Consider the following 44,254-nt stretch of genomic DNA (forward strand, 5'->3'; position numbering starts at 1 on the left):
TCCAAACACCTGCGCGTGCTGGAGAAGGCAGGCCTGATCACCCGTGGCAGGGAGGCGCAATGGCGTCCCTGCCAGCTCGACGCGACACCGCTGAAGGAGGTCGCAGTGTGGGCTGAGAACTACCGCCGCTTCTGGGATGCGAGCTACGCACGCCTGGACGAGCTCTTGACCGAGATGAAGGAGAACGAGGAATGACCACCGTCAAGTTCGGCACCACCGTCACCCTGCCGTCCGACACCGAGATCGCGATGTCGCGCACGTTCGACGCGCCCGCTTCGTTGGTGTGGAAGGCTTTCACGACTCCCTCGCTGCTGCGCCGCTGGCTGCTCGGCCCGGACGGCTGGGAGATGCCGATCTGCGAGGTCGACCTGCGCGTGGGCGGCAAGTGGCGCTACGGCTGGGCGCAGCCGGACGGCTCCGGCGCGTTCGAGATGCACGGCGAGTACACCGAGGTCACGCCCCATTCGCGGTTGTCGAACACGGAGATCTTCGAGGACAACCCGCCGGCCGTGTCGACGGTGACGTTCGTCGAGGAGGACGGCCGCACCGTGATGACCACGACGATGAAGCTGGTGTCACAGGAAGCGCGCGACGCGGTGCTGGCGTCCGGCATGTCGGACGGCGCCGGGCGTTCCTACGAGCGCCTGGGCGAGGTCCTGGCCACGCTCTGACGCTCCCGGCGGGACGGTCCACTGTGGCCGTTCTCGCTGCGTAATCACCTTTTGTGGCAACGCTTCCCCCGGTCGGGGCAAGACGTCGGGGTTACGTTCGGACGCATGGGACGTTTCCTCGTGGCTCTGGCCGTCGTGCTCGGCTTCGCCGGGTCGACCACTCCCCTCGCTCACGCAGCGACAGGCACCCGCTGGGAGATCGCGCCGTGCGCGCCCGGCACGAAGGCGCTGTGGCTACCGCGCGTCGACAAGGCAGGCACGGACCTGTCCTGCACGACCGAGGAGGCCCGTTCCGCCGCGGTGAAGGCGGCCTCGGACAGCGGCAGCCCGATGCGGATGGCTAACGTCGCCGTCGCGTTCTCGCAGCAGCTCGCCGACAGGTCGCTCACTCCGGAGTCGCCCTGCGTGCTGGGCGCCAAGGGAGCTGTGGGCGAGGCGATCGGCACCTGCGTGGCCGCTTGATCGGGTGGCCTTGTCGGTGGTGTCCTGCATGATCCGGTGCGGGACACCACCGGGGGGGAGTGCTCGTGATCGTGCAGGGTTCCGGCGACTTGCTGGATGCCGGCGCTGCAGTTCGAGCAGCGCTTCCCCGACCACGTCAATGGAGATCCAGCAGGGTTTCGAACCGGGCAGCCAGCACCGCGTCGACGCCACCGCTGATGGTCACGCTCAGGATCCCGCCTTCATGATCACGCGCGATCCGGAGGGTGATTTCGGGGGTGCCCACGATCGGATACTCGAACCAGGTACTAGGTGGCAGGTCAGCGTCCGTGGAGGGAATGCCGGCTTCCAGCGCACCGCTGTCGAGGTCGTCCCACCTGTAGTGAACGAGGGTAGCGATGTACTCGACGACTCTGGTCAGGTTGTCCTCGTAGATCCATCCGCCTACCTCGCGCATGCATGGATCATGTGTCATCGAGCGAATCCCGGCACCCGCAATTCGGCAGGAGAGAGATCGTCAGGACCCACTGAGCGTGGTCACAGTCAGTGGTCGTGTCCAGCAAGCGCGAGCTTCACGGTGGCTCTTCCTCGGAAGGACCCTGGCGGAGTACCTGGGCCGCTCGGACCCTGACTTCACGCTCCGGACGTACGCGCACCTGGTGCCGTCCAGTTGTGAACGGGCGCGGCTCGCCATGGACGGCGTGTTCGGCGGCTCTCATGATCACGGCCTGGAGGCGGCCTGATCATGGAAATCAGGAGCCCCCAGGCCGTGACCCGAGGTGGTGATCCAGCTGTTTCAGCCGTTGAGCACGGCGCGCGACATGACCACGCGCTGCACCTGGTTCGTGCCCTCGTAGATCTGCGTGATCTTCGCGTCCCGCATCATCCGCTCGACCGGGAAGTCGCGCGTGTAGCCGGCGCCGCCGAAGAGCTGCACCGCGTCCGTCGTGACCTCCATGGCCACGTCGGAGGCGAAGCACTTGGCGGCGGCGGTGATGAAGCCGATGTTCGGCTCGCCGCGTTCCGCCTTGGCGGCCGCGACGTAGACCATGTGGCGGGCCGCCTCGATCTTCATCGCCATGTCGGCGAGCATGAACTGGACGCCCTGGAAGTCCGAAATGGACTTTCCGAACTGCTTGCGGTCCTTGACGTACGCGACCGCTGCTTCCAGTGCGCCCTGCGCGATGCCGACTGCCTGGGCGCCGATGGTCGGGCGGGTGTGGTCCAGGGTCCGCAGGGCGGTCTTCAGACCGGTGCCCGGCTCGCCGATGATGCGGTTGGCCGGGATGGTGCAGTTCTCGAAGTAGATCTCGCGGGTCGGCGAGCCCTTGATGCCGAGCTTGCGCTCCTTCGGGCCGACCGAGAAGCCCGGGTCGTCCTTGTGCACGACGAACGCGGAGATGCCCTGCGACTTCTTCGGGGCGTTCGGGTCCGTCACGGCCATGACGGTGTACCAGGTGGACTCGCCCGCGTTGGTGATCCAGCACTTGGTGCCGTTGAGCAGCCAGTCCGAGCCGTCCAGCACGGCGCGCGTTCGCATCGACGCGGTGTCGGAGCCCGCCTCGCGCTCGGACAGCGCGTAGGACGCCATGGCCTCGCCCGAGGCGATGGACGGCATGACGAGCTGCTTCAGCTCGTCGGAGGCCGAGAGCAGGATCGGCATGGTGCCGAGCTTGTTCACCGCCGGGATCAGCGAGGACGACGCGCAGACGCGGGCCACTTCCTCGATGACGATGCAGGTGGCGACCGAGTCGGCGCCTTGGCCGTCGTAGTCCTCGGGCACGTGCACGGCCGCGAAGCCCGCCTTGACCAGGGCGTTGTGTGCCTCCACCGGGAAGCGCTCGTTCTCGTCGACCTCGGCCGCGTACGGCTTGATCTCCTTCTCGGCGAGTGAGCGGACGGCCTCTCGCAGCGCCTCGTGCTCCTCGGCGAGCTGGTAGGTGCCGAAGCTCGGGTTCACCTTGTTACCTCCCGGTAGCGAGTACTCGGCACGATGTTAGCGCCCGTTCACGTCGGGCGCTGCTGTGCTGTTGAGCACTCAGAGGGACTTCTGCAGCGCCGCGTCCTTGTCTAGTACGAGCTGCTCGAGTTCTGCCTGGAAGCGCGCCATGCGCTCCTGCAGTCCGGCGTCCGAGGAGGCCAGCATCCGGACGGCCAGCAGGCCCGCGTTGCGCGCACCACCCACTGAGACCGTGGCGACCGGGACGCCCGCGGGCATCTGCACGATCGAGAGCAGCGAGTCCATGCCGTCGAGGTACTTCAACGGCACCGGAACGCCGATCACCGGGAGCACGGTCGCGGAGGCGACCATGCCGGGCAGGTGGGCGGCGCCGCCGGCACCCGCGATGATCACGCGCAGGCCGCGGGAGGCGGCCGACGACGCGTAGTCGAGCATCCGCTGCGGGGTGCGGTGCGCGGAGACGACGCTCACCTCGAACGGCACGTCGAACTCGGCGAGCGCCTCGGTGGCCGCCTTCATCACCGGCCAGTCCGAGTCGCTGCCCATGATCACGCCAACCTGAGTCACTCCGCACTCCCGTGAATGTCGTATCCGTCTGACCAAACGCCCGTGGACAGCCAGTCCGCGGCGAGCCGCGCGCGCTGGCGGACCTCGGCCATGTCCTTGCCGAGGAACGTCACGTGCCCGATCTTGCGGCCCGGCCGTTCCTCCTTGCCGTACAGGTGCACGTGCGCGTCCGGGTACCGGGCGAACAGGTGGTGCACGCGCTCGTCGGGGCCCATCGCGGGCGGCTCGGTCGCGCCGAGGACGTTCGCCATCACGACGGCCGGCGCCATCAGGTCGGTGCGGCCGAGCGGGTAGTCCAGGACGGCCCGCAGGTGCTGCTCGAACTGCGACGTGCGCGCGCCCTCGATCGACCAGTGGCCGGAGTTGTGCGGGCGCATCGCGAGCTCGTTCACGACCACGCCGTCCGCGGTCTCGAACAGCTCGACGGCCAGCACGCCCACGACGCCCAGGGCGTCGGCGACCTTCAGCGCCAGCTCCTGGGCGGCGGCCCCGTCCAGCGCGGGAGCGGGTGCCAGCACCTCGACGCAGATGCCGTCGGACTGCACGGTCTCGACGACCGGCCACGCCGCGCCCTGCCCGAACGGCGAGCGAGCCACGACGGCGGCCAGCTCGCGGCGCATCGGCACGCACTGCTCGACCATGAGCGGCGTGCCGGCCTCCAGCAGTTCGGGGACGACCCGCTCGGCGCTCTGCGGGGTGTTCAGCATCCACACGCCACGCCCGTCGTAGCCGCCGCGGACCGCCTTCAGCACGCACGGCCAGCCGTTCTCCGCGCCGAAGCGGAGCACGTCGCGCACCTCGTGCACCTCGGCGAACGGCGGCACCGGCAGGCCCAGCTCGGCCAGCCGCACGCGCATCTTCAGCTTGTCCTGCGCGAACTGCAGCGCGTCCGGGCCGGGGTGCACCTTCACGCCCTCGGCGGCCAGCGCGCGGAGGTGCTCCTGCGGCACGTGCTCGTGGTCGAACGTGACCACCTCGCAGCCCTTCGCGAACGAGCGCAGCGCGTCGAGGTCGGTGTGCGTGCCGAGCACCACGTCCCGCGCGACGAGCGCGGCGGGGTCGTTCTCGGAGACTGCGAGCACGCGCAGCGACTGCCCGAGCGGGATCGCGGCCTGGTGCGTCATGCGGGCGAGCTGCCCGCCGCCGATCATTCCGACGACGGGGAGACGGGTACGAGAGTCCACGGTTCAGGCATCCTACCTGCGGCTACAGCGACACTCACCACCACGCCCAGCTCGTGCCCGCGCTAGCCCCCGGCCTTGGGGGCGGAGGAATCCGGCGTGCTCTCCGCGCTGTCCTCGCCCGAAGCGGACTTCGGCTCCGAGGCCTCGGCGGGCTCCGGCTCCACCCCCGGGTCGAACGCAGGCCCGGGCTCCGCCTCCGGATCGAACGCAGGCCCGGGCTCCGCCTCCGGATCGAACGCAGGCCCGGGCTCGGCCCCCGGATCGAACGCGGGCGCGGGGGCGGACTCGGCCGCCGCTCCGGCCAGGACCACGGCCGGCCCGGAAACGGCGACCAGCGACTGCTCCCCGATGCGGCGGTGTGAGCGGGAGGGCTTCCACCCGCCACCGTGCCGCATCAACCGGAACACGAGCAGGAACAGCCCCGAGGCCAGCAGCGCACACACGAAGAACTCGATGATCTGGAACGTCGTGACCCGCTCGATCGGCTGATATTCGACGTACGTGCCGATGGCGGCTCTTTCGTTGCGCATGCAGGTGTTCGTGTTGATCGCGTCCACGCACTTGTCCAGCACGGGCACCGGTTCGAGGTCGGGGCCGATGAAGCCGCTGCCGAGTTCGAGTCCGCGTTCCGGCACGACCGGGGTGTTCTCCCAGCGCACGATCGCGCGTGCCGGCGGCAAGTAGTAGTCGCGCGCCATCACGGACATGAGGACGCGCACGAGCATGAAGAACACCAGGGTGCCCGCGATAGCCGTCATCACGTGCCTGGTCAGCAGGCCGACGAGCACGCCGATAGCCAGCCCGAGGACGGCGTAACCGGCCTGCACGAGCGGGGTGGCCTCGAACGAGGACCACGATCTGCGCGTGCCGACGTAACCGTCTCCGGTTCCGACGAGCGCGCCCAGCAGGACGGCCAGGACGCCGAGCACGAGCAACTTGCCGCGCAACCACTCCACGGGCGTGACGTCCTGGCCCCAGGCCACGAAGTAGGTGCGTTCCTCCAGCTCACGGGCGATGAGCGGTGCACCCCAGAACATGCCGACCACACCGCCGAACCCGATCTGCACCATGAGGGCGTAGAAGCCGACGATCGGCATCGTGGCCGGTCCGCCCTCGAACTCCGTCGAGACGAGGCCGTACACGGCGAGCAGGGCGACGGCGGTGACGCCGAGGATGGGCCAGCGGTGCTGACGCCAGGTCAGCCAGATGATCGAACCCGCGTTCACGCCGCACGCTCCAGGTGCGCCACGACCAGCTCCTCCAGCGTCACGTACCGCGCTGTCCACGGCTCGTCGATCCGCGCGCCGCCGGAACGCACCAGGTACGACGATTGCGATCTGCCGTGCTTCGCGAGCACCACGGGTCCCTCCACGGGTGGTTTCGAGGCGTGCGGACCGGTGTAGAGGACGTGCTCCTCCAGCAGCTCGTCCGTGTCGCCGTTCACCAGCAGGCGGCCGTTCGAGAGCAGCAGCAGCCGGTCGGCGACGCCCCCGATCTCCGCCACGACGTGCGTGGAGAAGATCAGCGTCATGCCGTTGTCGTTGACCTCGGTCAGCAACTCCCGCATGACCTTCTGGCGCGCCAAAGGGTCCAGTTCGGCCAGTGGCTCGTCCAGCAGCAGGACGTCCGGGCGGGCGCCCAACGCCAGTGCGAGCGTCACGTGCGTGCGCTGGCCGCCGGACAGGTCACCGATCTGGAGCCTGCGCGGCACCTTGAACCGGGTGAGCCACCCGTCGGCGCGTTCCTCGTCCCAGACGTCGTTCATGCGGCGGCCGAACTGCAGCACGTCCGCGACCTTGAACGACTTGTACATCGGCTTGTGCTGCGGCACGTACGCCACCCGGCCCGCGATCGACGAGTGACCCCAGTCCGGCGGCAGGTGCCCGGCCAGCACGTTGAGCAACGTCGACTTGCCGGAGCCGTTGGCCCCGACCACGGCCGTCACACTGCCCGGCGGCAGCTCGAAGGAGACGTTCCGCAACGCCCACTTCGACACATCGGCCGCGACCACGCTCATTGCGCTCCCCCACTCAGCACCTCGCGCATCAGCGCGTTGATGTCCTCGTCCTCCAACCCGGCGGAGCGCGCCTTCGCGACCCATGCGGCGAGATCGGCGCGCAACGGGTCCAGGTCCTCGGGGGCGGCGGACCCCAAGGAGGCCTTGACGAAGGTGCCGGAGCCCTGACGGGCTTCGACGAGGCCCGCGAGCTCCAGCTCGCGATAGGCCTTGAGCACGGTGTTCGCGTTCACCCCGCTGGTGGCGACGACGTCGCGCACCGTCGGCAGCCGATCACCCGGCTGCAACCAGCCGAGCCTCATGGCCTCCCTGACCTGCTGTCCCAGCTGCAGGTACGCGGGAAATCCGCTGCCGCGGTCAACGTGGAACTCGACCACGCACGCTCCCCAGATTGTTCTAGTCAACTAGCACAATAGAACACTTCTGCGGGTGTTGTGAAGCGACCGCGGTGGGGACGCGGGGAGGGCCGCCGGGCGCGGGACAGGGGGGTCAGCGCCCGAGCGAGGTGAGGAGCGCACGCGCCTCGGCGTGCGTGTCCGGCAGCTGTTCGACCCAGACCTTGGCGGGGCCGACCGGCCGGACGTTGGGGTCGTCGGCGAGCCTGTCGGCAGCCAGGACCCTGAGGTTGGAGACCCTTCGGGCAAGAAGTCCGTCACGACGGACCAGCACCGCGGCCACGCACGGGCCGAGGGTCGCCAGCGTCTCGCCGCCGTCGAAGACGGTGCGCAACGCGTCCGACACGAGTGTCATCGCGACGACGCGGGACCAGCCCGATGCGCGGTGCACGTCGAGCCGCAGCAGGACGAGGGCGTAGTCGAGGGACGCGACCGGTGTCTCCCGGTACACCTCACCCAGCCGTGTCCTCAGGTAGGCGGCGGTCGCCAGCCCGGTCAACGGGTCCTCGGCCGCGCAGTCGCCGGCCTGCTTGGTCACCACGTCCGCCCACCCCAGCGCCGTCAGGCGCACCATCCGCGACGGGAGCGCGTCGATGTCCGGCGACACGACGTGCGAACCGTCCGTCAGCACGGCGTGCAGCGCGGCCAGGTCCAGCAGCGTCTCGCTCAGGCCCGCTCCGGCCTCGGCCCGTGCTCGGCCCAGCCTGACCAGCGCGTCGCCGGGGTCGGCTTCCTCCAGCATCGCCGCGCACACGTCGTCGACCTCGGCGAGCGGCCAGTCTGCGGGGAACGCCCAGCCGGCGGCCATGGTGGCGGTCCGCCACCTCGACTTCAGCAGGCGCTCCGCATGTGCGACACCCACCCGGTCTCCCTTCAGTTCGCCCGATTCCAGGTGGGAGACGCAGCCGTCGCTCGTTCGTGACGCAACCCGCGCGGGGGATTGAGATGACTGCGCCAGCCGCCGTAAGTCACACTGGGCGCCGCGTGGGAGGGGAACAAAGACTGTGGCGATCGTTCCTGCAGATGTTCAGGGACCGAGCGACGCGGAACTCATCGAGTCCGTGCGCGGCGGGACCATCGACGCCTACGGCCAGTTGTACGAACGCCACGTCTCGGCGGCCTACAACCTCGCCCGCCAGTTGGCCCGCTCCCCCGCGGAAGCCGACGACCTCGTCTCCGAGGCGTTCGCGAAGGTGCTGGACACGCTGCGCGGCGGCCGCGGCCCCGACTCGGCGTTCCGCGCCTACCTGCTGACGGCGCTGCGCCACACCGCGTACGACAAGACGCGCCGCGACAAGAAGGTCGACCTCACCGAGGACATGACCGACGTCGCGCCGGCCGTGCAGTTCAGCGACACCGCGGTGGCCGGGCTGGAGCGGTCGCTGGCGGCCCGCGCGTTCGCCGCCCTGCCCGAGCGCTGGCAGATGGTGCTCTGGCACACCGAGATCGAGGGCCAGTCGCCCGCCGAGGTCGCCCCGTTGCTCGGGCTGACGGCCAACGGCGTGTCCGCGCTCGCCTACCGCGCCCGCGAGGGCCTCAAGCAGCAGTACCTGCAGATGCACCTGGCCGACACGGAGGCGGAGCGCTGCAAGGCGACCGTCGACCGGCTCGGCGCCTGGACCCGCGCCGGTCTGTCCAAGCGCGAGGCGGCCCAGGTCGAGGCGCACCTCGACGAGTGCGGCCGGTGCCGGGCGCTGGCCGCCGAGCTCGCGGACGTCAACGGCGCGCTGCGGATCTTCGTCGCCCCGCTGGTGCTGGGCGTCGGTGCCGCGACGTACCTGGTGGCCGCCGGCACGACGACGGCCGTCGTCGGCGCCGGAGCGGCCGCGGGTGGCGCGGGCGCCGTCGGTGCCGCGATCCCCCGCCAGCTCGTCACGGTCGGTGGTTCCGCCGCCGCCGTGGCCGCGGCCGTGGTGATCGCGCTGGCCGCCGGTGGCGGCGAGCAGCAGGCGCCGGTGGTGCAGGCCGTCCAGCCCCCGCCCGCGCAGACGCAGGTCCAGACGCCGAGGCCTCCCGCACCGCCGGTTCCGCCCGCACCCAGCCCCACCGAGGAACCGCCGCCGCCCACGACGGAACCGCCGCCCTCGGAGGCCCCGCCCGCTCCACCGGCACCAGCACCTGAGCCGGAGCCGCCCGCCCCGGAACCGCCCGCGCCCACGCCGCCGTCGCTCACGCCGACCACGCCGAGCGGGTACTCGCTGACGCCGGGCGAGGAGCCCAAGGACTTCCCGATCACCGTCCGGAACACCGGTGGCACGGCGGCACCGCCCGCGAGCATGGTGCTGAACCTGCCGCCGGGCGTCGTGTCGACGGGCGGGCCGGCGGGCTTCGGCGCCGCGCGCCTGCTGCAGCCGGACGGCGCGGCCGACCAGACCGTGAACTGCCCCGCCGGCACCGGCACGATCACGTGCGTGACGCCGCAGGGCATCGCGCCGGGCGGGCAGGCGACGTTCCACTTCCTGCTGCGGGCGACCGACACGGCCGTGCCCGGCACGATCACCGGTGTCATCAGCGCGGGCACGTCGGTCTCGGTCGACATCAGCGTCGAGGTCAACGTGCCGCCGGTGAACGACGACATCGACCTCTTCGTGAAGACGTGGGATCACTGGTGGTGGCACCACCCGCGCGCGGACGTCGAGGTGCGCAACAAGGGCCCGCGCGCGGGCACGCTGAAGCTCGACATCTCGTCGACGAAGGACCTCGTGATCTTCGCGCCGTACCGGCAGTGCACGCAGGTGGACGAGAGGTCGATCCGCTGCCTCGCGGACCTGGACAAGGGCGACAGGTTCCGGATGTCCTTCTGGGCGTTCGGACGCCGCGGCGGGGAGATCACCGTGACGGCCGCGCTGGGCAACGCTACGAAGTCCGCGACCGTGTCGATGAAGGGCTGGCCGGAGCACCCGCCGGGCGAGGTGCCGCCGAACCCGCCGACGTCCACCACGACGGTGCCGCCGACGACCACGACCACCGAGCCCACGAAGCCGACGCGGCCGGCCGATCCCACGAAGCCGACCCCGCCCACCGAGCCGGCGAAGACGACCGTGCCGACCCAGCCGGCGGAACCCTCGGAACCGGAGGCCCCGCCGTCGACGACCCCGCCCCCGTCGCTGCCCCCGTCGGAGCCGCCGACGACCACGCCACCACCGAGGACGGAAGAGCCGTGCGAGCCGCCGCGCGGCCTGCTCCCGGGCCTGATCGGAGGTCTGTTCGGACAGCCCTCCTGCGAACCACCGCGGAGTTGATCAGAAGTTGATCTTTCATCGTCACTGAACGTGCAGGTCATGCACCTCTGCGTCGCGGTTGGTAACACCCGGAGGCAGGCGTCGTGATCTAGATCCGTAAGCTGGCGCGGTGCTGCCAGTCGTTCGCCGCGCCATGAGCCGGCTGCCGGAACCGGTCCAGTTCCTGATGCACAAGCACCGCGAGCTGATCCGGTTCGCGCTGGTAGGCGGCACGACGTTCCTCATCGACAACGGCGTCTGGTACGCGCTCAAGCTCACCGTGCTGACCGACAAGGTCGTCACGGCGAAGGTCATCGGCGTGCTGGTGGCGATCATCGCCTCGTACGTGCTGTCGCGCGAGTGGTCGTTCCACACCCGCGGCGGCCGCGAACGCCACCACGAGGCCGCCCTGTTCTTCCTGGTGAGCGGCATCGGCGTCGGGATCAACATCGCGCCGCTGTGGCTGTCGCGGCACCTGTTCGGCCTGCAGGCCCCGTTCGTCTCCGTCATGACCGAGGAGATCGCGGACTTCGTCTCGGGCTCGATCCTCGGCATGCTGCTCGCCACCGGCTTCAAGTTCTGGGCGATGCGCCGCTGGGTCTTCCCCGACGCGGGCGCTCGGCCGGACCGGCGCGTTCACCCGATCTCCGTAGACTCGTCCCGTGTCTCTAGCCGAAACAGTGGTCTCCCGGTTTCCGGAGCCGATCCGGTCGATCGCGCTGAAGCATCGTGAACTGGTCAAGTTCGCCCTGGTAGGGGGCACCTGCTTCGTGATCGACACGGTCCTGTTCTTCGGGATCAAGACCGTGGTCCTGCCGAACAACCCGGTGACGGCGAAGATCATCGCGACCCTGGTCGCCACGATCGTGTCGTACGTCCTCAACCGCGAGTGGTCGTTCCGCACGCGCGGCGGCCGCGAGCGGCACCACGAGGCCGCGTTGTTCTTCCTGGTCAACGGCATCGGCATCGTGCTGAACTCGGCCCCGCTGTACATCGCGCGGTACGCGTTCCACCTGCAGGAGCCGCACGTGTCGCGGCTCACCGAGGAGATCTCGGACTTCCTGAGCGCGCAGATCGTCGGCACGCTCATCGCGATGGCGTTCCGCTGGTACGGCTACAAGAACTGGGTCTTCCCCGAGGAGAACGTCCGCAACGCCCGGCCGATCGAGGAGGAGAAGGAGCTCGGCCACTCCTAACGTGGTGTGCTCGGCTTCTTCCAGGAGATCCCCACCACGTCCTGTGCCTTCGGCACCGGCAGGAACACGGCGAACGTCGCCGGCCTCGCCGTGGACAGCTCCAACCGGCCGCCGTCCGCGTCGACCAGCGCGCGTGCGAGCGCCAGGCCCACACCGGTCGAGCCGCCGCCGGAGACGCCGCGCTCGAAGATGTGCGCCGCGAGTTCGTCCGGCACGCCCGCTCCGCCGTCGCTGACCTCTACGACGACGGTGCCCTCCTCGCTGCGTGCGGAGACCACGACCGACCCTTCGCCGTGGCGCAGGGCGTTGTCCAGCAGCACCCCGATGGCCTCGCGGAGGCGGGCGGGGGTGGCACGGGCCAGCAGGCCGTCCGGGACGCGGACGCGCAGCGCCCGGCCCTGGCCCTTGACCTGCTCGCGCCACTCGTCGGCGATCAGGTTGAGCGCGGGCCGCAGTTCCAGCGGTTCGGCGCCGACCGCCCGGGCCGCGCGGGCCGCGGCGAGGAGTTCGTCCAGCACGGCGGCGAGGCGTTCGGCCTGCTCCAGGGCCGCGCGGGCCTCGGCGGCCGTCTCGGGTTCGGGGTGCTCAGCGAGTGCTTCCAGGCGCAGCTGGAGTGCCGTGAGGCGGCTGCGGAGCTGGTGGGAGACGTCGCCGACCAGCTCGCGTTCGCGCTGGACCAGGCGGGCCAGGGCCGTCGCGGAGGTGTCGAGGGCCTCGGAGACCGCGTCGAGCTCCTGGATGTTGTAGCGCTGCTCGTCGGCGCGGAAGTCGCCGGCGCCGAGCCGCGACGCGCGGGCCGCCACGTGGCCCAGCGGGCGGGCAAGCGTTTGCGCCGTCACCAGGGCGACGACGGTGCCGGTGCCGACGGAGAGCGCCAGCAGGAGCAGCACCAGGCCTGCCACCTGGGCCTGCGAGGTGTGCATGGGGCCGGAGGGGATCTCCAGGCGGACGGTGCCCTGCTGGGCGATCGGCAGTTCGACGGTCAGCGGGTCGTCGCCCGGAGAGGGACCCGTGACCTTGGTCGAGCCCGCGGACACGACGGTGAGACGGCCGTCGGTCGGGATGGCGATCCGGACGGCGTCGATGTCGAGGCTCTGCTGCTTGGCGAGCTGGTCGTCGAGCGTGGTCGCGATCCGCTGAGCGCTCTCGCTCAGGTCGGCGCGGGCGGTGTCCTCGACGAGCTGCAGCGCGGTGTAGCCGAGCGGGAGGCCCAGCACGATCCCGGTGACGGCGACGGCGAGCAGGATCGCCCGCAGGATCCGGCGGCGCACTAGTCGGCGTTGAAGCGGAAGCCGCGGCCGCGCACGGTCGCGATGCGCTTCTCCGCGGAGTTCGGCGTGCCGTCGCTGAGCTTCCTGCGCAGCCACGACATGTGCATGTCGAGCGTCTTGCTGCCCTTGAGGTCCGGGTCGTTCCAGACCTCGGACAGGATCTCGTCGCGGCTCACGACCTGGCCCGCGCGCTGGATCAGCACCTTGAGCAGCTCGAACTCCTTGTTCGCGAGCTGGATCTCGCCGCCGTCGACGGTGACGCGGCGGGCGGCCAGGTCGACGCGCACGCCGTTGACCTCCAGCGTCCCCGGGGCGCGGCGGCGCAGCAGCGCCCGGATGCGGGCCATCAGCTCGGCCAGGCGGAACGGCTTGGCGACGTAGTCGTCCGCGCCCGCGTCGAGCCCGACCACGAAGTCGACCTCGTCCGCACGGGCCGTGAGCATCAGCACGGGCACGCCCCTGCCGCTCTGGCGCAGCCGCCGGCACACCTCCAGCCCGTCCATGCCCGGCAGGCCGAGGTCCAGCACCAGGAGGTCGATGCCCCCGGCGAGGGCGGCGTCGAACGCACTGGGCCCGTCACCGACGACCTGCACCGAATAACCCTCCCGCGTCAAAGCGCGGGAGAGAGGATCCGCGATGGCCGGGTCGTCCTCGGCCAGCAACACCACGCTCACGGCCCCAGCGTATTCGTGGAACGATCGCCGCGTGTCACGCCACGATGCTGATCTCGAACTCGCCCTCCGCCTCGCCGACGCCGCCGACGCGATCACCGCGACCAGGTTCCGCGCGCACGACCTCGCCGTGGAGCGCAAGCCGGACCGCACGCCCGTCACCGACGCCGACGTCGCCGTCGAGGACGCGGTCCGCGGCGTGCTGGCTTCCGAGCGCCCCGACGACGTCGTCATGGGCGAGGAACGCGGCGGCACGCTGGACGCGTCCCGCGTCTGGGTGCTCGACCCGATCGACGGCACCAAGAACTTCCTGCGCGGTGTACCCGTTTGGGCGACCTTGATCGCCCTGGTCGAGGACGGCGTGCCGGTCGTGGGCGTCGTGTCCGCGCCAGCCATGAGCCGCCGCTGGTGGGCGGCCGCGGGTGGTGGCGCGTTCGCGTCGGACGCCTCCGGCGAGCGCGCGATCTCCGTGTCCGGCGTGCGCTCTCTAGAGGACGCCTACGTGTCGACGACCGACATCAAGTCGTGGGTCAAGTACCACTCCCGCGAGGCTTACCTGCGCCTGGTGGACGCGACTTGGGAGAGCCGTGCGTTCGGCGACTTCTACCAGCATTGCCTGGTCGCCGAGGGCGCCATCGACCTGGCGCCGGAGTGCGTGGCGAACCCGTGGGACATCGCCCCGTTCCAGGTGCTGGTGACCGAGGCGGGTGGCCGTTTCACCTCGCTGGACGGCGAGGAGCGCTACGACGGCGGCAGCGTGCTGACGTCGAACGGCCACCTGCACGAGGCCGCGCTCACGCTGTTGGCACGGTAAGGCTTCCGCGCGCGACCTGGGCCCAGGCGAGCCGGCCGAAGAGGTAGTGGCACGCCACGCTCTCGTCGTCGAACCGGGCCCAGTCGTAGCGGTTGCCCTGCTCCTGCCAGAACACCTCGTGACCCTTGCCGTCGTCGTCGGTGAGCAGGCACCAGCGCTGGTCCGCCTCCTCACCGATGCTGACGACGTCGTCGGGCACGCCGATCCTGGTCAGCCACTCGGGCAGCGACTCGACGTTCATGCGGTGATCTCCGTGAGGTAGCCGAGCGCGACGAGGTCCGCGACGGGGTGGGTGGTGCGGTACCGGCTGCCGCCGCCGGGCTGGCCGAACCAGGGCGCGCTGATCGTGCGGTGGACGGGCAGGTCCCTGAGGACGCGGTACCTGCGGTAGCCCTCGTCCGCCGCCTGGGGCGGCAGGGACCGCTGCGCGAACGGGGTGCCCGCCGCGCTCAGGACGCGGCCCTCCGGCGTGCCGAACCTGTCGAGCTCCGCGCCTGCCTGGAGGACCTCGGGAAGGCTGTCCTCGTAGCCACCCTCGCGTTCCGCCGGCCAGCGCGTGGTGCCGTCCTCGTGCTGGAACAGGCTTTCCCAGTCGCGTTCGTGCATGCCCGCGAGCGGGTCGTGCCCGGCCAGGAGCTCCTGCACGACCGGGTGGTCCCTGCCGAGTCCGGCGCCGGGCTGGACCGGCTGGGCGGAGGACGTGTCGATCGGCTGCGGGTGGTCGTCCGGGGCGAACCTCGGGACGACCTGCTCCTCGGCCTGCGGGGGCGGCGGGAGCTGGCGGGCCGGCTTCGGGGCGAGGGACGGGGCCCGTCCGGCGCTCAGGAAGATGGCCATGAACCAGCTGCCGGCGGCGGCCGCCGTGTAGGTGTGGCGAACGATCTCGCCGGCGAGGCCGGGGTTCGCCAGCGCCAGGTCGTTCCGGTTCTCGAGGCGGTCGCTCAGCGCGTGCGAGCCGCCGAGGTCCACCGCCGCGAGCGGGCCCGAGGTGGTGGTGCCGCCGGTCGGGCGGGCCCCGAGGTCGACGTCGGCGCCGGGCGCGGCCGGGCTGGCGATGGTGTCGCCGACCTGGCGCTCGCCGCGTTCCTCCACGGTCGCGACGTCGCCGTCCAGCAGCGCGTCCGCGGCGTCCTTCGACAGGTCCTTGGCGGCGGCGTCCTTGGCCGCCACCGACGGCGCGCTCTGCGACTGGGCGGAGACCTGCGTGCCGGACTGGGTGTGGCCCGGCCCCTGGCTCGCCTGGGTGCCGGCCTGGCCGCCGAACTGGGTGGGCTGGCTGCCCGGCACCTGACCCGGTGCCGCACCGGGGAAACCGGTCTTGGCCGCGGCTGCCTGCGCACCCGCCTTGGCCTCGCCCGGCTTGAGCTCGCCGGCCTTCGCCTCACCGGACTTGAGCTCGGTGGCCTTCGCTTCCGCGGCGGTCTTGGCGGCCTGCTGGCCCTGCTGAGCGGACTGAGCGGACTGAGCGGACTGAGCCGCCTGTCCCGGCTGGCCGTGCTGGCCGGCGACCTGCTGGCCCACGGCGGCACCGACCTGGGACGCCGCCGCGGGAACACCGCCCACAGCACCGCCCACGGCACCACCGATCGGGCCGGCGGCCGGAGCCGCGCCCATCGCCGGGGCGGCGGCGGGTGCGGCCGGAGCAGCGGGGGCCGCGGCCTGAGGTGCGGCCGGAGCCTGAGCGGGCAGATCGCCACCCCGGACCAGGGACGGGTCGAGCACGGCGGCGGAAGCCTTCGTGGTGCCTTCGGCGACGGGGCCGAGAGTGCCCGCGACGCTCGGGATCGCGTCGGCCACCGGCTGCGCGACGGGCGCGACCACGTGGCCCACCGCCTGGCCGACCGCGTGGCCCGTGTCGGCCACCAGTCCGGGGAGCGGGCCCTTGCCCTCGCCCCGGCCGGAGCCTTCGCCACGGCCTTGGCCATCACCATGGCCCTGACCGTCACCGCGGCCCTGACCGTCGCCGTCACCCCGGCCGTCGAACACCGGGCCGACGGCGTCGCGGCCACCGGGCACCGCGTCCACCACCGGCTGCACGACGGCGGCGACCGGGGCGGTCACGGGAGCGGCGGCGTCGACGACCGGCGCGGCGACCTCGGTCACGGCACCGACGACAGGGGCGAGAGGAGCCGTCACGGCACCGACGACGGGCGCGACCGGCGCGGTCACGGCGCCGACGACCGGCGCCACCGCTTCGGTCACGGGGGCGACCACGGCGGCGACGGGCTCGACGACGGGGGCGACCACACCGGCGACCGGGGCCACCACGCCGCCGACGATGTCCGTCACGGGCGACAGCAGGCCACCGGGGCCGTGGGCGCCGGGCGCGGTGTTGACGGGATGCGTGCCCTGGCTCATGTCGACGCCGCTGTCCAGGCGGATCGCGGAGGTCAGCGTGTTCTGCAGGTTCGCGACGTTGGCCGCGGCACCCTTCGTCAGCGTGTCGAGGCCGAGCAGCGCGGCGGGGTTGCCGGCGCTGGCCGAGGCCGTCGCGGCGTCGTTGTTCTTGGCCAGAGCCACGAGCTCGCGGACGATCTCGACCTTCGCGGCACCGACCTGCTTGGCGGCGTGGTCGAGCCGGTCGGCGGCGGCGTGGCAGCCGCGGGCGGCGCGGTGGAAGTCGCCGTCGGGCGCCACGACCTTGGCCCAGCGACCGCGCGCGGCGTCCGCGGTGCCACCGGACATGCCGCCCATCGCGCGGTTCGCGGCACCGTCGGACGAGGTGCTGAGGCTCTTGATCTTGTCGCCCGCCTCGCGCCACGCGGTGGCACTGGAACGCATGGCGTCCTCGTCGGCCTTGGGCCACGAGACACCGGCCTTGGCCGCGATGGCGGTGAGTTCGGCGGGAAGCTCGATGCCCATGTCAGCCGTCCAACCTTCTCATCCCGGAGGCGTTCTGCTCCTCGACGTGCCGGTACGTGGAGGCCGTCGCGGCGAGCTTGTCGCTCACGTCCCCCAACGTCGCCGCGAGTCCCGACAACGCCCCGGTGGCGTCCCCGGACGGCTTCTCGTGCGAGGCGGCGAAGCTCCGCCCGACCGCGTCGTCACCCCAGCAGGCACCGAACGCGGCCAGCGCCCGGTCCAGCGACCCCGCGATCTCGCTAGCCTGCCCCGCGAACCCCTTGAGCTCGCGAGCCCCGGCGTCCAGCCGCTCGAGGTCGGCCGAGTACCCGGTCATCGGACCCTCCTGTCGATGAGCTCGGAGTCGAGCCAGCTCTCCCGCTGCTCGTTGTCCTCGTCGTCGTCCACGCGCCGGCGAACGGGCTGGTGCCCCAGGTCGACGGTCTCGGTGTCGTCCACCGCGTACTCCGCGGGCTTGAGATCAGCCGTCCCGGCGACGAGCGCCGCGGGATCGGTGGAGGTGGGCAACACGGCACTCAACGCCTGATACGTGTCCTCGGCGGCACTGGCCGCAGCGGCGGCCACGGTCCGCACGATCAACTCGGCCAGCTGCTCCGGCCGATGCCTGCGATAGGCGGACTCGGAGAGCTCCAGCCCGACGAGCTTGCCGCCGGACCCCACGGTCGCCGCGACCGTCCCGTCAGGACTGGAGGCGCGCCCGGACACGGCGGCCAGCTCGCGCTGCACCGAAGCAAGCTGCTCGCGGCTGCGCCGGTAGTCAGCGAGCAACTCCTCGACCTGCGCACGGTGGTCGTCCACCGAGTCCCCCTCACACGCATAGCCCTGGGCTCGGGCTCTAGGACGCCGTCGCCCCTAGATCGGTTCCCAGCGGATTCAGTTACGTAGAATCAACGAGATGATCGCCTTCGAGGATCTGCCCGCAGGCCGCATCATCCCGCTTGGCGAGGTCACCGTCGACCGGGACGACATGCTGGACTTCGCCAAGAAGTTCGACCCGCAACCGTTCCACCTGGACGAGGAAGCGGGCAAGAACTCGATTTTCGGCGGTTTGTCCGCCTCGGGCTGGTACACGGCCTCGCTCTGGATGCGCCGCTGGGTGGACGAGGTCCTGGCCGACTCCACCTCGCAAGGCTCGCCGGGCGGCCGCGAACTCTCGTGGCTGGCCCCCGTCTACGCGGGCGACAAGCTGACCTTCGAAGCCGAGGTGCTCACCGCACGACGCTCGAAGAAGCGGCCGGACCTGGGCCTGGTGGAGTTCGAGGGCAGGGCGAAGCGGGGCGACGAGCTGGTCTACCGGTTCATCGCGACGGGCATGTTCACCGCACGCACCTGAGGTCGGCGGGGTCCGGGGCGGAGTCCCAGGAGTCAGCGCCAGGTCACCGCCCTCACCCCGACCACCTACTTCGACAGAGCTCGCACCACCCGCGAGGGACTGGGCCGCCCCAGCTGCTCAGCCATCCACACCGATGTCTCCACCAGCTTGTCGAGGTCGACCCCGGTCTCCACTCCAAGCCCGTCGAGCATCCACACCAGGTCCTCGGTGGCGAGGTTGCCGGTAGCCGACTCGGCGTAGGGACACCCACCCAGCCCACCGGCCGACGAGTCCACAGTCGTCACGCCGCAACGCAAAGCGGCCAGCGTGTTGGACAGCGCCTGCCCGTAGGTGTCGTGGAAGTGCACGGCCAGCCGGGAAACGTCCCGGAAGCCTTCCAACAGCGACTCGACCTGGCCGGGAGTGGCGACGCCGATGGTGTCGCCCAGCGACAGCTGCGAGCAGCCCATCTCCAGCAGCCGTTCACCGACCGCCACGACCTGGGACCGGGCTACCGGGCCCTCCCACGGGTCGCCGAAGCACATCGACACGTACCCGCGCACGTCCAGACCTGCTGCCAGCGCACGGGAAACGGTCGGCTCGAACATCTCGAACTGCGAGTCCAGCGTGCGGTTGAGGTTGCGCGAGGCGAACGTCTCGGTGGCCGAGGCGAAGATCGCGATGTGCGTGACCCCGGCCTCCAGGGCTCGGTCCAGGCCGCGCTCGTTCGGCACCAGCACCGGGTAGACGACGCCGGGACGCGGCGAAAGGCCGGCCAGCAGCTCGGCGGCGTCGGCCAGTTGCGGCACCCACTTGGGGTGCACGAAGGACGTGGCCTCCAGAACGGACAGTCCCGCCGCGGCCAGGCGGTCCAGGAACTCCAGCTTCACCGCGACCGGCACGACGACCGACTCGTTCTGCAGGCCGTCGCGGGCGCCGACCTCCCAGATCGTCACCCGCGAGGGCAGCGATGCGGAGCCGACGACGTCCGGCAGCCCTACGTCACGCGCGCCCATTGACAGTCCCGGGGTAGAAGTCGTCGTCGGGGTTGTCGTTGACCTCTCGGTACAACATCGTGTGCACCTTCTCCACGGACGGGATGTCGTCGAACTCGAGCGGCTCGTCCGAGGCCGACTCGATGATCAGGGTGCCGCAGCCGAGCAGGCGGTCGATGAAACTGTGCTCGAAGCGGACGCTGTTCACACGAGCCAAAGGGATGTCGAGGCCTGTGCGCTTGAACACTCCCTCGCGGTACATCACGCGGTCCGACGTGAGGATGAAGTGCGTCGTGCGCCAGCGCGCGAACGGCGTCACCGTCAGCCACAGGACCAGCACCGCCCCGACCACGGCCAGCACGATCCACACGACCGCGGCCCAGGACTGGTCGCCGAACAGCCCACCGAGGTAGGTGCCGAGCGCGACCACCACCAGCAGCCAGAACACCGGGAAGATCAACATCTTCCAGTGGGGGTGCTTGTGGATCACGACGTGCTCGCCGGAGCTCAGCAGGTCGTCGGGATAGGCCATGGAGCAACCCTAACTACGCAGAGCGCAAATGCACCACGTCACCAGCGGACACGCCGTGGTCCACCCCGTCGGCGCCGCGCACGACGAGCGTGCCGTCGGCCTCGATGCGCTGCGCCACCCCGAGAAGCTCGACACCACCCGCGAGTTCGACCCGCACGTTCTGCCCCACGGTCGACGAGTGCTCCTCGTACTCCTCCAGCACACCGGACTCGACCGCGTCGCCGCCGTTCTTGCGCCACACGCCTTCCAGCCCGGCCAGCTCGACCAGGAGCCGAAACGCGAGCTCGCCGCGGTCGAGCTCCGCGGCGCCCAGGTCCTCCAGCGACGTCGGCGCGAGACCGCCCGGCGCGGGCTCGACGCCGGACGGCAGCTTCGCCACGTTCAGGCCGATGCCGACCACGACCGCGCCGTCGGCGGTGATCTCGGACAGGATCCCCGCGCCCTTGCCGGGCCCGGAGCCGAGCAGCAGGTCGTTCGGCCACTTCAGCGTCGCCTCGACACCGACCGACTGGGTGACGCGCACCAGGGCCAGCCCGGCGATCAGGTTCAGCCACGGCAGCCGCTCGGCGGGCACACCGGCCGGGCGGAACAGCACGCTGAGGTAGAGGCCACCGGCGGGCGACGACCAGCTGCGGCCGCGCCTGCCCTGCCCCGCGCTCTGCTCCAGCGCGATCAGCACGGTGCGGTCCGCGGCGCCGGAGGCGGCGAGATCCGCGTTGGTGGACGCCGTGGTCTCGACGACGTCGAGAGCGGCGTAGGGGCCGTTGGGTGCGACGAGCCGCGAGCGCAGCTCCTCGGCGTCGAGTGCGGTGGTCATCGCGCCAGGTTATGGGAACGGAAGAGAGTACGTGCGATCGGAGATCGCCGACAGGTTGCCGTGACCTGGACAACTGCACGGGGCAGTTCAGCAATGGTCTCGTTAGGCTGCGAGCCCATGAGCAGTGCGACCGAGCCGATCGGGCACGTCCCCACCGGCGCTTCAGGCGCCCCGGACGTCCACACCACCGCGGGCAAGCTCGTTGACCTCTACCGGCGCAACGACGAGGCGGTTCACGCCGGCTCGGCACGCGCGGTCGAGAAGCAGCACGCGAAGGGCAAGAAGACAGCCCGCGAGCGCATCGACCTCCTGCTCGACCCCGGTTCGTTCGTCGAACTGGACGAGCTCGCCCGCCACCGCTCCACGAACTTCGGGCAGGAGCGCAACCGGCCGTACGGCGACGGCGTGGTGACGGGCTACGGCACCGTCGACGGCCGTCCGGTGTGCGTGTTCTCCCAGGACGTCACCGTCTTCGGCGGCTCGCTCGGCGAGGTGTACGGCGAGAAGATCGTCAAGATCATGGACCTGGCGATCAAGACCGGCCGGCCGATCGTCGGCATCAACGAGGGCGGTGGCGCGCGCATCCAGGAGGGCGTCGTCTCGCTCGGCCTCTACGGCGAGATCTTCTCCCGCAACGTGAAGGCCTCCGGCGTGATCCCGCAGATCTCGCTGATCATGGGCTCGAACGCGGGCGGGCACGTCTACTCCCCCGCGCTGACCGACTTCGTGGTGATGGTCGACCAGACCTCGCACATGTTCATCACCGGCCCGGACGTCATCAAGACCGTCACCGGCGAAGACGTGACGATGGAGGAGCTCGGCGGCGGTCGCACGCACAACACGAAGTCCGGCAACGCGCACTACCTCGGCGGCGACGAGGAAGACGCGATCGCGTACGTCAAGGAACTCCTGTCGTACCTGCCGTCGAACAACCTCTCCGACTCGCCCACGTTCGAGGGCACGCTGCCCGAGGGGTCGCTCTCCGACGCGATCACGGACGAAGACCGAGAGCTCGACACGCTGATCCCGGACTCCGCGAACCAGCCGTACGACATGCACGAGGTCATCAACCGCGTGCTCGACGACGGCGACTTCCTGGAGGTGCAGTCGCTCTTCGCGCCGAACATCATCGTCGGCTTCGGCCGCGTGGACGGCCACTCCGTCGGCGTCGTCGCGAACCAGCCCACCCAGTTCGCCGGATGCCTCGACATCAACGCCTCCGAGAAGGCCGCGCGGTTCGTGCGCACCTGCGACGCGTTCAACATCCCGGTGCTGACGTTCGTCGACGTGCCCGGCTTCCTGCCCGGCACCGACCAGGAGTGGAACGGCATCATCCGGCGCGGCGCCAAGCTGATCTACGCCTACGCCGAGGCCACCGTCCCGCTGGTCACCGTCATCACGCGCAAGGCGTACGGCGGCGCGTACGACGTCATGGGGTCCAAGCACCTCGGCGCCGACATCAACCTCGCGTGGCCCACCGCGCAGATCGCCGTCATGGGCGCGTCGGGTGCGGCCAACATCGTGCACCGCAAGACCCTCGCGGCCGCCGGTGCCAACGGCGAGGACGTCGACGCCCTGCGCGCGCAGCTGCAGCAGGAGTACGAAGACACGCTGTGCAACCCGTACGTCGCCGCTGAGCGCGGCTACGTCGACTCGGTGATCCCGCCGTCGTACACCCGCGGCTACGTCGCGCGGGCGTTGTCGATGCTGCGGGACAAGCGCGAGACGCTGCCGCCCAAGAAGCACGGGAACATCCCGCTGTGACCGCGCCGGACGAGAAGCCCCAGGAAAAGCCGCTGCTCAAGGTCGTCAAGGGCACGCCGGACGACTACCAGCTCGCCGCGCTGACCGCGGTCGTCGCCGGGCTGGCCTCGGCCGCGCCCGTCGAGGACGCGCCGAAGCGGCGTTCGGAGTGGGCGAACCCGGCTCGCCGGGTTCGCCGGCCGTTGCAGCACGGGCCGGGCGCCTGGCGCGCCTCCGCTTTCCCCCCTGCTTGACCGCAGGTCAGCAGGGGACGCGACGGCTGGTCACGTTCAGGCCGACGGCGACCTCGCGACAGCGGGTCTCGCCGTCGACCTGCATCTTCAGCGTCCAGAACGCGCTGCCGTAGGCGTGGGTGCGCCGCAGCACCTGCACGCCGGAGTGGTCGAGCGGCAGGTCGGCGCGCACGGCGGGCACGATCTGCCTCAGGAGTGCGTTCTCCGCCCGATCGGCGGTGTCGGCGAACGGCCAAATGGGCACTCCATAGCCGATCGGGTCACTCGCGAGCACGCTTCCAACGCCCCACGATCCAATGAGGCCGCCGAGCACGACGAGCAGTGCCGCGATCCGTCTGCGCTTGCCTTCGCGATCGGAGCCGCGTTCGGTGAGGACAAGCACCCAGCGCTTCACTCTTCCGAGAGTGCCGACCGAAGAGGTGATCGCGCATCAGCAGTACTACTCAAACGGACCGTGCGAACTGGCGGACCGTGTACGCGCTGTGCATCGGCTTCTTCATGACGCTGCTGGACACGACCATCGTCAACGTCGCGCTGCCGTCGATGATCACCGACCTGAACGCGTCGCTGAACGACGTCATCTGGGTCGTCAGCGCCTACCTGCTCGCGTTCGCGGTGCCGTTGCTGCTCACCGGGCGGCTGGGTGACCGGTACGGGCCCAAGCGGCTCTACGGCATCGGGCTCGTGCTGTTCATCGGCGCGTCGCTGGCCTGCGGCCTGTCCACGAGCGCGGACGCGCTGATCACCGCGAGGGTGTTCCAGGGCCTCGGTGCCGCGGCCATGACCCCGCAGACGATGGCGTTCATCACGCACCTGTTCCCGCCGGTCAAGCGGGGTGCGGCGCTCGGCATGTGGGGGTCGGTGGCCGGGCTCGCGACGGTCTCCGGGCCGTTGCTCGGCGGGGTGCTGGTCACGCACCTGGGCTGGGAGTGGATCTTCTTCGTGAACCTCCCGATCGGTGTCCTCGCGGTGGTGCTGCTTTTCCTGTGGGTGCCCGACCTGCGGCCGGACCGCGCGCCGAAGTTCGACGTGCTCGGCGTCGTGCTGTGCTGCCTCGGCCTCGGCCTGCTGGTCTTCGGCATCCAGAACGGCGAGCACTACCAGTGGGGCCGGGTCGCGGGACCCGTCACGATCACCGAGGTCATCGCCGCCGGCGTGCTGTTCCTCGCGCTGTTCGTGCTGTGGCAGGCGTCCTCGCGCAACCCCGAGCCGCTGATGGCGCTGCGGATCTTCCGCAACCGCAACTTCTCGCTCGGCAACGTCGCGAACGTCGCCATCGGCATCACGGTGACCGGGGTGTTCGTGCCGCTGGCGCTGTTCCTGCAGACCGTGCCGAAGCTGTCCCCGCTGATGACGGGCCTGGTCACGGCACCGGCGTCGCTGATGTCCGGCGTCGTGGCGATCTTCGCGGGACGGCTGTCGAACCGGGCCGACGCCAAGTACCTGCCGATCACCGGGTTCACCCTGATGGCGCTCGGCATCGTCGCGATGACGTTCCTGCTGGGGACGGCTTCCCAGAATGATGGAGCACAGTGGGTGCTGCTGCCGTCGATGATCGCCCTGGGCATCGGCATGGGGCTGGTGTTCTCGCCGCTGACGAACATCTCGACGCGCACGCTCGACAGGTCGCTGCTCGGCGCCGGGTCCGGCATCTACAACACCTCGCGGCAGTTCGGGAACGTGCTGGGCAGCGCCGCGACGGCGGCCGTGCTGCAGGTCGTGCTGGCCGCCACGGGCGACTTCACCGCGGCCGTGCGGGCCGCGTTCTACCTGCTGCTGGCGGTGCTGGCGGTCGGCATCGCCGCCGCGTTCGCCTTTCGCCGGGTCGCCGCGGCGAGCGTGACAGACTCGGCCCGTGCGTCTGATCCTGGCCTCCCAGTCACCCGCCCGTCTTAGCGTCCTGCGGTCCGCGGGCATCGAACCCGTGGTCCGGGTCTCCGGTGTCGACGAGGACGCGTTGGTCGAGTCGCTCGAGAACCCGACGCCGGAGGAGACCGTCGTCGCGCTGTCCGCGGCCAAGGCCGAGGCGATCGAGCACGACGACGAGTGCGTGGTCGTCGGCTGCGACTCGATGCTGCTGTTCGAGGGCGAGCTCGTGGGCAAGCCCGGCACGCCCGAGGTCGCGCGTGAGCGGTGGCAGCGGGTGGCGGGCAAGAGCGGCGTGCTGATCACCGGGCACACCGTGCTGCGGGTCTCCGGAGGCGTCGTGACCGACCGGGCCTCGGCCGCCGAGTCGACCACCGTGCGGTTCGGCACGCCGTCGGAGGAGGAGCTGGAGGCGTACATCGCGACGGGTGAGCCGTTGCACGTCGCCGGCGGCTTCACGATCGACGGGCGCGGCGGCTGGTTCATCGACGGCATCGACGGCGACCACACGTCCGTGATCGGCATCAGCCTCCCCCTCACCCGCAGGCTGCTGAGCCAGGTGGGTGTCTCCGTGTCCACACTCTGGTAGCGCTGGTCACAGTTCACCTGATCGGGGAAGACTGCCCTCGACGCCGACGTTGAGGGCAGCGGTGAACGAGTACTTGACGCGTCGCAGGCACATCGACCTGGCACGCAGGACGAGCACGGGCTGTCGGAGCTAAACGCTTCCGACGCCCCCTTTCGCTCATCCCTGCCCAGGAGATGTTCCAGTGTCGTTCGTCCAGACGTACCGCAAGCCCAAGGTCTTCGGACTCACCGTTCTCGGCGCGCTCGTCCTCGGCGCGCTCGCCGGCTGGCTCGGCAAGGGCACGTGGCTCGCGCCCGTCCTCGCCAAGATCGGCTCCACCTTCACCGCGCTGCTCCAGCTGACCGTCATCCCGCTGGTGTTCACCGCGATCGTCGTCGGCATCGCGTCGCTGCGGAACCTCGGCGGCGGCCGCACCGCCGCGCGTCTCGGCGGCAAGACGTTCCTGTGGTTCGCCATCACGTCGTTCGTCGCGGTGCTGATCGGCATCGCGGTCGCCGCGGTCCTCAAGCCCGGCGCGGGCCTGCAGATCGAACCCGCCGCGGGTGCCGTCGACAAGCTCGCCAAGCGCGCGTCCGGCTCGTGGCAGGCGCTGCTCGACAACCTGGTGCCCACCAACATCTTCAGCGCGTTCACCGAGGGCGACGTGCTGCAGGTCGTGTTCATCGCCGTGCTGGTCGGCTTCGCCGCCTACGCGCTCGGTGAGAAGGCGGCGCCGTTCACGAACCTGGTGAGGTCGTTCTTCGAGATCGTCCAGAAGGTCGTCGGCTGGATCATCCTGCTGGCCCCGATCGGCATCTTCGGCCTGATCGGCAACGCCGTCGCCTCCTACGGCAACTCGTTCGTGAAGCCGCTGTTCTCGTTGATCCTGGCCGTGTACCTCGGCACCGCGCTCGTGCTGTTCGTCGTCTACCCGGTCCTGCTGAAGTTCGTCGGCAAGACCTCGCCGGTCGAGTTCTTCCGCAAGGCCGGCACGGCGCTGCAGTTCGCGTTCGTCTCGCGTTCGTCCGGCGCCACGCTCCCGTTGTCCCGCAAGGCCGCCACCGACCTCGGCGTCCCGAACGAGTACGCGAACTTCGCCGTGCCGCTGGGCACGACGACCAAGATGGACGGTTGCGCCGCGGTCTACCCGGCCGTCGCGACGATCTTCATCGCGAACATGTTCGGCATCCAGCTCTCGGTGTGGCAGTACGTCGGCATCGTGCTCGTCGCCGTGTTCGGCGCGCTGGCGACGGCCGGGACGACCGGCTGGTACACGATGCTCACGCTGACCCTGAGCGTCGTCGGCCTGCCGCCGCAGGTGATCGCGACCGGTGTGGCCGTGGTCTACGCGATCGACCCGATCCTCGACATGATGCGCACCGCGACCAACGTGGCCGGTCAGATCACCGTGCCGGTGCTGGTCGCGCGCGGCGAGAACCTGATCGAGGAGCCCGCGGCTCCCGCCGAGAAGGACCTCGTCAACGCCTAACCGTTCGCGCAGGGGCGCAACTGCGACAACTTCGGCGCCGGTGCGGGCCAGCCAGCGAGCTGCTCCCGTGCCGGCGCCGGCGTCGTGCAGCCGATGATCGGCCCGAGCGCCGAGAACACCTGCACGAACGAGTTGTTGCACTGACCGTCGCAGCCGCGCTGGGCCGAGACGACGTCCGCCGTGCCGTCCTCGTTGACGTCGTGCAGCCCCAGGTACCCGGCACTGGACAGATAGGCGGCCTGCGCGCGCGACCACGTGCCGTCCTTGCGGATCAGCACCTCGCCGAGCACCTTGCCGTTCTGCTCGCCGCGCACGAGGCACACGCTGATGGTCGCCTCCGAGCACAGCAGCGACTGGCCGTTCACCGTCGCGCCGGACTCGGCGATGGTCATCTCGAAGACGAACGGGCCCGACTCACCGGTCACCCTGATCCGCCCGCCGCCCGTCCCGGAGAGCAGCTCGACGAGGTCCTTGCCGACCGATCTGCCGATGACGACCTGGCAGACGGTGGTGCCGCAGCGCATTCCCGGGTCGATGCCGGACTGACCTGAATCGGTGCCGTTCGGGCGCTGGAAATAGGCGAACACGAGTCCCGCGACGAAGATCGCGGCGGCTACGACGGCGACCACCTGCACGGACCTGTTTCCACCCACATCGCAGATTGTGCTCGACGGCCTCACGATGGATGTGAAGTGAGCCGTCTCTCCCTCTCGGAGTTCGTCGATTTCCGTAGACTGCGGCACCAGCCAGAGCCGTAATTGCCGGTCCAGCAGGAGGTACGACGCCGTGTCGCTGCGCAAGGTCCTCATCGCCAACCGCGGTGAGATCGCCGTCCGGGTCATCCGCGCCTGCCGTGACGCCGGGCTGACGAGCGTCGCCGTCTACGCCGATCCCGACCGCGACGCGCCGTTCGTGCGGCTCGCCGACGAGGCGTTCGCGCTGGGCGGCAACACGCCCGGTGAGAGCTACCTGTCGTTCGAGAAGGTGCTGGCGGCCGCCGCTCAGTCCGGCGCCGACTCCGTGCACCCCGGCTACGGCTTCCTGTCCGAGAACGCCGACTTCGCGCAGGCCGTGATCGACGCCGGTCTGGTGTGGATCGGCCCGACCCCGCAGGCGATCCGCGACCTCGGCGACAAGGTGACCGCGCGGCACATCGCGATGCGCGCGGGAGCGCCGCTGGTGCCCGGCACCAAGGACCCGGTCAACGGACCGGACGAGATCATCGCCTTCGCGTCCGAGCACGGCCTGCCGGTCGCGATCAAGGCGGCGTTCGGCGGCGGTGGCCGCGGCCTGAAGGTCGCGCGCACCCTCGAGGAGATCCCCGAACTGTTCGACTCCGCGGTCCGCGAGGCCGTCACGGCGTTCGGCCGCGGCGAGTGCTTCGTCGAGCGCTACCTGGACAAGCCGCGTCACGTCGAGGCGCAGGTCCTCGCCGACACCCACGGCAACGTGATCGTCGTCGGCACCCGCGACTGCTCGCTGCAGCGCCGCCACCAGAAACTGGTCGAGGAAGCGCCCGCGCCGTTCCTGACCGACGAGCAGCGCGCCACGATCCACTCGTCGGCCCGCGCGATCTGCCTGGAGGCGGGCTACCACGGCGCCGGCACCGTCGAGTACCTCGTCGGGATGGACGGCTCGATCTCGTTCCTGGAGGTCAACACGCGCCTGCAGGTCGAACACCCGGTGTCGGAGGAGACGACGGGCCTCGACCTGGTGCGCGAGCAGTTCCGCATCGCCGCCGGCGAGAAGCTGCGGTTCACCGAGGACCCGACGCCGCGCGCGCACTCCATCGAGTTCCGGATCAACGGCGAGGACGCCGGCCGCGGCTTCCTGCCCGCGCCCGGCACGGTGACGACGTTCGTCGCGCCGTCCGGCCCCGGTGTCCGCGTCGACGCCGGTGTCGAGTCGGGTTCGGTGATCGGCGGGCAGTTCGACTCGTTGCTGGCCAAGCTGATCGTCACCGGCGAGACCCGCGAGGAGGCCCTGGCGAGGGCGCGGCGCGCGCTGGACGAGATGGTCGTCGAGGGCATGGCGACGGTGCTGCCGTTCCACCGGGTGATCGTCCGCGACGCGGCGTTCACGGCCGAGAAGCCCGAGGGCTTCACCGTCCACACGCGCTGGATCGAGACGGAGTTCGACAACCAGATCGCGCCGTTCGCGGGTGCCGCCGAAGCTGCGGACGAAGAGACGCCGCGGCAGACCGTCGTCGTCGAGGTCGGCGGGCGTCGTCTCGAGGTGTCGCTGCCGGGTGACCTCGCCGTCGGTTCGCGGCCTGCCGCCACGGCCGTGAAGAAGCCGAAGGCGAAGCGCGCGGGTGGCAGCGGTGCGGCCGTGTCGGGTGACGCGGTGGCGGCGCCGATGCAGGGCACGATCGTGAAGGTGGCCGTCGAGGACGGGCAGACCGTCGAGGCGGGTGACCTGATCGTGGTGCTGGAGGCCATGAAGATGGAGAACCCGGTGACGGCGCACAAGGCCGGCACGGTGACCGGGCTGGCGGCTGCGCCCGGCGACCCGATCACCCAGGGGACCGTGATCTGTGAGCTGAAGGACTGAGCGGGCGGGCTTGCGCGGGGGTCCCCTTGGGTGGTGGGTCCCCCGCGACCCAACCTACTCAGGGGGTCTGACAGTCGCGGCGGTGTTGGAGCGGCTGGGTGAGGCGGCTGGGTGGGGCGGCTGGTTGACGCGGCCGCTGGTCAAGGGCTGCTTGGTCGAGGGCCGCTGGTCGACGCGGCTGGTGAAGGCCGCAGCTGTGTTCTGGCCGCAGGCTGTGTTCTGGCCGCAGGCCGCGTTCTGGCCGCAGGCCGCGTTCTGGCCGCAGGCCGCGTTCTGCGCGCTGAAAGCCAGAGCACCCAGGCTTCCGCAGGGGTCCCCCTGAGTGCCGGGTCCCCCGCGACCCAACCTACTCAGCAGGTCTGACACCCGCGGCTGGGTCGAAGCAGCTCACCGAGGCAACGGGCTGCCTTCTGCGAACCGAAGAACAGAGCGTGCAAGCTCGCGCAGGGGTCCCCTCGCGCAGTGGCTCCCCCGCGACCCAACCTACTCAGCGGGTCTGACAGTCGTGGCGGCGTCGAGGCGGCCGACGGGAAGCGTCGGACGGTGATCTGCGCGCTGCGGGACTGACCGGCCTCGCCGCTCACCTACGATTGAGTTCGTGAGCGACCCGAGCAGGGACATCCGCATCGGTGACACCGAGCGTCAGCAGGCGTTGCAGGTGCTCGGTGAGCACATGAGCGCGGGCCGCATCGACATCAACGAGTACGGCGACCGGTCCGCGAAGATCACCACCGCGAAGACCCGCGGCGAGCTGATGGCCCTGTTCTACGACCTGCCGGATCCGCGGCCGCAGTTCGTCGCGCCCGCGCCGATGTTCAACGAGCCCGCCAAGGCACCCGCGCGCCGGTGGGAGAGCGCGGTCGTGCCCGTGGTGGGCATCGCCGTGGTGATCCTGTTCTTCGCGCTGGTGAAGAACCCGCTGATCTTCCTCCTCGTCCCCGCCGTGGCGATCCTGTGGGGCCAGTGGAACGGACGCCGACGCTGAAACCCCTGCTGTTGCTGGACCTCGACGGCGTGCTGCGGTCCTTCCCTCCCCTGTCGGACGAGCTGGCCGCGATCGCCTTCGAGCCGTCGTTGCTGCGCCGCGCGGTCACCGGGGAGATCTCCGACGAGCAGTGGCGGCAGGCGGTCGGCCCTGACTTCGCGGCCACTTCCGGCGAGGTGATCCCCGAGGCGCTCGCGCTCGTGCGGGTGGCCCGGCGGCAGTGCTTCGTGGCGTTGCTGTCCAACGCGACCACCCGGCTGGAGGCGGATCTCGCGCTGCTCGGTCTCGACGGCGAGGTCGACGCGGTCTTCAGTTCCGCTCGGCTCGGTCTCGCGAAGCCGGATCCCGCGATCTACCGCAGGGTGCTGGACGAGCTCGGGTACTCGACGGGCGTGTTCTGCGACGACGACGCGGAGAACGCGGCCGCCGCCACCGCCGCGGGCCTGGACGGTGTGCACGTGCCGGACACGGCGGCGTTGCGGACGGCGCTGGCGGTGCGCGGGCTGATCCCGCCGACCGTGTTGCTGATCCTGCCGGACCGCGACGAGGCCGAGGAGCTGGCGGCGTCGCTGCTGGAGGCCGGTTGGGGGCCGTGCGCCGTGCACAGGGACATGCTGGCGGGCGAGGACGACGCCGAGGACGTGGACTGGGTCATCGAGCTGACGACCGCGCCGGACGGTCTGCCGGCGTCCGCTCACCGCGGCGCGCTCGACGACCTGGCCGAGCAGCACGACGGATTCACGGGCGAGGGTTAGCCTCCTGGCCGTGGAGCCAGTTGAGATCAACGCGGGTGAGTACTACCTGCGCGCTTTTCGCAGCGACGACCGCATCGACGACGTGCCGGTGCTGGCCGAGGCGTTCGCGGACCCGGAGACCAAGCGGTACATGCCACGCCTGACCGGGGACGACGCGCCGTCCGCCGAGACGCTCGTGCTGCTGCTGACCGACGGCTGGGAGAAGGACTACCGCTGGTCGTGGGCGGTGTGCGAGGCCGTCACGGCGGAGGTGATGGCCGGGATCGTGATCCACAACGTCGACCACCACCTCCTCTCGGCCGAGGTGATGTGCTGGAGCCAGCCGAAGCACCGCGGCAAGGGCGTGCTGCCCGCCGCGCTGAACTCTGTGCTGGGCTGGGTCTACGGCGCGATGGAGATGCATCGGGTCACTTATCGGCACGCGGTCTCGAACACGGCGTCACAGCGAGTCGCGGAGAAGTGCGGATTCACCCTGGAGGGTCGTCTTCGCGAGGAGGCGATAGTCGATGATCAGCGCGAAGACCAGTTGCTGTGGTCACGGCTGGCGTCGGATCCCTTCCCAGAGCAGCTACGGTGACCGGCCATGCGGACCACCGGGCTCCTCATAGTCGCGTTGGCGCTGGCCGGATGCACGGCGCCGCCCCAGCAGAGTTCCCTGACCACCCCGCCGTCTCCGCCGCCGCCCTCCCCCACGACGACGCCCTCCGTGCTCGACTTCCCGCAGCGTCCGCGCGCGCTGCCGCTCGACGGGGTCGACCCGTGCGGGGTGCTCACCGCTGACCAGCGCACGTCGCTGAGCCTCGACAACCCACCCAGCGCGTACGTCGAGCCGAGCTTCGGCGGTGCGCGGGCGTGCACGATCCGCAGCACGACGAGCGGGAACGTGGCGAGGATCGCACTCGTGCTGGTCTCGGGTGCCGACGTGTGGCTCTCGGAGAACGCCCAGGTCGACTACACCGTGAGCGCGATCGAGGGGTACACGGCGATTACTGTCCGCACACCCGACGTGAACAACGCCTGCAACGTCGAGGTGGACGTCGCAGACGGGCAGTTCCTCGACGTGATGTTCCGGGACGGCGGCAATTCCACTGCGGTGCAACAAGATCATCTTTGCCTCGGAGCACAGCGGGTGGCAGAGGCCGCGATGGCCAGTTTGCTCCAGAAGCGCTGACCCACACGGGCGGATGTCACTGATCGCACTCCACAGCGTTACCTTCAGTGGTTAGAGTGTCGAAGCGCTTGTAAGCACAACCGCCGGAGGTTTCACGATGCCGCCAGGGGGACGCAGCGGGGCAGACACCTCGCCACCCGGCCAGCACCAGTTGAACGTGGAGCCGGAAGCGATTCCCGCGTTGCGCAACACGTTCTCGGCCGCCCTGATCAAGCTGGACAAGCAGATCGAGATGGCGATCACCGAGTTCCGCGTGCGCCCGTGGGCCGGCGACCCGGTCAGCGCCGAGGCCGCCGAGAAGTTCAACGACCGTTCGATCGCGGACGGTGACTCGGCGCTGCAGGCGCTGCTGAACTACCAGCGCCAGCTCAAGACCGCGATGGACAACCTCAACCAGATCGAGCGGCAGTACAACGTGGTCGAGGGCGACAACACCGGCATGATGAACAAGAGCGGGTGCTGACGATGAGCGACCACCGCTGGCAGGGCTACAGCCACAAAGAGCTGTACGAACGCATCCACTCGGGTCCCGGCGCCTCCGCGTCGTTCGCGTCGATGGAGCGCTGGCAGGGCGTCTCGGCCGCGCTGTCCGAGATCAACGACGACCTGCACAAGGGCATCTCGCTGTCGGGCGCGAAGTGGCAGGGCAAGGCCGCCGACATGGCGCAGGCCGGCCTGAACCCGATCGCTGCCTGGGCGGACGGAGCGCGCACCGGCGCGGACGTCATGCGCTACTCGGCCGAGCTGCAGGCCGGTTACGTCTCGAAGGCCCGCGCGGACATGCCGGCGCCGGTCAAGGTGACCGCCGAGCAGCCGGGCGCCCTCGTCACCGGCCTCACGCACCTCTTCGGCGGCCAGACCGACCACGAGAAGCAGGAGGCGGCCCAGGACGCCGCCGAGCGCCGCGCCCGTGAGGTCATGTCGACCTACGCGTCGTCCACGACGGCGAACACCTCGACGCTCGGTCAGTTCACCCAGCCGCCACAGCTGCAGATCAGCGGCACCGGCCTCACGCACGGCGGTGGTGCGCAGATCGGCACGGCCGCGGTCTGGGGCATCGGCCCCAACGGGACGGGTGGCAGCGCGACGCGTGGCCGCACCTCGTCCGGCACGCGCGGTTCCACCGCCCCGCCTCGTGGCGGCACGCCCGCGCCGGGTTCGACGACGCGCACCACGAGCACTGGCACCGGCACCGGCGTCGGTACCGGCGCTGGTACGACGAAGGGCTCGTACACCTCGTTCTCGTCGACGGGCACCAACGGCACCGCCGGGCCTGGCGGCACGGGCACCGCGGGCGTCGGCCTGCCGGGCCAGCGCACCTCCGGCCGTCCGGGATCGACCACCGGTTCCGAGCCGAAGCAGATGGAGGACGGCGCGACCGCGGCCTCCAGCGCGGCCGCCATGGGCACGGTCATGAACCAGGGCCACGCCGCCGGCGTCTCGGGCGGGGCGGGGTCCGCGATGGGCCCGATGGGCACGGTCGGCGCCTCGAACAACGACCAGGTCCACCGCAGGGCCGTACCGATGCCGCCGGCCTTCGACCCGTTCGGCGGCATGGGCCCGCGCAAGGGGGAGGAAGAGGAGGACTTGGAGCACAAGGCCGCCGACTACCTCCGCGAGCGCGACGACATCTACGGCGTGGGCAGCTACACGCTGCCCGTGATCGGGGAGAGCACGACCGACTGATGACTCTGTTCGGCTTGGACGTCGGGGCGAGCGACACGCGCGACCCGGTGGTCATCTCCACGCTGGAGTTCGACGTCCTCTGGGAGCACCTGGGCCTGGAGACGATGCCGCTCGTCCTGAAGGTCCCGTCACCGGGCAAGACCACGGAGGAACGCAGGGCCATCGAGGACCGCGTCTGGCTCCAGCTGGGCGCGCGCGGCCTCGGCGGCCCCCGTTCCCTGGACCCGACCCTCGAGGACCTGCTGCACGTCCTGAACCGCCCGCAACAGGAGATCGACGCCCGCATGTGGCTGCACGAACGCAGCCTCCGCGTCCTGGCCGCGGGCAAGGGCCAGGCAGGCGTCCTGGCGGTCCTGGACGGCACCCAGCTAATCCTGCGCCCGGCAGAAGCCGACGGACTCCCCCGCGAGGCCCTGACGGCCCTCCCCACCGCCCCGGCGGGCGAGGGCCACTCCATCACCCTCCCGTCAGCAGACCTCGACGCAGCAGCAGCCTCAGCGAGCACCCCGGAAGAGCTGGAAGAAGCACTACGGGGCACCCTGCGCCCCGACGACGCCCACACCCTGGCCGAGATGATCCGCGACGCCTCGAACCGAGGCCAGTTCGGCGCGGCGGCCCGCGACAAGTGGGGCAAACGAGTCCGCCCGGACCGCGTGGTCGCGTTCTACGACACCCCGAAGGGCCGCTACCTGCAGATGCGCAGGGCGGCAGACGGCCAGCCACCCTGGTCGACGATCACGCCGATCGACTACCGCCGCATGCACCACCACCTGGTGGAACTGCTGGCAGAGGCCGCAGGCGCCTGACAAGTCCGCCCTCGCCCGGCCGGGACGGGGACGGGCGAGGGCAACCACCCGCCAAGGCACCGCACTACCGGCGCGTCGACACCCCGGCCAACCACAACGACCGCTCGCCCACGGCACGGCAGGGGCGATCGGCGAGCCGAGCCACCCTGCGGCCAACCACAACGGCGCAGCCGAGACGTCCCGCCACACGCAAAGGGCAACAACCAAGCCACCCCTGCCACCACGGCGACGCCGGAGGCGAGGCATTCCTCCACACCCGAAGGGCGACGGCGGAGCCGGGCCGCTCTTTGACCAGCTTCGACGACGCGGGCGAGGCATCCCTCCGCACGCAAAGGCGACGGTAGAGCCGGGCCGCCCTTCCGCCAACGCCAACGCCAACGACGCAGGCGAGACATCCCTCCGCACGCGACGGCGACGGTGGAGCCGAGCCACCCTTCCTCTGATGGCGATGGAGATGGCGATGGCGTCCCTGCACGCGCAAAGGGCGACGACGGAGCCAGCCACCTGCTGCACCCAACCGACGCAACGGCGGAGCCGAGCGCCCCTCCACAAGACACGGGCGATGGCGAGCTGAGCACCCCTTCGGCCCACACCAATGGCGCAGCCGGGGCGTCACTCCACGCGTGAAGGGCAACGGCGAAGCCGAGCCGCCCTTCCGCCAGCGGCAATGGCGCAGCCGAGGCGTGTGAACCTCTCAGCGCTGGTCAAGCGGTGGTGACGCAACCCCGACGGCGATTGGGGCTTGACCTTGAGTGGGCGGGATGCTCCCCTCATGGGCACGGCCGGGCGCTTTTCAGCCCGGCCTTTTCCGGCCGTCTCAGCATCCCGCCAGAGGCTCAAGGTCAAGCCCCAATCGCTATCGACGCGCAGCGGCGATGACCGGCACCGGCCCGGTACTGCCCGAGGGACCACCCACGCAAGGTGACCGGAGCGCACGGCAGGTGACCACCCCGCTGGAACCGGCGACAAGCCAACGCAAACCGACCCGCGCACTACCCCACACACGCAGAGGCGACCCACGGCAGGCGACCACCCAGCTGCGAAACGCGATGAACGCCCGCAAACGAGCCGGCGCAGCACTACCCCGCCAGCCCAGGCACCAGCCAAGACGCCCAGCTCAAGCCCAAGCCCTCAACAACCCGTCAGGGCCCGATCCCCTGACAAGGCCGGGTCCGCAGGTCGTTGACGTAGTCATCAGGCGCCCCAGCAGCCTCAGCGGCGTCCGCGACCACCCCGATGTACCGGGCAGACGGCAGCCCGCCCTCATAGGCGTCCAGCACGTAGAGCCAGGCCACGACAGACCCCTCCAGGGTCTGCACCCGCAGCCGGATCTTCTTGTAGAGCCCGAGCGCGCCCTCCCACCGGTCCAGCCGCGACTCATCGCGCGGGGACACGTCGTAAAGCACGCAGAACGTCTGGTGGTCTGGCTCCTCGACGATCGTCGCGAGGGCGCCCTCCCAGCCGAGGTCCTCGCCACCGAACGTCATGCGCCAACCAACGAGCCAGCCGGTCCCCGCGAGCGGGGAGTACGGGGCTCGCTCCATCATCTGGTTCGGATCCATGTTCGACCCGTACGCGGCATAGAGCGGCACGTCCGACAGCGTAGCGACACGGCGATCAGCTTTCGGTACTGACGACACGGTCGATTCGGTCAACGCGTACGGTTGTGCCGGCCGACAAGCACGCAGAAGGGACTGATCGTGACCCGCATCGTCATCATGGGCGGCGGCCCCGCAGGTTACGAGGCAGCCCTGGTCGCTGCGCAGCACGGTGCCGACGTGACCGTCGTCGAGAACGACGGCGCGGGTGGCGCGTGCGTGTTGTACGACTGCGTGCCGTCCAAGACCTTCATCGCCTCCGCTGGCGCTCGCAGCGCCTTCCGCAATGCCGGTGAGCTGGGCATTCAGACTCACAACGAGCAGGCCGCCGTTGATCTGCCGGTCGTACACGGACGGGTGAAGGGCCTGGCTCTGGCCCAGTCCGCGGACGTCCGGGCGCGTCTTCAGCGGGAGGGCGTGCGGCTCATCAACGGGCGCGCGAAGTTCGTCGACGACTCGCGCGGGCTCGCCCAGCACCAGGTCGTGGCGACCGCCGCGAGCGGCGAGGAGGAAGTCCTCAACGCCGATGTGGTGCTCATCGCAACCGGCGCGACCCCGCGCGTGTTGCAGGGCGCGGAGCCCGATGGCAAGCGGATCCTCACCTGGCGGCAGATCTACGACCTGCCCGAACTGCCCGAGCACCTCGCGGTGATCGGTTCCGGTGTCACCGGTGTCGAGTTCGCCAGCGCCTACACCGAGATGGGCGTGAAGGTGACGATGGTCTCGAGCCGGGACCGGGTGCTGCCCCACGAGGACGCCGACGCGGCCGTGGTGCTCGAGGACGTGTTCGCCGAGCGCGGCACGGCCGTCGTCAAGCACGCCCGCGCGGACAAGGTCGAGAACGTCGGCGACGGCGTGCTGATCCACCTGGAAGACGGTCGCACGATCGAGGCGTCGCACGCCCTGATGACCGTCGGTTCGGTGCCGAACACGAACGACATCGGTCTCGACAAGATCGGTATCGAGCTCGGGCGTGGCGGGTACATCCCGGTCGACCGGGTCAGCCGGACGAACGTCAGCGGCGTCTACGCGGCCGGCGACTGCACCGGTGTGCTGCTGCTCGCGTCCGTCGCCGCCATGCAGGGGCGCATCGCGATGTGGCACGCGCTGGGCGAGGGCGTCAGCCCGATCAAGCTCAAGACCGTCGCCGCGAACGTCTTCACCAACCCCGAGATCGCGAGCGTCGGCATCAGCCAGCAGGCGATCGACTCGGGCGAGGTGCCCGCGCGCACGATCATGCTGCCGCTCGCCACGAACCCCCGCGCCAAGATGGAGGGTCTGCGCCGCGGCTTCGTGAAGCTGTTCTGCCGCCCGGCCACCGGCGTGGTCATCGGCGGTGTCGTCGTGGCGCCGAACGCGAGCGAGCTCATCCTGCCGATCGCGCTGGCCGTGCAGAACCAGCTCACCGTCGAGCACCTCGCGACGACGTTCTCGGTCTACCCGTCGCTCTCGGGTTCCATCACCGAGTCCGGCCGCCAGCTCATGCGGCACGACGATCTCGATTAGGTAACGCACGGCAACGATGCCCCGGACACCGACGTGTCCGGGGCATGCGTTCGTTCTGGGGGTTGTTCACAGCGTTGGTGCTGCTGACCGGTTGCGCCAGAGCTTCCGACCTCACGCTGCCCACCGCACCGGTTCCGACCCGGCAGACCTCCACCTCACCGTCCGTTGCGGACAGGGGTCTGCCGCCGTCGGAACCGACGGAGGTGCGCATCCCGAAGATCGGCGCGAAGTCCTCGCTCGTCCCGCTGGGACTCAACCCGGACGAGACGATCGAGGTGCCTCCGGTCGAGCAGCCGATGCAGGCCGGCTGGTACCGGCTCGCCCGCACACCGGGTGAGACCGGGCCCGCCGTCATCCTCGGTCACGTCGACGGCGGCAAGCAGCCGGGAATCTTCCTGCGCCTCAAGGAGCTCACCGAGGGCGACGAGGTCGAGGTGTCCAGAAAGGACGGATCCACGGCGCGGTTCCGCGTGCGTGCGACCGAGCAGATCGCCAAGAGCAGCTTCCCCACGGAGGCCGTCTACGGCGACACCGGCGAACCCGAGCTGCGGCTGATCACCTGCGGTGGCGGCTACGACCAGGCCGCCCGCAGCTACCGCGACAACATCATCGTCTACGCGACGCTGATCTGAGGGAGGGAACGACCACATGAGAACAGCCATGACCACCGCGATCGCGTTGTCGGCGACCGTGGCGTTCACACCGCCCGCGACGGCACAGCAGGAACCCGCGCTGAAGATGGAAGAGACCGTGGCCAACGGCAGGACCATCACCGCGCTGGCCGGGCCCTGCAAGACGTACTCCGAGGTCACGTCGCCCGGCCTCGACGGTCCGATCGTGCTCAGCCCGAGTTCGGAGGATCCCACCAAGGGCTACGGCGTCGGCCGGGTCACCACCGAGGCGGGCACCTACACGGCCTCCGTCCAGTGCGACGGCAGGACGCTCTCGGCGCGGTTCACCGTGCTCCCGCTGGTGATCCAGTGGTACCTGTACCCGGAGGAGGTCGAGCCCGGCGGCACGATCACCGCGGGCGGCGACATGCACACCGGTTGCCGGGCGTCGGGACCGCTCGAGTCACCTGGGTTCGCGGAGCCGCTGCGGTTCACCCGCGGCGGCAACTTCGGCCGCTTCAGCGGTGACACCAAGGCGATCACCACCCCGGGCACGTACGAGGTCGTCTTCCAGTGCGCCGACCGCCCCGAACGCAGCGTGAAGACGTTCCGGATCCTCGGCACGCCGCCCACCACGACCACACCGCCCAGCACCACCTCGCCCAAGCCGAAGCCGAAGCCGGTCGTCAAGCCGAAGGGCGCACCGGAGACCGGCGGAGGCGGCACCGCGCCGTAATGATGATCACGGTTCGGACCTGTCCCGGCAGGACGCGCAACTAACCCACGAGATGTGCGTCAATGGGTTCGTGGGGACTCGTGTCTTGATCGCGGTGCTGTGCGTGGCATTGGCCACCGCCGCCTGTTCGCAGGGGCCGGCACCGAAGCCGTCGGCGGCGACGAGCGACAGCGCTCCGCCGCCGGTGGTGTCACCGCTCGGCAAGTCCGATCCGATGGAACTGCGGATCGAGCGGATCGGCGTGCGGTCGTCGCTGGTCGCGCTCGGCCTCGACCAGCAGGGCGCCGTCCAGATGCCGCCTGCCAACGAGGGCATGCAGGCCGGTTGGTACCAGACGCAACCCCAGCAGTGGATCATCGTCGGCCGGATCGAGAGCAACAAGGCCAGAGGCGTCTTCTACCGCCTGAACGACCTGACCGAGGGCGACCTGATCGAAGTGTCCAAGAAGGACGGTTCGCTCGCCAGGTTCAGCGTGACGCGCACGGAGAGGATCATCCGCGACGACTTCTTCGCGGAGGCCGTCGCGCGGGACGAGGACGAGCAGGGGCTGCGGCTGATCACGTGCGGCACCCGCGACAACGTGATCGTGCACGCAACCCCTGCCCCGTGACCGTTCGCCGGTTCGCGCCGGTCGTCAGGTCACGACCTGCGACTCACTCCTCGACCCAGTCGAAGGTCTTCGTCACGGCCTTCTTCCAGTTCGCGTACTCGGACGCGCGGCGGGACTCGTCCATCTGCGGCTCCCACTGCTTGTCCTGCGCCCAGTTCTCGCGGATCTCGTCCTCGGTCTTCCAGAACCCGACCGCCAGACCGGCCGCGTAGGCGGCACCCAGCGCGGTGGTCTCGGCGACGACCGGCCGGATGACCGGAACGCCGAGGATGTCCGCCTGGAACTGCATCAGCAGCTCGTTCACGACCATGCCGCCGTCGACCTTCAACGCGGTCAGGTCGACGCCCGAGTCGGCGTTCATCGCGTCGAGCACCTCGCGGGTCTGGAAGGCCGTCGCCTCCAGCACGGCCCGCGCGAGGTGGCCCTTGTTGACGAACCGGGTCAGGCCGACGATCGCGCCGCGGGCGTCGGAACGCCAGTACGGCGCGAACAGGCCGGAGAACGCGGGCACGAAGTACGCGCCGCCGTTGTCCTCCACCGAACGGGCGTGCTCCTCGATCTCGGCCGCCGAGCCGATCATGCCGAGGTTGTCCCGAAGCCACTGCACCAGCGAACCGGTGACCGCGATCGAGCCCTCCAGGGCGTAGACGGGAGCGGCCTCACCGATCTTGTAGCAGACGGTGGTGAGCAACCCGTTCTCGCTCATCACCTTCTCGGTGCCGGTGTTGAGCAGCATGAAGTTGCCGGTGCCGTAGGTGTTCTTGGCTTCGCCCGGCGAGAGGCAGGCCTGGCCGAACGTCGCCGCCTGCTGGTCGCCGAGGATGCCCGCGATCGGCACGCCGGCCAGCGCACCGCGTTCGCGCACCTGGCCGTAGACCTCGGACGACGACCGGATCTCCGGCAGCATCGACATCGGAATGCCCATGTCGGAGGCGATCGACTCGTCCCACTGCAACGTGTCGAGGTCCATCAGCATGGTGCGCGAGGCGTTCGTCGGGTCGGTGACGTGCACGCCGCCGTCGGTGCCGCCCGTCATGTTCCACAGCACCCACGTGTCCATGTTGCCGAACAGCAGGTCACCGGCCTCGGCACGTTCCCGAGCGCCCTCGACGTTGTCGAGGATCCAGCGGACCTTGGGCCCGGAGAAGTAGGTGGCCAGCGGCAGGCCGACCTTCTGGCGGTAGCGCTCCTGCCCGCCGCCGAGGTTGCCCAGCTCGGTGACGATCTTGTCCGTGCGGGTGTCCTGCCACACGATGGCGTTGTAGACGGGTTCGCCGGTGTTCTTGTCCCACACCAGCGCGGTCTCGCGCTGGTTGGTGATGCCGACCGCGGCGATGTCCGAAGTGGACAGATCGGCCTTCGCGAGCGCGCCGGCGGCGACCTGGCGGGTGTTCTGCCAGACCTCCTTCGGGTCGTGCTCGACCCAGCCGGCCTTCGGGAAGATCTGCTCGTGCTCCTTCTGGTCGACCGCCACCACCCGTCCGGCGTGGTCGAAGATCATGCACCGGGTCGACGTCGTGCCCTGGTCGATCGCGGCCACGTACTGCGTCATGCGAGAAGTCCTTTCAGACCGGGAGAACCAGGAAGAGCAACGCGGCCAGCGCGCCACCCACGAGCGGGCCGACGACCGGGACCCATGAATAGCCCCAGTTGGCGTTGCCCTTGTTGCGGATCGGCATCAGGAACGCGTAGGCGATGCGCGGACCGAGGTCGCGCGCCGGGTTGATGGCGTAGCCGGTCGGGCCACCGAGCGAAGTACCGATGACCAGCACGACGAACGCGACACCCGCGTACCCGAGCGCCGAGTTGCCGAACTGCGGAACCCCGTCGGCCGACTCCTTCGCGCCCGGCGACAACAGGATCCACAGGACCAGCACGAACGTGCCGATGATCTCGGAGACGAGGTTCCACGGCGCGCTCGGCACCGTCGGGCCGGTGGAGAAGATGCCGAGCGTGTTCTGCGGTTCGTCGTGCGTGTCGAACTGCAGCTTGTAGGTGGCCCAGCAGAGCATCGCGCCGACGATCGCGCCGACCATCTGCCCGAGGAAGTACACAGGAACGTCGCCCCACGGCGTCTTGTCCGCGACGGCGAGGCCGAGCGTCACCGCGGGGTTGAGGTGCGCCCCGCTGGGGTTGGCGATGCTGGCGCCGGCGAAGACCGCGAAGGCCCAGCCGACGTTGACGAACAGGAAGCCCGTGCTGTTGCCGAGCGTGTTCTTGAGCACCTGGTTCGCGACGACACCGGTGCCCAGGAGGATGAGGACCGCGGTCCCCAGCATCTCCCAGACGAAGATCGAGCCTGCGCTCATCGTCGACCTCCACTCGTTTGCGGCCAGACAGGACGCGCAAACCCGAGGTCAGGGCCGCGCCGCCCGCCTGCAACGTGCTCGGACGCTATTACCGGGCTGATCAGTTGTCCATGGCAAGCACCCGCAGTCGGGCCATTTTCAGGCCGTACGGTTCTGGACCGCGCGCCCGTGGGCGGGAGGCGGTCGCTGAAGGTAGCGTGAAGCGAAGTCGTAGCAGGGAGGCGTCTGTCGTGGCCACGCGCAAGAACGCAGCTGCACCACCACGAACCCATGCCGAGCCGCCGATCACCGGCCGGCTCGGGCCTGCCGAACGCGAGGAAGCCTGGCAGCGGCTGGGGGCCGAGACGTTCGACGTCGTCGTGATCGGCGGCGGTGTCGTCGGCGTCGGCGCGGCGCTCGACGCGGCCACCCGAGGCCTCAGGGTCGCGCTCGTCGAGGCCCGTGACCTGGCGTCCGGCACGTCGAGCCGATCGTCCAAGCTCTTCCACGGCGGCCTGCGCTACCTGGAGCAGCTCGAGTTCGGCCTGGTCCGCGAGGCACTGCGCGAGCGCGAGCTGATGCTGACGCGCATCGCCCCGCACCTGGTGAAGCCCGTCGCGTTCCTCTACCCGCTGAGCAACCGCGTTTGGGAACGCCCGTACACGGCGGCCGGGCTGTTCCTCTACGACACGATGGGCGGCGCCCGGTCCGTGCCGGGCCAGAAGCACCTCACCCGAGCGGGTGCGCAGCGGCTCGTCCCGGCGTTGAAGCGCGACGCGCTGATCGGTGGCATCCGCTACTACGACGCCCAGGCGGACGACGCCCGGCACACGATGATGGTCGGCCGCACCGCCGCCCACTACGGCGCCGTGGTGCGCACGTCGACCCAGGTCGTCGGGTTCCTGCGCGAGGCGGACCGCGTGTCCGGCGTGCGGGTGCGCGACGTCGAGGACGGGCGCGAGGTCGACGTGCGGGCGCACGCGGTGATCAACGCGACCGGTGTGTGGACGGACGAGCTGCAGCGGCTCTCGGGCTCGCGCGGCCGGTTCCGGGTGCGGGCGTCGAAGGGCGTGCACATCGTCGTTCCGCGCGACCGGATCGTCGCCGAGGCCGGCATGATCCTGCGGACCGAGAAGTCCGTGCTGTTCGTCATCCCGTGGCGCAACCACTGGATCGTCGGCACCACGGACACGGACTGGAACCTCGACCTGGCGCACCCCGCGGCCACCAAGCACGACATCGACTACATCCTCGAACACGTCAACTCGGTGCTCGCGACCCCGCTGACGCACGACGACATCGAGGGCGTCTACGCGGGCCTGCGGCCGTTGCTGGCGGGCGAGTCCGACTCGACGTCGAAGCTCTCGCGCGAACACGCGGTGGCGCGCGTCTCGCCGGGACTCGTCGCGATCGCGGGCGGCAAGTACACGACGTACCGGGTGATGGGCGCGGACGCCGTCGACGCGGCGCAGGTGGACGTGCCCGGCCGCATCCAGCCGTCCATCACCGACAAGGTGCCGCTGGTCGGCGCCGACGGCTACCACGCGCTGGTCAACCAGGCCGACCAGCTGGCGACCAAGCACGGCCTGCACCCGTACCGCGTCCGGCACCTGCTCGACCGCTACGGCTCGCTGGTGCACGAGGTGCTGTCGCTGGCTGCGGACAACCCCGAGCTGCTCAAGCCGATCCCGGCCTCCCCCGACTACCTGCAGGTCGAGGCGGTGTACGCGGTCTCGCACGAGGGCGCGATGCACCTGGAGGACGTCCTCACCCGGCGCACGCGCATCTCCATCGAGTACGCCCACCGCGGCGTCGACTCGTCGGAGGCGGTGGCCAGGCTGATCGCGCCGATCCTCGGGTGGGACGAGGACGCGATCAAGCGCGAGGTCGAGGTCTACAACGTCCGCGTCGAGGCCGAACGCACCTCGCAGACCAAGAAGGACGACCAGGCGGCGGACGCGGTCAGGGCCGCGGCACCGGAGGCCCGTCCCCAGCTGACCGAACCCGTGAGCTGACCCGGACAGCACTGTGGCGGGGGGGGGGGGGGGGGGGCGCCGCCCCCCCCCCCCCCCCCCCGCCGGGGGTGCGGGGAGGGGGGGGGGC

The 44,254-nt window shown here is 70.4% G+C and carries 49 protein-coding genes (1 of these 49 cut by a window edge); 27 read left to right on the forward strand and 22 right to left on the reverse strand.

The genetic code is table 11. From position 1 onward, the window contains the following. The 3 genes from ORI60_RS19915 to ORI60_RS19925 form a co-directional block, all read left to right on the forward strand. Positions 1 to 195, forward strand: partial view of an ArsR/SmtB family transcription factor gene (locus ORI60_RS19915; RefSeq protein WP_266039367.1) — the 3' portion only. The gene continues 132 nt to the left of window position 1, outside the view; 195 of the gene's 327 nt are visible here — the last part of the coding sequence; the start codon falls outside the window, past its left edge; its stop codon occupies positions 193 to 195. Further along, a complete protein-coding gene (locus tag ORI60_RS19920) occupies positions 192 to 671 on the forward strand; it encodes an SRPBCC family protein (RefSeq protein WP_266039114.1) in 480 nt (159 codons plus the stop codon). Before ORI60_RS19915 ends, ORI60_RS19920 begins: the two co-directional genes overlap by 4 nt. 105 nt (positions 672 to 776) lie before the next feature. Continuing rightward, a complete protein-coding gene (locus tag ORI60_RS19925) occupies positions 777 to 1,133 on the forward strand; it encodes a hypothetical protein (protein ID WP_266039115.1) in 357 nt (118 codons plus the stop codon). A gap of 136 nt (positions 1,134 to 1,269) precedes the next feature. On the opposite strand, the gene ORI60_RS19930 is transcribed toward ORI60_RS19925, so the two are convergent. The 8 genes from ORI60_RS19930 to ORI60_RS19965 form a co-directional block, all read right to left on the reverse strand. Continuing rightward, positions 1,270 to 1,569, reverse strand: a complete 300-nt coding sequence (locus ORI60_RS19930; protein ID WP_266039117.1) for a hypothetical protein — start codon at positions 1,567 to 1,569, stop codon at positions 1,270 to 1,272. A gap of 339 nt (positions 1,570 to 1,908) precedes the next feature. Next, positions 1,909 to 3,072, reverse strand: a complete 1,164-nt coding sequence (locus ORI60_RS19935; protein WP_266039119.1) for an acyl-CoA dehydrogenase — start codon at positions 3,070 to 3,072, stop codon at positions 1,909 to 1,911. A gap of 78 nt (positions 3,073 to 3,150) precedes the next feature. After that, positions 3,151 to 3,639: a 5-(carboxyamino)imidazole ribonucleotide mutase gene (purE, locus tag ORI60_RS19940; RefSeq protein ID WP_266039120.1), complete on the reverse strand. Its 489-nt coding sequence runs from the start codon at positions 3,637 to 3,639 to the stop codon at positions 3,151 to 3,153. Further along, complete coding sequence (locus ORI60_RS19945) at positions 3,636 to 4,823, reverse strand: 5-(carboxyamino)imidazole ribonucleotide synthase (RefSeq protein WP_266039122.1); 1,188 nt, start codon at positions 4,821 to 4,823, stop codon at positions 3,636 to 3,638. The genes purE and ORI60_RS19945 overlap by 4 nt, the downstream gene beginning before the upstream one ends. Positions 4,824 to 4,885: 62 nt before the next feature. Continuing rightward, positions 4,886 to 6,049 (reverse strand): hypothetical protein, encoded by a 1,164-nt coding sequence (locus ORI60_RS19950; protein WP_266039124.1) that lies wholly within the window; start codon positions 6,047 to 6,049, stop codon positions 4,886 to 4,888. Continuing rightward, positions 6,046 to 6,840 carry an ATP-binding cassette domain-containing protein gene (locus ORI60_RS19955; RefSeq protein WP_266039126.1) on the reverse strand — a complete coding sequence of 265 codons (795 nt, stop codon included), beginning with the start codon at positions 6,838 to 6,840 and terminating at the stop codon, positions 6,046 to 6,048. Before ORI60_RS19955 ends, ORI60_RS19950 begins: the two co-directional genes overlap by 4 nt. Beyond that, the gene (locus ORI60_RS19960; protein WP_266039128.1) at positions 6,837 to 7,217 is read right to left on the reverse strand and encodes a GntR family transcriptional regulator; all 381 of its coding nucleotides are present in this window, start codon (positions 7,215 to 7,217) and stop codon (positions 6,837 to 6,839) included. Before ORI60_RS19960 ends, ORI60_RS19955 begins: the two co-directional genes overlap by 4 nt. Positions 7,218 to 7,329: 112 nt before the next feature. Further along, positions 7,330 to 8,097, reverse strand: coding sequence for a GGDEF domain-containing protein (locus ORI60_RS19965; RefSeq protein ID WP_266039130.1), 768 nt, complete (start codon positions 8,095 to 8,097; stop codon positions 7,330 to 7,332). 142 nt (positions 8,098 to 8,239) lie between these two features. Here ORI60_RS19965 and ORI60_RS19970 point away from each other — a divergent pair, with 142 nt between their 5' ends. The 3 genes from ORI60_RS19970 (at position 8,240) to ORI60_RS19980 (ending at position 11,652) form a co-directional block, all read left to right on the forward strand. Next, positions 8,240 to 10,477, forward strand: coding sequence for a sigma-70 family RNA polymerase sigma factor (locus tag ORI60_RS19970; protein WP_266039132.1), 2,238 nt, complete (start codon positions 8,240 to 8,242; stop codon positions 10,475 to 10,477). Positions 10,478 to 10,589: 112 nt separating this feature from the next. After that, complete coding sequence (locus ORI60_RS19975) at positions 10,590 to 11,189, forward strand: GtrA family protein (RefSeq protein ID WP_416234481.1); 600 nt, start codon at positions 10,590 to 10,592, stop codon at positions 11,187 to 11,189. Beyond that, positions 11,119 to 11,652, forward strand: coding sequence for a GtrA family protein (locus tag ORI60_RS19980; protein WP_266039134.1), 534 nt, complete (start codon positions 11,119 to 11,121; stop codon positions 11,650 to 11,652). Before ORI60_RS19975 ends, ORI60_RS19980 begins: the two co-directional genes overlap by 71 nt. On the opposite strand, the gene ORI60_RS19985 is transcribed toward ORI60_RS19980, so the two are convergent. Next, positions 11,649 to 12,923: an ATP-binding protein gene (locus ORI60_RS19985; protein WP_266039136.1), complete on the reverse strand. Its 1,275-nt coding sequence runs from the start codon at positions 12,921 to 12,923 to the stop codon at positions 11,649 to 11,651. The two genes, ORI60_RS19980 and ORI60_RS19985, sit on opposite strands and share 4 nt — an antisense overlap. After that, complete coding sequence (locus ORI60_RS19990; RefSeq protein ID WP_266039138.1) at positions 12,923 to 13,597, reverse strand: response regulator transcription factor; 675 nt, start codon at positions 13,595 to 13,597, stop codon at positions 12,923 to 12,925. Before ORI60_RS19990 ends, ORI60_RS19985 begins: the two co-directional genes overlap by 1 nt. A gap of 31 nt (positions 13,598 to 13,628) precedes the next feature. On the opposite strand from ORI60_RS19990, the gene hisN reads away from it, so the two are divergent. Continuing rightward, a complete protein-coding gene (gene hisN, locus ORI60_RS19995; protein ID WP_266039139.1) occupies positions 13,629 to 14,408 on the forward strand; it encodes a histidinol-phosphatase in 780 nt (259 codons plus the stop codon). Here hisN and ORI60_RS20000 read toward each other — a convergent pair. From ORI60_RS20000 to ORI60_RS20015, 4 genes are read right to left on the reverse strand one after another with little or no spacing between them, the layout of a single operon-like run. Further along, positions 14,389 to 14,649 carry a hypothetical protein gene (locus ORI60_RS20000; RefSeq protein WP_090094900.1) on the reverse strand — a complete coding sequence of 87 codons (261 nt, stop codon included), beginning with the start codon at positions 14,647 to 14,649 and terminating at the stop codon, positions 14,389 to 14,391. The two genes, hisN and ORI60_RS20000, sit on opposite strands and share 20 nt — an antisense overlap. Further along, positions 14,646 to 17,270: a TNT domain-containing protein gene (locus tag ORI60_RS20005; protein WP_266039142.1), complete on the reverse strand. Its 2,625-nt coding sequence runs from the start codon at positions 17,268 to 17,270 to the stop codon at positions 14,646 to 14,648. The genes ORI60_RS20000 and ORI60_RS20005 overlap by 4 nt, the downstream gene beginning before the upstream one ends. A 1-nt stretch (position 17,271) precedes the next feature. Next, positions 17,272 to 17,586 carry a WXG100 family type VII secretion target gene (locus tag ORI60_RS20010; RefSeq protein ID WP_266039144.1) on the reverse strand — a complete coding sequence of 105 codons (315 nt, stop codon included), beginning with the start codon at positions 17,584 to 17,586 and terminating at the stop codon, positions 17,272 to 17,274. Then, positions 17,583 to 18,068, reverse strand: a complete 486-nt coding sequence (locus tag ORI60_RS20015) for a YbaB/EbfC family nucleoid-associated protein (RefSeq protein ID WP_266039146.1) — start codon at positions 18,066 to 18,068, stop codon at positions 17,583 to 17,585. Before ORI60_RS20015 ends, ORI60_RS20010 begins: the two co-directional genes overlap by 4 nt. A gap of 97 nt (positions 18,069 to 18,165) precedes the next feature. Between ORI60_RS20015 and ORI60_RS20020 the strand changes: the two genes are divergently transcribed. Next, positions 18,166 to 18,603, forward strand: coding sequence for a MaoC family dehydratase (locus tag ORI60_RS20020; RefSeq protein WP_266039148.1), 438 nt, complete (start codon positions 18,166 to 18,168; stop codon positions 18,601 to 18,603). A gap of 65 nt (positions 18,604 to 18,668) precedes the next feature. Here ORI60_RS20020 and ORI60_RS20025 read toward each other — a convergent pair whose 3' ends face one another. From ORI60_RS20025 to ORI60_RS20035, 3 genes are read right to left on the reverse strand one after another with little or no spacing between them, the layout of a single operon-like run. Next, entirely contained in the window at positions 18,669 to 19,598 is a 930-nt protein-coding gene (locus ORI60_RS20025; protein WP_266039150.1) for a hydroxymethylglutaryl-CoA lyase, read from the reverse strand. Further along, positions 19,585 to 20,109, reverse strand: coding sequence for a PH domain-containing protein (locus tag ORI60_RS20030; protein ID WP_266039152.1), 525 nt, complete (start codon positions 20,107 to 20,109; stop codon positions 19,585 to 19,587). The genes ORI60_RS20025 and ORI60_RS20030 overlap by 14 nt, the downstream gene beginning before the upstream one ends. 13 nt (positions 20,110 to 20,122) lie before the next feature. Continuing rightward, a complete protein-coding gene (locus tag ORI60_RS20035; RefSeq protein WP_266039154.1) occupies positions 20,123 to 20,926 on the reverse strand; it encodes a biotin--[acetyl-CoA-carboxylase] ligase in 804 nt (267 codons plus the stop codon). 117 nt (positions 20,927 to 21,043) lie between these two features. Between ORI60_RS20035 and ORI60_RS20040 the strand changes: the two genes are divergently transcribed. Both ORI60_RS20040 and ORI60_RS20045 read left to right on the forward strand, forming a co-directional pair. After that, positions 21,044 to 22,690, forward strand: coding sequence for an acyl-CoA carboxylase subunit beta (locus ORI60_RS20040; protein ID WP_266039156.1), 1,647 nt, complete (start codon positions 21,044 to 21,046; stop codon positions 22,688 to 22,690). Then, on the forward strand, positions 22,687 to 22,923 hold the full coding sequence (locus ORI60_RS20045) for an acyl-CoA carboxylase subunit epsilon (RefSeq protein ID WP_266039158.1): 237 nt from the start codon (positions 22,687 to 22,689) through the stop codon (positions 22,921 to 22,923). The genes ORI60_RS20040 and ORI60_RS20045 overlap by 4 nt, the downstream gene beginning before the upstream one ends. Before the next feature lie 7 nt (positions 22,924 to 22,930). Here ORI60_RS20045 and ORI60_RS20050 read toward each other — a convergent pair whose 3' ends face one another. Next, positions 22,931 to 23,317, reverse strand: a complete 387-nt coding sequence (locus ORI60_RS20050; RefSeq protein ID WP_266039160.1) for a hypothetical protein — start codon at positions 23,315 to 23,317, stop codon at positions 22,931 to 22,933. 77 nt (positions 23,318 to 23,394) lie between these two features. Between ORI60_RS20050 and ORI60_RS20055 the strand changes: the two genes are divergently transcribed. The 3 genes from ORI60_RS20055 (at position 23,395) to ORI60_RS20065 (ending at position 26,846) form a co-directional block, all read left to right on the forward strand. Beyond that, on the forward strand, positions 23,395 to 24,819 hold the full coding sequence (locus ORI60_RS20055) for an MFS transporter (RefSeq protein ID WP_266039162.1): 1,425 nt from the start codon (positions 23,395 to 23,397) through the stop codon (positions 24,817 to 24,819). Beyond that, positions 24,779 to 25,378, forward strand: coding sequence for a Maf family protein (locus ORI60_RS20060; protein ID WP_266039164.1), 600 nt, complete (start codon positions 24,779 to 24,781; stop codon positions 25,376 to 25,378). Before ORI60_RS20055 ends, ORI60_RS20060 begins: the two co-directional genes overlap by 41 nt. 181 nt (positions 25,379 to 25,559) lie before the next feature. Continuing rightward, positions 25,560 to 26,846 carry a dicarboxylate/amino acid:cation symporter gene (locus ORI60_RS20065; RefSeq protein ID WP_266039165.1) on the forward strand — a complete coding sequence of 429 codons (1,287 nt, stop codon included), beginning with the start codon at positions 25,560 to 25,562 and terminating at the stop codon, positions 26,844 to 26,846. On the opposite strand, the gene ORI60_RS20070 is transcribed toward ORI60_RS20065, so the two are convergent. Next, positions 26,843 to 27,499 (reverse strand): hypothetical protein, encoded by a 657-nt coding sequence (locus ORI60_RS20070; RefSeq protein ID WP_266039167.1) that lies wholly within the window; start codon positions 27,497 to 27,499, stop codon positions 26,843 to 26,845. The genes ORI60_RS20065 and ORI60_RS20070 overlap by 4 nt on opposite strands. Positions 27,500 to 27,632: 133 nt before the next feature. Here ORI60_RS20070 and ORI60_RS20075 point away from each other — a divergent pair, with 133 nt between their 5' ends. From ORI60_RS20075 to ORI60_RS20115, 9 genes are all read left to right on the forward strand, one after another. Next, positions 27,633 to 29,399: an acetyl/propionyl/methylcrotonyl-CoA carboxylase subunit alpha gene (locus ORI60_RS20075; RefSeq protein WP_266039168.1), complete on the forward strand. Its 1,767-nt coding sequence runs from the start codon at positions 27,633 to 27,635 to the stop codon at positions 29,397 to 29,399. 82 nt (positions 29,400 to 29,481) lie between these two features. Continuing rightward, positions 29,482 to 29,721 carry a hypothetical protein gene (locus tag ORI60_RS20080; RefSeq protein ID WP_266039169.1) on the forward strand — a complete coding sequence of 80 codons (240 nt, stop codon included), beginning with the start codon at positions 29,482 to 29,484 and terminating at the stop codon, positions 29,719 to 29,721. A 276-nt stretch (positions 29,722 to 29,997) separates the two neighbouring features. Then, positions 29,998 to 30,384: a DUF1707 SHOCT-like domain-containing protein gene (locus ORI60_RS20085; RefSeq protein ID WP_266039170.1), complete on the forward strand. Its 387-nt coding sequence runs from the start codon at positions 29,998 to 30,000 to the stop codon at positions 30,382 to 30,384. After that, positions 30,363 to 31,139 (forward strand): HAD family hydrolase, encoded by a 777-nt coding sequence (locus ORI60_RS20090; protein WP_266039173.1) that lies wholly within the window; start codon positions 30,363 to 30,365, stop codon positions 31,137 to 31,139. Before ORI60_RS20085 ends, ORI60_RS20090 begins: the two co-directional genes overlap by 22 nt. A gap of 10 nt (positions 31,140 to 31,149) precedes the next feature. Then, positions 31,150 to 31,716 carry a GNAT family N-acetyltransferase gene (locus tag ORI60_RS20095; protein ID WP_266039175.1) on the forward strand — a complete coding sequence of 189 codons (567 nt, stop codon included), beginning with the start codon at positions 31,150 to 31,152 and terminating at the stop codon, positions 31,714 to 31,716. Positions 31,717 to 31,722: 6 nt separating this feature from the next. Next, positions 31,723 to 32,310 carry a DUF3558 domain-containing protein gene (locus ORI60_RS20100; RefSeq protein ID WP_266039177.1) on the forward strand — a complete coding sequence of 196 codons (588 nt, stop codon included), beginning with the start codon at positions 31,723 to 31,725 and terminating at the stop codon, positions 32,308 to 32,310. Between the two features lie 97 nt (positions 32,311 to 32,407). Then, positions 32,408 to 32,773 carry a transcriptional regulator gene (locus tag ORI60_RS20105; RefSeq protein WP_266039178.1) on the forward strand — a complete coding sequence of 122 codons (366 nt, stop codon included), beginning with the start codon at positions 32,408 to 32,410 and terminating at the stop codon, positions 32,771 to 32,773. Between the two features lie 2 nt (positions 32,774 to 32,775). Continuing rightward, positions 32,776 to 33,996 carry a PPE domain-containing protein gene (locus ORI60_RS20110; RefSeq protein WP_266039180.1) on the forward strand — a complete coding sequence of 407 codons (1,221 nt, stop codon included), beginning with the start codon at positions 32,776 to 32,778 and terminating at the stop codon, positions 33,994 to 33,996. Then, positions 33,996 to 34,802 carry an ESX secretion-associated protein EspG gene (locus tag ORI60_RS20115; RefSeq protein WP_266039182.1) on the forward strand — a complete coding sequence of 269 codons (807 nt, stop codon included), beginning with the start codon at positions 33,996 to 33,998 and terminating at the stop codon, positions 34,800 to 34,802. Before ORI60_RS20110 ends, ORI60_RS20115 begins: the two co-directional genes overlap by 1 nt. A gap of 1,142 nt (positions 34,803 to 35,944) precedes the next feature. Here ORI60_RS20115 and ORI60_RS20120 read toward each other — a convergent pair. After that, positions 35,945 to 36,394 carry a gamma-glutamylcyclotransferase family protein gene (locus ORI60_RS20120; RefSeq protein ID WP_030478530.1) on the reverse strand — a complete coding sequence of 150 codons (450 nt, stop codon included), beginning with the start codon at positions 36,392 to 36,394 and terminating at the stop codon, positions 35,945 to 35,947. 108 nt (positions 36,395 to 36,502) lie between these two features. On the opposite strand from ORI60_RS20120, the gene ORI60_RS20125 reads away from it, so the two are divergent. From ORI60_RS20125 to ORI60_RS20140, 4 genes are all read left to right on the forward strand, one after another. After that, a complete protein-coding gene (locus ORI60_RS20125) occupies positions 36,503 to 37,906 on the forward strand; it encodes an NAD(P)H-quinone dehydrogenase (RefSeq protein WP_266039185.1) in 1,404 nt (467 codons plus the stop codon). Between the two features lie 44 nt (positions 37,907 to 37,950). Continuing rightward, positions 37,951 to 38,538: a class F sortase gene (locus tag ORI60_RS20130; protein WP_266039186.1), complete on the forward strand. Its 588-nt coding sequence runs from the start codon at positions 37,951 to 37,953 to the stop codon at positions 38,536 to 38,538. Positions 38,539 to 38,554: 16 nt separating this feature from the next. Continuing rightward, entirely contained in the window at positions 38,555 to 39,253 is a 699-nt protein-coding gene (locus ORI60_RS20135; protein ID WP_266039188.1) for a hypothetical protein, read from the forward strand. Positions 39,254 to 39,323: 70 nt separating this feature from the next. After that, entirely contained in the window at positions 39,324 to 39,863 is a 540-nt protein-coding gene (locus tag ORI60_RS20140; protein WP_266039189.1) for a sortase domain-bontaining protein, read from the forward strand. A gap of 43 nt (positions 39,864 to 39,906) precedes the next feature. Here ORI60_RS20140 and glpK read toward each other — a convergent pair whose 3' ends face one another. Beyond that, a complete protein-coding gene (gene glpK, locus ORI60_RS20145; protein ID WP_266039190.1) occupies positions 39,907 to 41,415 on the reverse strand; it encodes a glycerol kinase GlpK in 1,509 nt (502 codons plus the stop codon). Between the two features lie 13 nt (positions 41,416 to 41,428). Continuing rightward, entirely contained in the window at positions 41,429 to 42,172 is a 744-nt protein-coding gene (locus tag ORI60_RS20150; RefSeq protein WP_266039191.1) for an MIP/aquaporin family protein, read from the reverse strand. Positions 42,173 to 42,456: 284 nt separating this feature from the next. Here ORI60_RS20150 and glpD point away from each other — a divergent pair, with 284 nt between their 5' ends. After that, on the forward strand, positions 42,457 to 44,166 hold the full coding sequence (glpD, locus tag ORI60_RS20155) for a glycerol-3-phosphate dehydrogenase (protein WP_266039370.1): 1,710 nt from the start codon (positions 42,457 to 42,459) through the stop codon (positions 44,164 to 44,166). The last annotated feature ends 88 nt before the right edge of the window (positions 44,167 to 44,254 follow it).

Source organism: Lentzea sp. NEAU-D7 (assembly GCF_026242055.1).
GTDB lineage: Bacteria > Actinomycetota > Actinomycetes > Mycobacteriales > Pseudonocardiaceae > Lentzea.

What these genes read in the sequence shown, in the direction of transcription:
- ORI60_RS19920 (WP_266039114.1), top strand. Translation starts at nt 192, where the DNA reads ATGACCACCGTCAAGTTCGGCACCACCGTCACCCTGCCGTCCGACACC.
- ORI60_RS19925 (WP_266039115.1), top strand. Translation starts at nt 777, where the DNA reads ATGGGACGTTTCCTCGTGGCTCTGGCCGTCGTGCTCGGCTTCGCCGGG.
- ORI60_RS19930 (WP_266039117.1), bottom strand. Translation starts at nt 1,569, where the DNA reads ATGCGCGAGGTAGGCGGATGGATCTACGAGGACAACCTGACCAGAGTC.
- ORI60_RS19955 (WP_266039126.1), bottom strand. Translation starts at nt 6,840, where the DNA reads ATGAGCGTGGTCGCGGCCGATGTGTCGAAGTGGGCGTTGCGGAACGTC.
- ORI60_RS20000 (WP_090094900.1), bottom strand. Translation starts at nt 14,649, where the DNA reads ATGAACGTCGAGTCGCTGCCCGAGTGGCTGACCAGGATCGGCGTGCCC.
- ORI60_RS20005 (WP_266039142.1), bottom strand. Translation starts at nt 17,270, where the DNA reads ATGGGCATCGAGCTTCCCGCCGAACTCACCGCCATCGCGGCCAAGGCC.
- ORI60_RS20010 (WP_266039144.1), bottom strand. Translation starts at nt 17,586, where the DNA reads ATGACCGGGTACTCGGCCGACCTCGAGCGGCTGGACGCCGGGGCTCGC.
- ORI60_RS20020 (WP_266039148.1), top strand. Translation starts at nt 18,166, where the DNA reads ATGATCGCCTTCGAGGATCTGCCCGCAGGCCGCATCATCCCGCTTGGC.
- ORI60_RS20025 (WP_266039150.1), bottom strand. Translation starts at nt 19,598, where the DNA reads ATGGGCGCGCGTGACGTAGGGCTGCCGGACGTCGTCGGCTCCGCATCG.
- ORI60_RS20030 (WP_266039152.1), bottom strand. Translation starts at nt 20,109, where the DNA reads ATGGCCTATCCCGACGACCTGCTGAGCTCCGGCGAGCACGTCGTGATC.
- ORI60_RS20035 (WP_266039154.1), bottom strand. Translation starts at nt 20,926, where the DNA reads ATGACCACCGCACTCGACGCCGAGGAGCTGCGCTCGCGGCTCGTCGCA.
- ORI60_RS20040 (WP_266039156.1), top strand. Translation starts at nt 21,044, where the DNA reads ATGAGCAGTGCGACCGAGCCGATCGGGCACGTCCCCACCGGCGCTTCA.
- ORI60_RS20100 (WP_266039177.1), top strand. Translation starts at nt 31,723, where the DNA reads ATGCGGACCACCGGGCTCCTCATAGTCGCGTTGGCGCTGGCCGGATGC.
- ORI60_RS20105 (WP_266039178.1), top strand. Translation starts at nt 32,408, where the DNA reads ATGCCGCCAGGGGGACGCAGCGGGGCAGACACCTCGCCACCCGGCCAG.
- ORI60_RS20110 (WP_266039180.1), top strand. Translation starts at nt 32,776, where the DNA reads ATGAGCGACCACCGCTGGCAGGGCTACAGCCACAAAGAGCTGTACGAA.
- ORI60_RS20115 (WP_266039182.1), top strand. Translation starts at nt 33,996, where the DNA reads ATGACTCTGTTCGGCTTGGACGTCGGGGCGAGCGACACGCGCGACCCG.
- ORI60_RS20130 (WP_266039186.1), top strand. Translation starts at nt 37,951, where the DNA reads ATGCGTTCGTTCTGGGGGTTGTTCACAGCGTTGGTGCTGCTGACCGGT.
- ORI60_RS20135 (WP_266039188.1), top strand. Translation starts at nt 38,555, where the DNA reads ATGAGAACAGCCATGACCACCGCGATCGCGTTGTCGGCGACCGTGGCG.
- glpK (WP_266039190.1), bottom strand. Translation starts at nt 41,415, where the DNA reads ATGACGCAGTACGTGGCCGCGATCGACCAGGGCACGACGTCGACCCGG.
- ORI60_RS20150 (WP_266039191.1), bottom strand. Translation starts at nt 42,172, where the DNA reads ATGAGCGCAGGCTCGATCTTCGTCTGGGAGATGCTGGGGACCGCGGTC.